The sequence below is a fragment of the Pseudomonas fungipugnans genome, from assembly GCF_029955235.1.
In the GTDB taxonomy this organism is placed as follows: Bacteria; Pseudomonadota; Gammaproteobacteria; order Pseudomonadales; family Pseudomonadaceae; genus Aquipseudomonas; species Aquipseudomonas fungipugnans.
Map to the genome: position 1 here is coordinate 1 of NZ_JARBWL010000002.1, position 57,249 is coordinate 57,249.

Here is a 57,249-nt window from a genome sequence, read left to right on the forward strand (position 1 = left end):
CTGCAATTGTATTCAAGCCATGGCACAAGCCTCGCAAACAATTTGTCAGAGACAAGCAATGGTGGTATCACCTGGATTTTTTAATTAGAAGATTCGAAGAATATAAAGAAATAAATACAATAAAATATTTTGGTCTCCCGGGAGGAGACCTGCTTGATATAAATTTCTTCAGCAAAAAAATGATGGCGACTGATAAATTTGAAAGCAAAAAACTTCTCGTCCACGGTTTCATTGACACAGAAGCGGAAAAAGAGAGAGCTGATATCAGGCTAAGCGAGCTCCTCGATAGACCTAACGTGGACCGCGAATCCAAAGTCGAACATTATAATTTTCACGCATTGTCTAAAAAAGGCTCTCTTGCCTTAAAGCGTGTTGGTCAACATGGTGCTTATCATCTTATAAATTTGGACTTCTGTGACGGCGTCTTCAAGCAAGAAACAATCGACTCGATGATGGCGTTGTTCACAGTACAGTTCAATAAAATGCTAGATACACCGTGGCTGTTCTTTTTAACAACAAGGGCGGACAAAGAAGGTATAACGCAGGAACTGCTTGCCAACTTAGATAGGGTTTTTCGAGAAGAAGTCAGCGATGATGTGGCATTCGTTGCCGCATTAGAAGAGTACCGTCGCGAGATCTACGAGCTTGCCCGAGAAAAGAAGAGTTTTTCAGACGATAAAATATCGAAGGTTGAGTTGTCCGAAATCCTACAAGCGTGTTTTATTTATTGGGTCATCCGCCTGACCCATGCGAATGACGCAAGGATGCAGGCCGTGAGTGTGATGAAGTACAAAGTTCACGGAGGAAACGATTTTCCAGATATGTTTTCTTACGTAATCCGCTTTACCAAACAAGCCACAGTCAGAGCTGACGCTCTGGGGTTGGCACAGCACCACACTGAGCCAACCTCCGCACTGAGCGAGCAAGATAAGTCTTCAGATAAGCACGCGGCTATACACAAGCTTTGCATGTCTCTCGACATCGACCAATTGTTGGTAACAAACCAAAATCTATATGCTGCTTACGCTGAAGATATGAAGGTGCTGCTCAAAGAATCAGGATGGGATGTAACAACGTATGACGACGAAATGAAAGCCTAAGCTTAAGGGGCCGTCTTAGACGGCCCCTTTCGACTCATGCCTACTCAACAACATCCCCAACGCTTCTGCCAGTATTGGAGGTACCGCGTTGCCAACTTGTGTATATCGAGGGCAAGTATACTTACGTTGCTTACCCCCTGTGGTGTAAACACCTTGGAATGAAAACCAGTCAGGGAATGATTGAAGTCTTGCGTTCTCTCGAACCGTTAATATCCTAGGCTCAAGATAATGTAATATGTCGTCAGGCAGCGTTGTAACTGTCGCGGACGGCAAATCTCCATCAAGCGGAGTAATAGCTTGTTTTTTTATATTGAAAGCTGTCCTAAACTCGTCCGATATAGTTACACCGCGCTCACATTTATCTAGTATTAGCTGAAAGCGAGAGCTAACAACATCACTATGCTTAGCTAACCTTCTGCTATTTGGTGGCTCACAATTCTCTGAACGGAGAAGCTGTAGATATTTGCTGGGAGATGCAGACTTAATAAATTCAGCTTCGAAAAACCCAGTCCTACCAGAGTCCAAATTAGGAACCAGGCTTTTCCCATAAGTTTCTAAATCACCTATAGCGTCACGGACAGTTACAGGATTTTCAGTACTAAGCCCCTTACGCGATAAGAAGTTCCGGCGAAATGATTCAAGATCTACAAAAGGATCAAATTGATCACTATCTGTGGCACGTTTGGCTATCATAATAAAACGAGGCCGGTGTTGAGGCACCCCCCAGTCTGAACTTTTTATGATCCGAAACGAAACACCATAGCCGAGCGCTTCAAGCCGCTTCTTCACGACTAGAGAATAGGGGATGCTGCTTGCATCACCAGAGCTTTTAAATTTAGTGTTAAATCCTCGTACATTCTCCAAGAGCAGATACTTGGGCTGCACAATTTCTACAACTTTTATGTATTGTTCCGCTAACTTATTACGGGGATCATTCGGATCTCTTTTCCCTGCGTGTGAAAAACCTTGGCAAGGCGGCCCTCCCGCGATTAAGTCAACTGTTCCTCTAAGCGCTTCAAGCTTATCTTGATAATTATCGATTAAATGGCTGACCTCCATATTGATCTGAGGTAACCAATCAGGCCAACTATATTTATATCGTGGGCCTTCGATTAAATTATGCTCTAGCGTTTTATATGCTCCGGATGTTTTTTCAATAGCAAACAGGCCATCCCAGCCAGCTTGCATCAAGCCAAGAGAAAGGCCACCACATCCTGAAAAAAGGTCAATGAACGTACCCTTCCTTTCTGGGCGTTCCGAAAAACCCATAACGTTAAAGCCTCTGCTGGTCAATGACAATACTGAAAAATGGCTCGCCCAGGGTAAGCTCAAAAAGCTAAAAGTCAAGAAAAGTAGGCGTCTGCCGACGCTGAATTTTCGACATGGGAGGGTATAAGTCAGATATTAGGGTTCACCCTGTGCGACAGGAATTGCCGCAGCGTATGCAACAATTTAGGACGTCAGCGACAAAACGACTGTCGCAGCCCTAAGAGCCGACAATGCGCCTACCCCCAACCCTTTCACGAAAGGATCACCAAAGGAGCTTGCAGGGCCATTGAGCAGCCTCCAAGGCCCCCTTAGCCATAGCCTATGGCTTTAACTGAGCTGCCGAGGAACGTTATCATTCTAACGCACCGATGATTTACAATGCTTCCAGATTATCTCTTCATCGGAGCTAATCAATAAGACGTGTGGCAACGTCTTTATTGACCAGAGCGTTTGAGTTCCAATATGAAGTCCAAAGCATCAATTCTTTCATTGACTCCAAAACGAAAACCTCTTCATTTCTAGATCTCAATCTGACAACGGTCTTTGGTCCATTTAACGGGCGGGGAACTCTCACCGCTTCACCATCAAGATCCTCGCTCCACATGCTATAGTAAGTAAACTCCGTTCTAGTGCTCTTACGGAACTCATAATAAGCAATGTCAGATACAGGCATTCTAAGAAGGCAAATTTTTCTCATGAGAAAAATAGAAAACTCTCTGAAATTTGACTCTGGGAAAGACAACAATGTAGAGCGAAGATCGGAATACTTAGGATAGCCCAGTAATTTGGCAACCTCATTGTGACGATCGGATGAGACAAGACTATCTATTTTGTCATTAACTTTTAACATCAATATTAAATCTAAAATCTCATTCCGATCTAACATTTCCTCTCCCGCTCAAGCTGTTAACGTTCTTCATACGTTATAAATAAATTCGTTTACCCGGCCCCACTGGTGAACCATCTCCGCTGGAGCAACAGAATCGGTTAAATTACAGCTCATTGCTCAATTATACTCAATAGAGTATAGCGATTTTTAGCTCCAAAAGGCTTCATCATTCCTTTTGGGGATTGAGACGTGGATCTGAATCGAGCGCTGGGCCGAGCACTGAGGGAGCTGAGACAAAGCAAGGGCCTTTCTCAGGAAAGCATTGGGGCCAGCCAAAGCTATATAAGTGATGTAGAAAGAGGAATTAAGACTTTATCTGTTGAAAAACTTGAGGAGTTTGCTATCAATATCGGAGTACATCCTGTAACGCTGCTAACTAAATGCTACCTGATAAAAAATGACGACATAAATTCCGAAATGCTGCTCGCCACAGTGCATAATGAATTGGAAAATTTCAGCAAACAAAAAGAATAGAACCTTCCTTATTTAACTGTTTTTAGAACAACCTTCTTACTCTTGGCAAGAGCACTCTCAAGAAACGTTATCTGCAAATTTTTTGACTCCAGCGCATCTAAATATTTGGCATTAAGTTCGATAATCTCTACCAACTGTTCTGAGCAAACGTTGGTTAGCATACCCACTAGCACCCTTTGCTCTTTGAGCTGTTTTTTCAAGATGTACAATTTTAAACTGATTTTCTCGATATTAGACAAAGAAAACTCGCTAGCCCCTCCTCTAACTTTAATGACAATATCCGGGTAGTACTTATAAATAGATGAACGACTGATTTTAGCAATTTTAGAAAGCGCCGTTATGCTGATGTGACTTGGACCTTTCGCGGTCAACTCTGCAAGCGATTTTAGCAACAAGTCTCGTGTAGTGGTCATAGCCAACTCCTAACTAGATTATTCTTAAAACTTCTTCACATTCCTCAAGTCTTGATGTCAATATAAGACGAGTTTGCTGAGGCAAGTTCGACTGCCGCAAAAATCTTAAACTATCATCCTTATAATTTTGCCACCATAAACGATGTTTAGGTGTTGCAATAAAATTCAAACAACCTACACACGTACTGGGTGACCGATTCTCAGGATTAGGTTCTTGCTTGCTTCCCTTGCAGGCACTCGTTTCCTGCCTATACATGCACACACCCCATTGACATGGTACTAAGATAGTACCTCGAGACAACAAGATTCGAATTTCTTTAATACTTCTAACTTGGCCAACAAACTTACCTATTGTTCGACTTTCAAACTTGGCTCCGACATTATGAAATATTTGCTGAGGCGAAAGCCCGGCTAATTCTAAAGCCACAGATTCCATCTCTACATTAAACTCCTCTTTTAGAAGCCTCCGAAACTCTGAATCCGGTTTCGCATAACTTATGTCCACACTATATGCAGAGGTATGGGAGTATTGTAGAGCTAAATCGCCTAAAGCCGCTCGATCGCGCTTAGCTATAAACCTGGCGAAGTGTTTTCTACCCATATGAGAATAAAGCCTCCCCTCCCACCCTATTGTAGATTTTAAATTCATAAATACTGCAAAACTGTTTAGACGCTTATTTATAGCGGTAGAGGAGATCACGCTATATCCCTGTCTAGCATTAAACGGCCATAAAGCGTTTCCTGCTGTAACCAACCATAGGTTATCTTTCTTACTTTTTGCTCTAGCGGGCTCTGAAAGCCTTTTCAATACTCCAAACGCAATGACCCCAGCAGGAGATAATACCCAAGGTGATTCATCCTCTGTCGCATTCGAAACATTTCTATCTCCAGAGAAGCGCTTTTTAGATCTGGCAGCATAATAATAAGGAAATTCGCGGCCTTTAATGTGTCGTACATATTTTAGACTTTCGGTTGATGCTCGTCGAATCTCACTTACTCTCGGCCCAGACGTATAGCTAATTATTACGAAACACGCTGTTTGCAAATGATTTAATAGAGATGCAATATCGTTGGGTTTATCTGCCTTTAGATTTTTTATTAATGTGTCAAACTCACTACCCGAAGGAAAATTCTCGCCCTTCAGAACTGCATTAGCGAAAGCCGAGATTTTCTTTTTAGTTACTAACCCCTGACCTTTAGCTTCCTCAACTGCGAAGACATATTTGAAAAATATTCTTAAAAGCTCTTCGGTCATTACATCTAAAAATCGAATCGCCGATCTCAGTAGATATATACAGACAGGCTCAGGTGGCGCCTCCCACGCTCGCGGTTGAGTTAAGTTAGCAGAGATTTGTCTACGAAACTTTTCAGGAAAAGGGTCCTCTAAAAATCCATCTCCAATAAGTTTTTTCATTCGATATATCTGACTTACGACATTCATTCTATCCTTGACGGTAGCAACAGAGTTAGCCTTGCCATTAAATACATTGTTGTGATATCGGCAAAAAACATTATGAACCTGTATCGATGTCACTAGTGAAAGCCGCTTAAATCCAGACGCTTCTAAAGCCAATAAGAATCCACGTATCCAAGTGATTTTATTTTTAACTGTGGAGGGCGCATAGACTTTATTATTCATACCAAGAACAAAACACGCTGCAATTTTCTTTAGAAGCTGACCTAGACTGAAATCACCGCTATCGGGCAAATCAAAACCTATTAATAACAGGTTCCATTTGAATACTATAGACTGATCCGCTACAGATTGTTTTCCGGGCGATTTGAACTCCCACTCTTCGGAATAGAAGTCGACACCAAGCAATAATAATTCGCTAACAAAGAAGTCTTTAACCTCGCTTTCGCTCTTTACGTCTAAGACATTCAATTTAGTACACCAAGGGTATATTAGGAGTATCAGGAATCAAAGCTTCCGCCTCGACCATTGTCTGCTTACTTACCTTAGGCAAGATGTAGTTGTTTAACACATCCAACGTTTCACGAAATACTTTATCGAACCTAGCTATCTTATCGGCATGAGAAGAACTATCTTTTTCAAGAGTTTCCAAAGCTTCCCGCGATTTTAGAAGGCGAGCTACATAATGAGGCTCATCGTGAATCACAATCGCGTTTTTACATGTAGCACAGCTAGTAAACTCTACGCACGGCATTCCAAATTTTGAACCTTCAGCAACACCTTCAACAGGCGATTTACACGACATCCCAAATAGTGTGGAATATTTTCCTTCTAATTGGCGCCCTGTCGCTGCCACCATACTAATCATTTCGCCCTGGAATTCTGAAACTCTCTCAAAGCTTCGCTGTGATGCCGCACGGCCTCTCAAATATAAATTTGTAGTAGACTCTTCTGAATGCTGTAGAAATTTAGATACTGGCTGAATAGACTTGTATTCCTCAGCGACCAAACCCGCAACCGCCTTTCTAATATCACTGAATGTGAAGTACTCGATATTGTGCTCATCACGAAATTCTTTAAGTTTGTTATGTAGGCTCTGCACTGAAAGCCTCCGAGACTTGTTACCGGTCCTAACAATGAAAAGCAAATCTTTATCTGCGGCATCCGCAATATCTCGAACAGATTGGGTTAACAACTTAATTAGACAAACTAGTTCTGAAGGTGAGAACTTCCCATCTCTAATAAACGGCAGTGATTGTTCCTTATTAGAGCGCGGCTTATCCCAAGATAAAAAAACCATTGAGTCGTCAGTTGGGTGGGCTTCGATACAATTAATTTTAATTTCCATCAGCGCCATTGGATTTGCCGCCGATTCAATCATTAGCAGTAGAAAAATGGGTATGCAAGTCCGCATCGTAAGCTCTTTAAATACGGAAAGGCGTCTTAATCCAGAACTACCAAGACGCCCTTTTTTAGCATCAGCCATCTCTCGCTGTGACCATATGCCTTTGCTTTCTAAAGCTATCAACTCGGTTAAAGCTCGGACTTCCGAGGCATTCAGGCTGGGGTGCTTTACTTGGCTGCCATTTTCTATTGCTTGGCGGACAGCGATACAAGCCTTAATTTCGTTAATCTCTTTTTTACACGCCTCCGCAATACTTTTTAAAGCACTCACAGAAATGTCATTATCTCTCGCTGTTTTCTTCTCTCTAGTGAAATCGAAGTTAGGTAACCCTTGCCCCTGCCAAAACCTACTTTCACTATTTTCAGATAATAATTTAACTAACCTACGGATTACGTTGTAATGACTGCCGTTGGTTTTTCTTAAGCGTTTCCTATGGCTAAGCCCTAATGCATACTCCGACAATAGGTTTTTATTTTCATCTATACTCTGTACTTCGTGCATAGCTAAAAAACCCATAAACTCCTTTACGGATCTCCATGCCTGTACACGGCTCCTACTGTTATAGTGGCCCGTCAGCTCAAGAAAGGCGACTTTAATATCTTCTGATAGCGTCGCATCGCATCCAGGCTTACTGAAGTCATAGTATTCACGTCGCTGACGGTTGTGATCATAGAAGCTAACTTCAAGTTCATTACTCATGAAGTCCTCGCAATTCAGCGGCCTGCTTATCTAGCAATTCAAGAACATCTATATTATTCCCAGAGATACTTTCTAGATAATCCTGAGTAGTACTGGAACTCGCATGACCGAGTAGGCCTTGTATAATTTTAACGCTATCAAGCCCTAAAGATTTACTAGCGCTCAATAGACGGCGTTCAACATACGTAGCAAACGTTGTTCGAGCCTGATGCGGATGAGAAGTTACCTTTAAGCTTAAACAGGCTCTCTTATAGGCTGTGTAGTAGCATCCACTAGTCACAGCTTCGCCTTTTGAGTTAATAAATAAAGCAGAATGCTCTACATCCGGAAATTTTGGTCTGTTAAGACTTAACGCTCTGGTAGTCGCAATATAGATCCTAGTCTCTTCGATCACTGCTTTCGGCACATAAACCTTTTGCAGCTTTCCGCCTTTGACTGTTACTTCGACAAACCCGTCTGATCTAAGTGAATCTAAATCTTTAAACATAGCTAAAGATATACTTAGAACGCTGCCAATCCTCATCCCTGTCGTCAATGTCCATGCGAATATCAGCCTTTGGGCACCGTTCAGGCTCTGCATCAGTAAGCGGCAAGTTTCGGGAGGCAGTGCCCGCGGTCTTTGCTTACTGATCCTAACTTTAAAATTCCTGGCGTTTAACTGTATTAACTTACGCCTAATCACCTCTTGATTTTTATTTTCATGAGACAAAACACTTGACCAGTAATGTCTATAAAACTCTACAACCACTGTCAGTCTTAGATTTATCGTTCTAGCACTTAGGGTACGGCCCTTAAATGTTTTTTCTTTTAGATGATTTCTGTAAAGCGCTATATTTCTGTTACTTACGAATTTCCAATCAAGCTCATGAATACAGGAGAAGACCATCCAATCTACTAAACATTCTGCGTATGTTTTTACTGTTTTACTAATTTTTAAGGCGTTTGAATAATAGGCTTTTTCATATAGAAACTCATGAACCTCACGGACTACATTTCCGCAACCGTCAACTACTAGCGGGATAATATATATTTCCCTTAATGTGCGCCTCCCATACCAATCGGCCAGAGCGGGATTATTGGTTCGATGAAGTGCCTCAGAAATCTCAGGAATCGACTGCTTACCGGGCCATAACAATTTCATGTGGACGTCCTTTACGTACACAGTGTAGCCAAAGAGTCTAATGCCGGAGTTTGATCGCAAGGTGCTGGAGGTCTTGAGGGAGCCGCTGGAATCCGGGCACATCGTGATTTCCCGTGCACGGGACCGGGTTCGTTTCCCGGCACGCTTCCAGCTGGTTGCCGCGATGAATCCCTGCCCCTGTGGATATCTTGGCGAGCCCAGCGGCAAATGCAGTTGCACGCCGGACATGGTGCAGCGTTATCGCAACAAACTGTCGGGGCCGCTGCTGGATCGCATCGATCTGCACCTCACCGTTGCCCGGGAAGCCACAGCGTTGAACCCGGCCCCCAAACCCGGTGACGACACTGTCACTGCCGCGTTGCTGGTCGCCAATGCCAGGGAGCGCCAGCAAAAACGTCAGGGTTGTGCCAATGCTTTCCTCGATCTGCCGGGCCTGCGCACTCACTGCACGTTATCCACAGTCGATGAAAAATGGCTGGAATCGGCCTGTGAACGCCTGACGTTATCGTTACGTGCCGCCCATCGACTGCTCAAGGTAGCCCGCACCTTGGCGGACCTTGAGCAAGTCGACGGCATCACTCGCGAGCATCTGGCCGAAGCGCTGCAGTACCGCCCGACAGCGAGCTGACATAGCTCACTCCTTACTCAAATCCACCAACGGCGTCTGCCGAACCTCAGTCTCGCGCCCAGCCTGAATGTCACCAACGCGTTTCAGCGCGTTATCCACAGCCCCCCTATCCGCCAACAAGCTGTAGTTGATCTGGAACTGCTTCTGCTCTTTCGGGCCAATGGTTGGCACCAGGCCCAGTGGTCTTTGATACCGACGGTTGTAGGAAAAACTCGTGCCCGGCTCCAATCCGGTCACATAACCCTGCCCTTGGGTATCGGTGTTTTTCCACAGCGAGAACACTGGCAACTGTTGGGTATTGAAGCCGACAGAGACGCCGAGACTGGCGGCCTTGTTGTGCAACACGGCGAGCGTGTCGCCCTTGGCATCGGCGTAGGGCACGACGTTGTAAACCGTCTCGTCGTAATCCTTGGTCGGGGCGCGATAGGTTTGCCAGTCCGGCAAATCGCCTTTGGCCTTGTCGTTGAAGGGCGACACCTGTTTAACCGGTACGGCAAAACGGGCGCCCTGCTCCAGGAACGGAGTGCTGAAGTTGCTGTGGTACAGCGCCTGGTACTCCTTCGGATAGTCACCGTTGTTGGTCAACGTGTCGTTGAGGGCGAAAGCTGCGCTGCCGGGTTGGGTGACCAGTTCGGTGGCGACCGAGAAGTCGACTTTCTTGAATGCCTGCTCCTTGAGTTCGCCGCGCAGGCTGATGGTATACGGCGGCTTTTCGTCGATGTGCAGGCTGACTTTGCTGGCCGGGATGTTGGCGGCACGACCATGCAGGGTCAGCAGCTCGCCATTGTCCATGCCTGGGTGGCCGACCCATTCGTAGCCGCAGCGTGCGACCATTTCGTTGAAGCCTTCCAGCCAGCCCAATCCACCACGGCCATTGAGTTCGATGAAGGACGGATTGACCACGTCCTTGACCGGCGAATCCCAACCCATGCGCACATCGCCGACCGAGGCACGCAGAACGTTCATCCCGCGTGTCGGCACCACTGAGAGCTTCATCGTGCCGTTATCGATGTCGACAATGCTGACGCCCTCCTGTCGGCCACCGTGCAAGGTGCGCAGCGTCACGGAGAACGGTTTGTCGGTTTTTACGCCGAGCTGTTGACTGGTGATCTGCCAGTTCTGGGCGGCCTTGTCGGTGTCGAGCAGGACGTAGTCCCAGGCCATGGCGTGTGAGGCAGCGGACAACGCGCTGAGTGCAACAACGAGTTTGAGCGGGGTCATGGGAGCAGCCTTTCTTGGAGTTGTGCCATTTTTATAGACTTGAAGAATCGTTTCAGCAAGTCAAAAAACAGCACATCTACTGCAAACGCTCAATCCACGACTTCAATATCCAGCAACAGCCCCACCACTTCCATCACCTCATCCAATGCCGCCGCCGCGGCTTCAAGGGATGGCTGCAACAACAGATCATCGGCATAGCCCATGGTCTGGGCGAAGATCTGCCGTGCGGCGCGTTCGGGGGAAGCACAACGGCATACGCCCGCCGCCACCCCCTGCTCGATGATCCCGGCCAGCATTGCCTGCCATTGGGCGTTAACGATCAGGTAAGCCGCCGCCAGGTCGGCGTCATGCATCGCCTCGTCCCAGGCGTCGAGCCACAGCGCCCACCCGGCATCAGCCGAAGACGGCAGGCAGTCCGTGAGAAAAGCCTGCAATGCTTCCAGTGGCGGCAAATCCGCCAGCGGTGCGCGGACTTCTTCAAGCTGTTCATTGGCAAATCGCACAAACGCTTCCCGGCGCAGTTCTTTCCAGTCGGTGAAGTAGTGATAGACGTGGCTGCGCGACAGCCCGGCGTGTTCCGCCAGATCCCGGGTGGAGACGTCGGCGAACCCCTTGCTGCGGAACAGCTCCAGGGCGGCGGCGATGATCTGGTCTTTGCGGTCGATGCGCGACATTTGGAAATAACCTCGTGGCGTCGTACAGATGGACGGCGCTTGCTTCTTGAGCGACTGCTCAAGGATACTTGAGCAGTCGCTCAATAGTAGCGTTTATCTTTCATTTGGTGCACCCATGACACCCGTCACCCCACAAATTCTTGTCGAGCAAAGCCAAAAGATCGGCCAGCAATCCGCCAGCCAGACGCTCAAGGCCATTGCCAAAGCTTACCCCGGCAAGCTGTTTTTCACGCTGTCGCTGGTCGCGCTGGAGAATGCGTTGCTGCTGGCCTACCCGCTGTTCGCAGGCTTCGCCGTGGACTCGATCATGCGTGGCGATGCCAGCAGCGCGCTGTTTTACGCCTTGGTTGTGCTGGCGTTCTGGGTGGTGGGTGCGGCACGCCGGGCAGTCGACACCCGGACGTTCACGCGGATCTATGCCGATCTTGCGGTGCCGGTGATCCTCAACCAGCGCCTGCAAAATCAGAGCACTTCCACCTCGGCGGCACGAGTGGTGCTGGCCCGGGAGTTTGTGGATTTCTTCGAGAAGCATGTGCCGACCATTGCCACGGCCCTGGTGTCGATTGTCGGCGCGGCGGTGATGTTGCTGGTGATCGAGCCGTGGATCGGCCTTGCCTGCCTGGCGGCGCTACTGCTGTGTATGACTCTGTTGCCGCGTTTTGCTCGGCGCAACCAGCAGCTGCATGAGCGCTTGAATGACCGGCTGGAGAAAGAAATCGGCCTGGTGGAAAAGGTCGGACCTGACACTTTGCAACGCCACTATCGGGTGCTGTCGCGACTGCGCATCGGGTTGTCGGACCGTGAAGCGGCGGCCTTTCTGTTTATCGGCTCGGTCGCTGCGGTGTTGTTCGTGATTGCGATCAGTCAGTTGGCACTGTCGCCAGCGGTGAAGGCCGGGCATGTGTACGCGGTGATGACGTATTTGTGGACGTTTGTCAGCAGCCTGGATGAGGCGCCATCGATGGTGGATCAGTTGGCGCGGCTCAGGGATATCGGGAAGCGGGTTGATCCGGGGCTTGGGGACACGTCTGAAAATTGAGGTGCTGCCTTCGCGAGCAGGCTTGCTCCCACATGAGATCCTGGGTGAATCCGAGATCAAATGTGGGAGCGAGCCTGCTCGCGAAGCTATTTCAGCGGCACCTCAACGAAACCGGTCAACCTCTTGCCGCAATTCCGCCGCCAGCGATTCCAGCTCCTTGGCGGTAATGGCCAGGTTGGACACCACTTCACGCTGCTCACTGTTGGCCAACGCAATGCTTTGCAAATTGCTGCTGAGCAAAGTCGCGGTGCTGCTCTGTTCCTGAGTGGCCGTGGTGATCGCCGCAAACTGCTGACCCGCCGAACGGCTTTGCTCGTCAATCCGCGCCAGCGCCGAGGCCACGTTGGCATTACGCGACAGGCCTTCCTGCATCAGCACATTGCCCTGCTCCATGGTGCTGATGGCGTTGCCGGTTTCCTGCTGGATGCTCTGGATCATCCCGGAAATTTCGTCGGTCGCCTGACGCGTGCGCGAAGCCAGGTTGCGCACCTCATCCGCCACCACTGCAAAACCACGGCCCTGCTCACCGGCACGGGCCGCTTCGATGGCGGCGTTCAGCGCCAGCAGGTTGGTCTGTTCGGCAATCGCGGTGATCACGCCGACGATGCCACCGATTTCCTGGGAGCGCTGTCCCAGAGTGTTGATGACCGTCGCGGTGCTGTTCAAGGCGCCGGCAATCTGCTCCAGGGACGAGGACGCTTCGTCCATCGATGTACGACCGATCTGAGTTTGCTGTGCGTTTTCCTGGGCCAGACGCTGAGTGCTGCCCATGTTGTCGGCGATGTCCAGCGACGTGGCGCTGAACTCTTCTACGGCACCGGCCATGCTGGTGATTTCGCCGGACTGCTGCTCCATCCCCTCGTAGGCGCCGCCGGAAAGACCCGACAAGGCCTGAGCACGGCTGTTGACCTCTTCCGAAGCCTTGCGAATGTGCTCGACCATGGTCGACAGCGCTTGGCTCATCTGGTTGAAGGCGCGGGCCAATTGACCGATTTCATCATTGCTCGACACGTTCAAACGCACGCTCAAATCACCAGCGCCCAAGGCTTCGGCCTGACGTACCAGATCAGCCAACGGCGCCAGTTTGCTGCGCAACAACCAGACTGCCGAGCCCACCGCGATCAACATCGCCAGCAGGCTGCCGATGGCCAATTGAATGCCGACACTCCAGGTTACAGCGCTGATTTCATCCTGCGGCATGCTCGCCACCACGGACCATGGCCCACCGTCGAATGGCACGGCGACGCTGTAGAAGTCTTCCGATTTGTCGGTCCAGAAAGCCCCCTTGCCCGGCGTTTTCGCCAGACTGGAGATGGCCGTCACTGCCTGGTCTTGAGCTTCGACACCGGCAATCGGCACCAACCATTTATTCTGCTCGTCAAGCAACGCCAGGGAGCCGGTCTGGCCGATGCGGAAACGCTTGAGATTGGCGAACTGCGCATTCTGCGCGTCGGTGTAATCAAATCCTACGAACAGCACGGCAATCACCTTACCGCTGGCGTCGCGAACCGGGGTGTATTGGGTCATGTAGGAGCGATCGAAGAGCAACGCGCGACCGACATACCCCTGGCCCGACATCAGGCGTGCATAGGCCGGGTGTGCGTGATCGAGCATGGTGCCGATGGCCCGGTTGCCGTCCTGTTTGCTCAACGATGTACTGACGCGGATGAAGTCCTCGCCACTGCGCACGAACAGCGTCGCAACCCCGGCGGTCATTTGCTTGAACTCATCCACTTCCTTGAAGTTGTTGTTCAACACTTCGCTGCCCAGGTGCAGGCCTGGCGTTTGCACACCCGCCACGCTCACTGGCTCGTCCGGGTGCACGCTGAGGCCGGCGCTGAAGCGTTTTTCAAACAGCCCGCTCAGGCGCTGGGTACTTTCGCGCAGGGTGCCGTGGAAAGTGTTCAGCTGGTCGGCCAGCAGACGGGCCTCACTGGCCAGGTGCTCTTCGCGGGTGGCGAGGTTGGCGGTGTCCAGCGAGCGCAAGGCGAACACGGTACTGCCGCTGATGACAATCGCCAGAATCACGGCAAGTGCGAGACCAAGCTGTGAGGCGATCCGGGCACGGGGTTGAGACATGACAGCTCCTGGCCCAGCAATCGAATCCTCCCTGATCGACTGCTCGGCAAAAAATCCAATAAATGGGGGGTGACGCGGAACCGGCACGAAGGTCCCACTTGCAGATTTTCGGCGGCAACGCTGAATACTTGAGTAATTAGCGGGGTTATCGCTCAACAGCCGCGGCATGACCGCCTCACCGATTCAACGCTGACGCTCGACCACCGGCAGTTCCATGGCGTTCACCTCACTCTGAAGAAAATCGCTGAGGCGGCGCAAACGTTCGCCTCCAGGGCGGGTTTTAGGCCACACAAGGTAATAATTCTCACCACTGGCGACGGCGGTCGGCCACGGCAAACTCAGACGCCCTTGGGCCACGTCTTCGGCCACCATCAACAGATCCCCCATGGACACGCCGTAACCTCGGGCTGCGGCAATCATGCCCAGCTCCAGCGTGTCGAACACCTGACCGCCCTTGAGCGACACCTGATCGGCCAGTCCCATGCGCTCCAGCCAATTACGCCAGTCGCGTCGATCGGGCGTGGGGTGCAGCAGTTCGGTGCTGGCCAGACGCGCAACGTCCCAGGGTGGGTCCTTCAGGAGATTCGGTGCACCCACCGGAATCAGCTCCTCGGGAAACAGGAAAGTCGCCTCCCAATCCGGGGGGAAATTCCCGTTGCTGAGGATGACAGCGCAGTCGAACGGCTCGTGGTTGAAGTCCACGGTGTCGATGTCCATCCAGGCGCTGGTCAGTTGCACCTCGTTGCCGGGCTGCAAATGTCGGAAACGACTGAGCCGCGCCAGCAGCCAGCGCATGGTCAAGGTCGACGGGGCTTTCATGCGCAGGATGTCGTCTTCGGCGCGCAAGGTATTGCAGGCCCGCTCCAGCGCGGTAAAGCCTTCGCGGATGCCGGGCAGGATCAGCCGCGCCGACTCGGTCAGTTGCAGGTTGCGCCCGCTGCGATGAAACAGGCGGCAGGCAAAATGCTCTTCGAGTGTACGAATGTGCCGGCTCACCGCACTTTGAGTGATTGACAGCTCTTCGGCGGCGCGGGTGAACGAACTGTGTCGCGCCGCTGCTTCAAATGCGCGCAGGGCATACAAGGGAGGAAGACGACGAGACATTCAGAAAGCTCCTACAGCGGGACTTTTCCAACTTAGCAGAAACTCCGCTGGATGAGTTTTAATCATGCCACCCATCTTTTTTATCCCTTTGTGCAAACCCCGCAGAGCGCCGAAAATCGACGCTTTCCCTGCTCTCTTCACCCATGGAGCGTGATGATCATGCAGCATCCAGCGCGTACCGAACTCTGGGCCATCCTGCGGCTGGCGGGGCCGTTGATTGCCTCACAGTTGGCGCACATGCTGATGGTCCTCACTGACACCTTGATGATGGCCCGCCTCAGTCCTGAAGCACTGGCCGGTGGCGGTCTGGGCGCGGCGACTTATTCGTTCGTGTCGATTTTCTGCATCGGCGTGATTGCAGCGGTCGGCACCCTGGTGGCTATCCGTAAGGGCGCCGGCGATATTGTTGGCGCCACGCGGCTGACCCAGGCCGGGCTGTGGCTGGCGTGGATCATGGCGCTGGTGGCCGGCCTGCTGCTGTGGAACCTCAAGCCAGTGCTGCTGTTGTTCGGCCAGACTGAAACCAACGTGCACGCCGCCGGGCAGTTCCTGACGATCCTGCCGTTCGCCCTGCCCGGCTATTTGAGCTTCATGGCCCTGCGCGGTTTCACCAGCGCCATCGGCCGCGCGACGCCTGTGATGGTGATCAGCCTGTGCGGCACCGTGGCCAACTTCGTCCTCAACTACGCATTCATCACCGGCATGTTCGGATTGCCGAAAATGGGACTGATGGGCATCGGACTGGTCACGGCGATCGTCGCCAACCTGATGGCGCTGGCGTTGGCGCTGCACATTCGCCGGAGTCGGGCCTACGATGCCTATCCATTATGCCAAGGCTTGTCGCGGCCCAACCGGCAATACCTGAAAGAACTGTGGCGCCTGGGCCTGCCGATTGGCGGCACGTATGCGGTGGAGGTCGGGCTGTTTGCCTTTGCAGCGCTGTGCATGGGCACCATGGGCAGCACGCAACTGGCGGCGCATCAGATCGCCCTGCAGATCGTCTCGGTGGCGTTCATGGTGCCGGCCGGGTTGTCCTATGCGATCACCATGCGCATCGGTCAGCACTATGGTGCCGGGCAGTTGCTGGATGCGCGGCTGTCCGGGCGGGTCGGGATCGCCTTCGGGGCGGCGTCGATGCTCGGGTTTGCCATGGTGTTCTGGCTGTTGCCGAATCAATTGATCGGGCTGTTCCTGGATCACAACGACCCGGCCTTTCGCCCGGTCATCGATCTGGCCGTGAGCCTGCTGGCGGTGGCGGCGTGGTTCGAGCTGTTCGACGGCACTCAAACCATCGCCATGGGCTGCATTCGCGGGCTCAAGGATGCCAAGACCACATTCCTGGTCGGGCTCGGTTGCTACTGGCTGATTGGCGCGCCGGCCGCGTGGATGATGGCCTTCCACCTGAACTGGGGGCCGACGGGCGTCTGGTGGGGGTTGGCGCTGGGGCTGGCGTGTGCGGCGGTGAGTCTGACGCTGGCGTTTGAGTGGAAGATGAAGCGGATGATTCGGCGCGAGCCTGCGTCAGGGGCAAGCTTCCAAGTCGCCCAGCCTGACTGAGATCCCTGTAGGAGCGAGGCTTGTGTGGCGAGGGAGCTTGCTCCCGCTCGACTGCGCAGCAGTCGCAAAGATTTTGTGGCCGCTACGCGCCCAAGCGGGAGCAAGCTCCCTCGCCACAAGAGCCCGTCCCACAGATTTCGCGTTTAACTCACGATTTCGAGGGCGGGCTGCTGGCTGCTGCCAAAGGTCAAATACTCAACCAACTCCGCCAACGGCAACGGCTTGCTGATCAGATAACCCTGCACCTGATCGCAACCAAATCCGCGCAGCAGATCCAGTTGCTCCACCGTTTCCACGCCCTCAGCCACCACTTCAAGATTGAGGTTATGCGCCAGGTTGATCATGGCGTGGACCAGTTTACGGTTCTCTTCGCGCTCTTCCATGCCGCCGACAAAGCTTTTATCGACCTTCAACAAGGTGATCGGCAGGCTGTTGAGGTGCACGAACGAGGAGAAACCAGTGCCAAAATCATCCAGGGAAAAGCGCACGCCGAGGCGCCCAAGAGCGTCCATCGTCTGCTTGACCAGATCGCTGCGGCGCATGACGGCGGTTTCAGTCAGTTCGAATTCCAGCCATTGCGCCTCTACACCACGCTCGGCGATCAGGCGGCTGAGCGTCGACAACAACTGGCTGTCCTGAAACTGGCGGAACGACAGGTTGATCGCCATGTGCAACGCCGGCAAACCCCGTTCACGCAGCGCCTGCATGTCGCGCAGGGCCCGGGAAATCACCCAGTAACCCAGCGGCACGATCAGCCCGCTCTGCTCGGCCAGCGGCACAAACTCGCTCGGTGCCAGCAAGCCGCGCTCGGCATGACGCCAGCGCACCAGCGCTTCAAGGCCGACGATCTGGCCGTCGTCCATGTTCAGCCGTGGCTGGTAATGCAGCTCCAGTTCATCGCGGCGCAAGGCCCGGCGCAGTTCGCTTTCCAGATCCGCCATGCTGCGGGCGTTGCGGTTGATGCGTTCGTTGAAGATATGAAAGGTGCAGCCCTGAGTGCTTTTGGCTTGCTGCATGGCGATGTGCGCGTGCCACATCAGCGGGTCGGCACCGGCCTGGGCCCGGGCGTGGGCGATGCCCAGGCTGGAGCCGATCAACAGGCTTTCGCCATCGACCCAATACGGTTCGGACAGGGCTTCGGTAATACGTTCGGCCATCCATTCGGCGCGTTGTGGCGCGCGACGGGTGTCGATCAGCAGGGCAAATTCATCGCTGCCCAGCCGTGCCAGCTGATCGCCGGCTTCGAGCTGGCTTTTCAGCCGGGCGACAACTTGCAGGATCAAACGGTCGCCGGCCTGATGGCCGAGGGCATCGTTGGCGTGTCGAAAGTTGTCGAGATCGAGGTGCCCGAGGGCCAGGCCGCGACCGTCGTTGTCCGCCAGACGCGCCGCCAGCAGGGTCTGGAAGCCCTGGCGGTTGGCAATGCCGGTCAGCGGATCTTGCTCGGCCAGGCGTTGCAAAGTGTTTTCCAGCACGCCGCGCTCGCGCACATGGCGCAGGCAGCGCCGCAACATGCCGCTGTCCAGCGCATCACGCACCAGCCAGTCGCTGACGCCGTCGGGCGGCAACGGCGGTTCGTGTTCGAGCAGCAACACCGTCGGCAGGCTGCAACGGCCTGGCATCGGCTGGAGTGCCGGGATCGTCAACAACACCGCACTGCGGTTGTCATCGAACAGACTGCTGACCGACTCCCAACTCGGCGCGCTGATCAGCACTGCCGAGCTCCCCATCGGAGCCAGACACTCGCGCAACAACGCTGTCCACGCTGGCTCTTCGGCCAGTAGCAGCAAACGCAAGGGTTCGACAGGCGTAGACAAGCTAGCTCCCTAGACTCTGCAATGATGTAGGCGGCGGGCATTATGCCGCGCAGCCAACCAATGACCAAATGACATCGGTTATCAAGCGCGGCTTTGTATCTGGAATAACAAACATTAGACGCAATTTCGCCGCACATCCTGCGTGAAAGTAGCAAAACCGGCAAATAGAGATAGCGTGTTGCGTCACAAGTCGGACAAAGCAGCACAATTCGCTGAGCCTGTTAAAATGCCGGCCCATTTCGTCAATGACTCCCTGATTCCGTATGTCCCGACTCAATCCCCGGCAGCAAGAAGCCGTGAGCTACGTCGGCGGCCCTCTTTTGGTGCTCGCCGGTGCAGGCTCCGGCAAGACCAGCGTGATCACGCGCAAAATCGCGCACCTGATCCAGAACTGCGGCATCCGTGCCCAGTACATCGTCGCCATGACCTTCACCAACAAGGCCGCGCGCGAGATGAAGGAGCGGGTCGGCACGCTGCTCAAGGGTGGCGAGGGTCGCGGCCTGACGGTCTGCACCTTCCACAACCTGGGCCTGAACATCATCCGCAAGGAACATGTGCGGCTGGGCTACAAACCGGGCTTCTCGATTTTCGACGAGACCGACGTCAAAGCCCTGATGACCGACATCATGCAGAAGGAATACTCGGGCGACGACGGCGTCGACGAGATCAAGAACATGATCGGCGCCTGGAAAAACGACCTGATCCTGCCGCCCGAAGCCCTGGAAAACGCGCGCAACCCCAAGGAACAGACCGCCGCCATCGTCTACACCCACTACCAGCGCACGCTCAAGGCGTTCAACGCGGTGGACTTCGACGACCTGATCCTGCTGCCGGTCAAACTGTTCCAGGAACACGCCGACATCCTCGAAAAGTGGCAGAACAAAGTCCGCTACCTGCTGGTGGACGAATACCAGGACACCAACGCCAGCCAGTATCTGCTGGTGAAATTGCTGATCGGCACGCGCAACCAGTTCACCGTCGTGGGTGACGACGACCAGTCGATCTACGCCTGGCGCGGCGCCCGCCCGGAAAACCTGATGCTGCTCAAGGACGATTACCCATCCCTGAAAGTGGTGATGCTGGAGCAGAATTACCGCTCCACCAGCCGCATCCTGCGCTGCGCCAACGTGCTGATCTCGAACAACCCCCACGAGTTTGAAAAACAACTGTGGAGCGAGATGGGCCACGGCGACGAGATCCGCGTGATCCGCTGCCGCAACGAGGACGCCGAAGCCGAACGCGTGGCCGTGGAAATCCTCACCCTGCACCTGCGCACCGACCGGCCCTACAGTGATTTCGCCATTCTGTATCGCGGCAACTACCAGGCCAAGCTGATCGAGCTGAAGCTGCAACACCACCAGATTCCGTATCGCCTGTCCGGCGGCAACAGCTTCTTCGGGCGTCAGGAAGTCAAAGACCTGATGGCTTATTTCCGCCTGATCGTGAACCCGGACGACGACAACGCCTTCCTGCGGGTGATCAACGTGCCGCGCCGGGAAATCGGCTCGACCACCCTGGAAAAGCTCGGCAACTACGCCACCGAACGCAAGATCTCGATGTACGCCGCCACCGACGAAATCGGCCTGGGCGAACATCTGGACGCGCGGTTCACCGATCGCCTGGCGCGCTTCAAGCGCTTCATGGACAAGGTCCGCGAGCAGTGCGCCGGCGAAGACCCGATCAGCGCCCTGCGCAGCATGGTCATGGACATCGACTACGAGAACTGGCTGCGCACCAACAGCTCCAGCGACAAGGCCGCCGACTACCGCATGGGTAACGTGTGGTTCCTGATCGAGGCGTTGAAAAACACCCTCGAAAAAGACGAAGAAGGCGAGATGACTGTCGAGGACGCCATCGGCAAACTCGTTTTGCGCGACATGCTCGAACGTCAGCAGGAAGAGGAAGACGGCGCCGAAGGCGTGCAGATGATGACCTTGCATGCCTCCAAGGGCCTGGAATTCCCCTACGTGTTCATCATGGGCATGGAAGAGGAAATCCTGCCGCACCGCTCCAGCATCGAAGCCGACACCATTGAAGAAGAGCGCCGGCTGGCCTACGTGGGCATTACCCGCGCCCGCCAGACCCTGGCCTTCACCTTTGCCGCCAAGCGCAAACAGTACGGCGAAATCATCGATTGCGCGCCCAGCCGCTTCCTCGATGAGCTGCCGCCGGACGATCTGGCATGGGAAGGCACTGACGACACGCCGACCGAAGTCAAAGCGGTGCGCGGCAACACTGCATTGGCGGATATACGCGCGATGTTAAAGCGCTAGAATCGGCCACTTTTTATCCAAACACTTTTAACTTAGCGTTCAGGCGCACAAGACGCCGAAAGAGGACAGCTTCATGGAAGCACTGCACAAGAAAATTCGCGAAGAAGGCATCGTGCTTTCCGACCAGGTCCTGAAGGTCGACGCCTTTTTGAACCACCAGATCGACCCGGCCCTGATGAAGCTGATCGGCGACGAATTCGCCTCGCTGTTCAAGGATTCGGGCATCACCAAGATCGTCACCATCGAAGCCTCCGGCATTGCCCCGGCGATCATGACCGGCCTGAACCTCGGCGTGCCGGTGATCTTCGCTCGCAAGCACCAGTCCCTGACCCTGACCGAAAACCTGCTGTCGGCGACCGTTTACTCGTTCACCAAGCAGACCGAAAGCACCGTGGCGATTTCCCCGCGCCACCTGACCAGCAGCGACCGCGTGCTGATCATCGACGACTTCCTGGCCAACGGTAAGGCGTCGCAGGCGCTGATCTCGATCATCAAACAGGCCGGCGCTACCGTGGCCGGCCTGGGGATCGTGATCGAGAAGTCGTTCCAGGGTGGCCGTGCGGAGCTGGATGCACAGGGTTATCGCGTTGAATCGCTGGCGCGGGTGCAATCGCTCAAGGATGGCGTTGTAACCTTCATCGAATAACCCGTTGCACCACTGAACCTGTGGAAGCCGGGCTTGCCCGCGATGGCGGCGCAACATCCAACATCAATGTTGCATGTTATGGCCTCATCGCGGGCAAGCCCGCTCCCACAGGGTTTTGTGATGGTTGTTACTGCGCGGTGGCCTTTAGACCGGTGAGCAGCAGGCGTTGAAACAAATCCTCTTTTAGCCCTTCAGGGTTGCTCAGTTGCATCCTCTCCAGATGCTCGGGAAACGCCGAAGGCTCCGGCGCATCCAGCGCAGCTTTGCCCAGTTCCAGAATCTCGGCCAGTTTGAACTTGCTCTTCAGCCAGTTCAGCGCCCGCAGCACATCACGCTCCACCTCGGTGAAATCACAGCCCAACGGATACTCCGGGAACAACTGCGGATGGCGTGCCTGTATCGCCTGCAAGCGCTGTGGACTGTTGTCGGCAAACCGCGGATCAAGACGGAAATTCTTCGGCAATTTGTCGGCCTTCTGCGCCTGCTCGATCAACCCCGGCTGGAAGCGCGAGTCGCTGATGTTCAGCAGTGCCTCGATCACCGCCGAGTCGGTTTTGCCCCGCAGGTCGGCGATGCCGTACTCGGTGACCACGATGTCGCGCAGGTGGCGCGGAATCGTGCAGTGGCCGTACTCCCAGACGATGTTCGAACTGACGTCCCCACCGGCCTCGCGCCAGCTACGCAGGATCAGGATCGAGCGCGCGCCTTCCAGCGCATGGCCCTGGGCAACAAAGTTGTATTGGCCGCCGACACCACTGAGCACCCGCCCGTCTTCCAGTTGATCGGCCACGCCGGCGCCCATCAAGGTCATGGTAAACACGGTGTTGATGAAGCGCGCGTCGAGACGCTGCAAACGCTTGAGTTCTTCCTGACCGTACAGCTCGTTGATGTAGCTGATGCGGGTCATGTTGAATTCGAAGCGCTTGTGTTTCGGAATCTCGTGCAAACGCTCATAGAAACTGCGCGGCCCGAGGAAGAAGCCGCCGTGCACCGAGATACCGTCAGTCTGTGCCGCTTCGTCGAGGGTCCCGGCATTGGCCTGCTCTTGCGTCGCGACGTCGGGATAGACCTTGCGCCGCACGATCCCGGCATCCGCCAGTACCAGCAGGCCGTTGACGAACATTTCGCTGCAACCGTAAAGCCCTTGGGCGAACGGCTCGGTGCCGCCTTCACGGTCGATCAACTGGGCCCACTGGCTGAGATTCACATCCGCCAGCAGTGCCTTGTAACCACTGTTGTCGGCCTGACGGGCGAGCAACGCAGCGGTCAGGGCGTCGCCCATGGAGCCGATGCCGATCTGCAACGTCCCGCCGTCGCGCACCAACGTGCTGGCGTGCAACCCAATGAAGTGATCCTGAAATCCCACCGGCATGTTCGGCGTGGAAAACAGCGTGGTGTTGTCCTTCTCGTCGATCAGCAGGTCGAAGGTGTCGATGCCGACTTCGGCGTCACCGGGCATGTAAGGCAAGTCATTGTGCACCTGGCCAACGATCAGGATCGTCGCCCCCGCCGCCCGGCGCTTGGCGATCATGGGAAACAGGTCGAGGGTGATGTCCGGGTTGCAGCTCAGGCTCAGGCGGTCCGGGTGATCTTCGTGGCTGGCCACCAATTGCGCCACCAGATTCAGACCGGCACCGTTGATGTCCCGCGCCGCGTGGCTGTAATTGCTGCTGACGTAATCCTGCTGGGCAGAAGCGCTGTGCAACAGGCTGCCGGGTTGCATGAAGAACTGCTGGACGTGGATATTGCTCGGCAGGCTGTCCTTGTGCAGATCCGCGAGGAAATCCAGCTCGGGGTAATCACCGAAAACCCGTTCGATAAAGGGTTCCAGGAAACGCTTTTGCAAGCCATCACCCAGAGACGGACGGCCCAGGCACAGCGCGGTGTAGATCGTCAGTTGCCGCTCGGGCAGTTGCGCGATGCGGCGGTACAACGCATTGGCGAAGTGATTGGGTTTGCCCAGGCCCAGCGGCATGCCCAGGTGAATATGCGCCGGCAATTGCGCCAGGACGTCATCGACCGCTTGTTCGATAGAACACAACTGCACCATCTGATTGCTCCCGCCCGTTCCATGAATTGGGGTTGGACCGAGCTTGCCGGGTCTTTACTGCAATGAACAGTCTCAGTCGCGAATCGCAGGCACAAAAAAGCCGCTAACAAGCGGCTTTTTGCTGGAGATGGCGGCTTATTTCAGGCCGGACATCTTCTGGATCGCGCCTTTGAGCTCTTCATCCGCGCAATCGGCGCAGGTGCCTTTTGGCGGCATGGCGTTCAAACCGGTAATCGCCTTGGCCAACAGACCGTCCAAACCACCCTGGTGATCGGCGCGGTCTTTCCATGCAGCTGTGTCACCAATTTTCGGCGCACCCAACAGGCCAGTACCATGGCAAGCGTTGCAATGTTTTGCAATCACTTCATCAGGGGTTTTGGCACCGCCACCGCCGCCTGCCGAAGCAGCGACTTCCATCCCTTTGCATTCCTGACCTTGTACACAGACCTGACCGACCGGCGCGAGGCGCTTGGCGATGTCGTCGGTGGTTGTCGCTTGAGCGCTGGCAGCCCATAGGGCCAGTACGGTTGCTGGTGCAGCCAGCATTTTCATAATTAGGTTCACGCGTTCACCCTCAATGGTGGCTATTCACGCCCACGCCACGGTTCGCAGGCGGGCGCAAGTATAACGGTAAGCCCGCCGCACCGAAACAACCCCAAAGTCGAAGGGGTCTTGTTGCGCGGCGGAAACCAGCCTGGGTGCCTCCGCGATACTGGCAGGACGCCTCTTTCCCTAGAAATTCGCCGGCGTGGCTGCGCTGATTAGTCGCGCCGGGGCATCGAACGGATTGCGGAAACGGTGCGGCTTGGTACTTTCAAAGTAGTAGCTGTCGCCGGCTTCGAGCACAAAAGTTTCAAGCCCGACCACCAGTTCCAGTCGTCCTTCCACCAGGATGCCGGTTTCCTCGCCCTCATGGGTGAGCATCTCTTCACCGGTATCGGCACCAGGCGGGTAGATTTCATTGAGGAACGCGATGGCGCGGCTCGGGTGCGCCCGGCCGACCAGTTTCATGGTCACGGCACCATCGGAAATATCGATCAGCTCGTTGGCCTTGTAGACGATCTGAGTCGGTTTTTCCTGCAGGATTTCTTCGGAAAAGAACTCGACCATGGACATGGGAATCCCGCCCAGTACTTTCCTCAGCGAACTGATCGAGGGGCTGACGCTGTTCTTCTCGATCATCGAAATGGTGCTGTTGGTGACACCCGCACGTTTGGCGAGCTCCCGCTGGGAAAGGCCTTTGAGCTTACGGATCGATTGCAGTCGTTCACCGACGTCCAATACTGGAGCCTCCAGGAATTCAGGTTGTGTGGATATTGAGCGTTATCATGGCGACAGCGTTCAGTATTTACAACACTTGGACCTGAATCCTGTTCAGCGGGTCGACTTTCGGTGCTGACCGCTTGTGGCTAACCGCCGGAATAGAGCAGCGGCACCCGGCGCAGGTTGCAGAATATCTGGTAAGGAATCGTGTCGGCGGCGGCGGCAACGTCACTGGCCAGCACGTTTTGGCCCCACAGCTCGACCGTCGAACCGAGACCGGCTTGCGGTACATCGGTCAGGTCGATGCACAGCATGTCCATCGATACCCGGCCCAGCAATTGGCTACGCTGCCCGGCTACCAGCACTGGCGTACCGGTCGGCGCGTGACGCGGATAGCCATCGGCATACCCCATGGCCACCACGCCAATGCGCATCGGCTTTTGCGTGACGAAATTCGCGCCATAACCCACTGGCTCACCGGCCGGCAGCTCACGCACGCAAATAACTTTGGATTCCAGGGTCATCACTGGCTGCAAGCGCGAGGCCACAGCATTGGTTTCTTCGAAGGGCGTCGAGCCGTAAAGCATGATGCCCGGACGCACCCAATCGCTTGGAATCTGCGGCCAGCCCAGTACGGCCGGCGAGTTGCGCAGGCTGACTTCGGCGGACAAGCCCAGGCGCGCCGCCTCGAACACGGCAACCTGCTCGGTGCTGCTTTGTTCGTGCAGCTCATCGGCCCGGGCGAAGTGGCTCATCAGGACGATTTTTGCCACCTTGCCGCTGGCCAGCAGGCGTTGATAGCCAGCCTGATAATCCTTGGGGTGCAGGCCAACCCGGTGCATGCCGGAGTCCAGCTTGAGCCACACCGTGATCGGCTTGCCCAATGTTGCGTTCTCGATGGCTTCCAACTGCCACAACGAATGCACGACGCACCAAAAATCATGCTCGACGATCAGCGGCAATTCGCTGGCCTCGAAGAAGCCCTCCAGCAGCAGCACCGGCGCCCGAATGCCCGCCGCCCGCAACTCCAGCGCCTCTTCGATACAGGCCACGGCGAACCCGTCCGCCTCGGCCTCAAGTGCCTGGGCACAGCGCACGGCGCCATGGCCATAGGCATCGGCCTTGATCACGGCGAGGGCTTTTGCCCCGGTGATTTCACGAGCGATCCGGTAATTGTGACGCAGGGCTTGAAGGTCGATCAGGGCACGGGCAGGACGCATGGCGGCAGACTTCTAGGCGGTCATTGGAGGAAGAAAAACCGGCGCTGACTGACGGCGTGAACCGCCAACAGCACCGGGAGAGGGATCGTTACAAAAACAATTATGGCAGTGCGGCAACCACCGACAGCTCAACCAGGATTTGCGGTTCGCACAGCTTCGATTCGACCGTCGCGCGGGCCGGCGCGACGCCTTTTGGCAGCCATTTGTCCCACACGGCGTTCATGCCTTCGAAGTGCGCATCGATGTCTTTCAGGTAGATCGTGACCGACAGGATATGGCTGATGTCAGTGCCGGCCAGGTCCAGCAAACGCTCAATGTTGGCGAGGGTTTCGCGGGTCTGTTGTTCAATCCCGGCGCTCATGTCGTCACCGACCTGCCCCGCCAGATACACGGTGCCGTTGTGAGCGACGATCTGACTCATGCGTTCATTGGTGAGCTGGCGCTGGATTGCCATGTTTTGCGGACTCCTGAGGTGTGTTGCCGTAACGGGAAATATCGAGGCCTTCGGCGCTGATCTGCGGGGTTTTCTTCGCCATCAGGTCAGCCAGCAAGCGCCCGGAACCACAGGCCATGGTCCAGCCGAGTGTGCCGTGACCGGTGTTCAGGAACAGGTTGCTGAATGGCGTTGCACCCACGATCGGCGTGCCGTCCGGTGTGGTCGGACGCAGACCGGTCCAGAAACTCGCCTGGGCCAGATCGCCGCCCTGAGGATAAAGGTCGTTGACGATCATCTCCAGGGTTTCGCGCCGACGCGGGTTCAGCGACAAGTCAAAACCGGCGATTTCCGCCATGCCGCCCACGCGAATGCGGTTATCGAAACGGGTGATCGCGACCTTGTACGTCTCGTCGAGAATGGTCGAAGTCGGCGCCATCGCCGGGTTGGTGATCGGCACCGTCAGCGAATAACCCTTGAGTGGATACACCGGGGCCTTGATGCCCAGAGGCTTGAGCAGTTGCGGCGAGTAGCTGCCGAGAGCCAGCACGTAGCGGTCGGCGGTTTCCAGCTTGCCGTCGATCCAGACACCGTTGATGCGGTCACCGGCGTAGTCGAGGCGCTGAATGTCCTGGCCGAAACGGAATTCCACACCCAGCTTCACGGCCATTTCGGCCAGGCGGGTGGTGAAGATCTGGCAGTCGCCGGTCTGGTCGTTCGGCAGGCGCAGGGCACCGGCCAGAATATCAGTGACGTTGGCCAGCGCCGGCTCAACGCGAGCAATGCCGGCGCGGTCGAGCAGTTCGAATGGCACACCGGATTCTTTCAATACGGCGATGTCCTTGGCGGCGCCATCGAGCTGTGCCTGAGTGCGGAACAGCTGGGTCGTGCCGAGGCTGCGGCCCTCGTAGGCAATGCCGGTTTCGGCGCGCAGTTCGTCAAGGCAGTCACGGCTGTACTCGGACAGCCGCACCATGCGCTCCTTGTTCACCGCATAACGGCTGGCGGTGCAGTTGCGCAGCATCTGCGCCATCCACAGGTATTGGTCGATGTCGGCGGTGGCCTTGATCGCCAATGGCGCGTGGCGCTGCAACAGCCACTTGATGGCCTTGAGCGGCACACCCGGCGCGGCCCATGGCGAGGCATAGCCCGGCGAGACCTGCCCGGCGTTGGCGAAACTGGTCTCCATGGCAGCAGCCGGCTGACGGTCCACGACCACCACTTCAAACCCGGCACGCGCCAGATAGTAAGCACTGGCGGTACCGATGACGCCGCTACCCAAGACCATGACGCGCATTTTCTATCCCTCATCGCGGCGAGCCGCTGACGTTTGTTGTTCAGACCAAAGATGTGCGCAGTTTAAGAAAGATTAGGCAGTGCTTTTCACTATATAAGTGCCTATATTTGGCGACAATTCTCGGCAAAAACCCTTTTCACGGAGGCGCATCCCCTATGCGTACCAACACTCAGACCAAACGTGAGCTGGACAAGATCGACCGCAACATCCTGCGGATCCTGCAAGCGGACGGGCGCATCTCCTTCACCGAACTCGGGGAAAAGGTCGGGCTGTCGACCACCCCCTGCACCGAGCGGGTTCGGCGCCTGGAGCGCGAGGGGATCATCATGGGCTACAACGCCCGGCTGAATCCGCAGCATCTCAAGGGGAGCTTGCTGGTATTCGTCGAGATCAGCCTCGACTACAAATCCGGCGACACTTTCGAAGAGTTCCGACGCGCGGTGCTGAAACTGCCGCATGTGCTGGAATGCCATTTGGTGTCAGGGGATTTCGACTATCTGGTGAAGGCGCGGATTTCCGAGATGGCTTCGTACCGCAAACTGCTGGGCGATATCTTGCTCAAGCTGCCTCATGTACGGGAATCGAAGAGCTATATCGTGATGGAAGAGGTGAAAGAGAGTTTGAGTCTGCCGATTCCGGATTGAGTGATGCGACGTCGGCGCGGCCATCTTCGCGAGCAAGCCTGCTCGCGAAGATGGCGACTCGGTAGAACCAGATGACCGCTACACCAACACCTGCCGGGTAGAAGCCATGTACTCATGAATCTGCTTCTCCACCCGCGGATGGATCAGCTCCACCGGCCCGCGACCATTGGGGCATGGCAGCGTCTTGGTCGTACCAAACAAGCGGCAGATCAGCGGCCGCTCGTCATACACCGTGCAACCGTTCGGCCCCAGGTGCACGCAGTTGAGTTCATCCATTGCCGCATCCTGCTCGGCCCGGGTCTTGCGCGGCAGGCGGGACATTTCTTCGGGCGAGGTGGTCACCGGCCCACAGCAGTCATGGCAGCCGGGCACGCACTCGAACGAGGGGATCTGCTGACGCAGCGTGCGGACTTTCTGGCTGTTGCAGCTCATCGAAACGGTGACCAAAAGCGGAATAGAGCGCAATTGTGCGGCATACGGCCCGATCCATACAGCCGCAGCCGACCAGTGTTGCCCACGCCGGAAGGTCCGGCTTATCCTCCGTCAAATTTTCCAAACACACGCATCAGGAAAACACGCATGAATGCCCCTGCCCGGCACACCGACTCTTATTACGCTGCCAGCAGCCTGCCGCAGCCCACTCATCCGGTGCTCCAGGGCGAGTTGATCGCGGATGTGTGCGTGGTCGGCGGCGGCTTTTCCGGGTTGAACGCAGCCATCGAACTGGCTGAGCGTGGCCTCAGCGTGGTGCTGCTGGAAGCACGCAAGATCGGTTGGGGCGCCAGCGGACGCAATGGCGGGCAATTGATTCGTGGGGTCGGCCATGGTCTTGATCAGTTTGCCAACATCATCGGTGCGGACGGCGTACGCCAGATCAAACTCATGGGCCTGGAAGCGGTGGACATCGTCCGCCAGCGGATCGAGCGTTTTCAGATCCCTTGCGACCTGACCTGGGGCTACTGCGACCTGGCCAACAAACCCAAGGACCTGCAAGGCTTCGCCGAAGACGCGGAAGAATTGCGCAGCCTCGGTTACCGCCATGAAACCCGTCTGCTGCAAGCCGACGAGATGCACAGCGTGGTGGGTTCAGAACGCTACGTGGGCGGCTTGATCGACATGGGCTCGGGGCATTTGCACCCGCTCAATCTGGCCTTGGGCGAGGCGGCAGTCGCGCAGCAGTTGGGCGTGCAGCTGTTCGAACAATCGGCTGTCACTCGCATCGACTATGGCACCGAGGTCAAGGTACACACCGCCCAGGGCTCGGTCCGCGCCAAAACCCTGGTGCTGGGCTGCAACGCCTACCTCAACAACCTCAATCCCGAACTCAGCGGAAAAGTCCTGCCCGCCGGCAGTTACATCATCGCCACCGAGCCCTTGAGCGAGGAACAGGCCCACGAGTTACTGCCGCAAAACATGGCGGTGTGCGATCAACGGGTGGCGCTGGACTACTACCGGCTCTCGGCGGATCGGCGCTTGCTGTTTGGCGGCGCCTGTCATTATTCCGGTCGCGACCCGAAAGACATCGCCGCGTACATGCGACCCAAGATGCTTGAAGTGTTCCCACAGCTGGCGGCGACCAGGATCGACTATCAGTGGGCCGGCATGATAGGCATCGGTGCCAATCGCCTGCCACAGATTGGCCGGCTCAAGGATCAGCCGAATGTGTATTACGCCCAGGCGTATTCAGGTCATGGGCTGAATGCCACGCATCTGGCGGGCAAGCTGTTGGCCGAAGCGATCAGTGGGCAGCACAGTGGCGGGTTTGATCTGTTTGCTCGGGTGCCGCATATCACCTTTGCGGGTGGTAAACATTTGCGCTCGCCGTTGTTGGCGTTGGGGATGTTGTGGCATCGGATGAAGGAGTGGGTCTGAGGTAACTGTGGCGCTCTTTTGAGCGCCTTCGCGAGCAGGCTCGCTCCCACAGGAGATCTCGGTTGTTCACACATTCTGTGTCCGCTGAAGATCCAATGTGGGAGCGAGCCTGCTCGCGAAAGCGCCCGTTCATCCAGCACAAAACTCAACCACGCCAAAACGGCTTGAGCCCCTCCTCCTGCGCCTGTTCAAGGCTCAACCCGACATCTCGAAGTTGCTCCGGCGTCAATGCCAGCAACGCCCTGCGCGTTTGCAGACGATGCCAGAACAGACCCCAGCGGCCCAGGCAGGACGGCGCGTTGCGCATCACTTCGCGCGGGCCGTTGATCTGCCCCGCCGTCAGTTCCTGACTGTGTAACGTCAGCCGCACATCGCTCAAGCCGTTCATTTTCATTGCTCCTGTTTACTTGGGTAGCGAGAGATTCCATGATGCGCGGGCAGCAAAAAGCATTACAGATCCAAAGTATCTGTATTAACCCCATACAGATTTAGCATTCTGACCTCTGAATCCAGTATTTTTGCCCCATCTGTACCGGTTAACCGAATCACTTGCACCGAGGCAGTACCATGACCCTTTACGTGAATCTCGCCGAATTGCTCGGCACGCGCATTGAACAGGGCTTTTATCGCCCCGGTGACCGACTGCCGTCGGTGCGGGCCTTGAGCGTCGAGCACGGGGTCAGCCTGAGCACGGTGCAACAGGCCTATCGAGTCTTGGAGGACGGCGGGCTGGCAACGCCCAAACCCAAGTCCGGCTACTTCGTCCCATCGAGCCGGGAACTGCCCGAATTGCCCGCCGTCGGCCGCCCGGCCCAGCGGCCAGTGGATATTTCCCAGTGGGATCAGGTGCTGGAGCTGATTCGCGCGGTGCCCCGCAAAGACGTCGTGCAACTGGGTCGCGGCATGCCGGACATCACCACACCGACCATGAAACCGCTGCTGCGCGGCCTGGCGCAGATCAGCCGGCGGCAGGACATGCCCGGTCTGTATTACGACAATATTTACGGCACCCTCGAACTGCGCGAGCAGATCGCCCGGCTGATGCTCGATTCCGGCTGCCAATTGGGGTCCAACGACCTCATCGTCACCACCGGTTGCCATGAGGCGCTGTCCACCAGCATCCGCGCCGTCTGTATGCCAGGTGACATCGTGGCAGTGGATTCGCCGAGCTTCCACGGCGCCATGCAAACGCTCAAGGGCCTGGGCATGAAAGCCCTGGAAATCCCCACCGATCCAATCACCGGCATCAGCCTCGATGCGCTGGAACTGGCATTGGAGCAGTGGCCGATCAAGGCCATACAGTTGACCCCCAACTGCAACAACCCGCTGGGCTACATCATGCCGGAGTCGCGCAAGCGGGCGCTGTTGACCCTGGCCCAACGCTTTGACGTGGCGATCATCGAGGACGATGTGTATGGCGAACTGGCCTACACCTACCCGCGCCCACGCACGATCAAATCCTTCGACGAAGACGGTCGCGTACTGTTGTGCAGTTCGTTTTCCAAGACCCTCGCACCGGGGCTGCGTATCGGCTGGGTGGCGCCGGGACGGTATCTGGAGCGCGTGCTGCACATGAAATACATCAGCACCGGCTCGACCGCACCGCAACCGCAGATCGCCATTGCCGAATTCCTCAAGGCCGGCCACTTCGAGCCACATTTGCGGCGGATGCGCACTCAATACCAGCGTAATCGCGACGTGATGATCGACTGGATCAACCGTTATTTCCCCGCCGGCACCCGCGCCAGTCGGCCGCAAGGCAGCTTCATGCTCTGGGTTGAACTGCCAGAGGGCTTCGACACGTTGAAACTTAATCGTGCGTTATACGATCAAGGTGTACAGATTGCCGTGGGCAGTATCTTTTCCGCGTCGGGCAAATACCGTAATTGCCTGCGCATGAACTACGCTGCCAAGCCAACCGCGCAGATCGAAGAAGCGGTACGCAAGGTCGGCGCGATGGCAACCAAACTGCTGGCTGAAAACCACTGCGCCAGCGACTGACCTTCATCCGGAAACCATCGCCCATATGCCGACAATTGCCGCCACCCGGAACGATCACACTTGAGCGTCAGACAGCCCCTGCTCGCGCTTCTGCTACTCGCCTCGCTCCTGGGTGGCTGTGCCAGCTTCGATGTGCCACGCGAGCCGAGCCAGGCACTGCCGGCGGCAAGTTCGGCGTTCGGCCGTTCGATCCAGGCTCAGGCCGCGCCGTATCAGGGCCGCTCGGGCTTCCGCCTGCTGTCCAACAGCACCGAGGCGTTCATGGCCCGGGCCGAGCTGATCCGCAACGCCCGGACCAGCCTCGACTTGCAGTACTACATCGTCCACGACGGCATCAGCACCCGAATGCTTGCAGAGGAGTTGCTCAAAGCGGCGGATCGCGGCGTGCGCGTGCGCATCCTGCTCGATGACACCACCAGCGACGGCCTGGACCAGATCATCGCGACGCTGGCGGCCCACCCGCAGATCCAGATCCGCCTGTTCAACCCGCTGCACCTGGGCCGCAGCACCGGCGTCACACGGAACATGGGCCGGCTGTTCAACCTGTCGCAGCAACACCGGCGCATGCACAACAAGTTGTGGCTGGCGGACAACAGCGTGGCCATCGTCGGAGGGCGCAATCTGGGCGACGAGTATTTCGATGCCGAGCCCAACCTGAATTTCACCGACATCGACATGCTCAGCGTCGGGCCGGTGGCCGAACAGCTGGGACACAGTTTCGATCAGTACTGGAACAGTGCCCTGAGCAAGCCGATCGGCGAATTCCTCTACAGCCAGCCGACGGCCAAAGACCTGCAAAACACCCGCACGCGGCTGGAAGAATCGCTGGAGGAATCCCGCAAGCAGAACCATGCGCTGTATCAGCAATTGATGACATACACCCAACACCCACGCATGGACATCTGGCGTCAGGAGCTGATCTGGGCCTGGAATCAGGCCTTGTGGGATGCGCCGAGCAAGGTGCTGGCCAAGGATGAGCCCGATCCGCAACTGCTGCTGACCACACAACTGGCGCCCGAGCTGCGCGGGGTCAGCAAGGAGCTGATCATGATCTCGGCGTACTTCGTACCCGGCCAGCCGGGGCTGGTGTATCTCACGGGTCGAGCCGATGCCGGTGTGTCGGTGAGTTTGCTGACCAACTCACTGGAAGCTACCGATGTACCGGCGGTGCATGGCGGTTATGCGCCGTATCGCAAGGCACTGCTGGAACACGGGGTGAAATTGTACGAGATGCGGCGCCAGCCCGGTGAAGGCGGCGGCAGCGGCCCACATCTGTTCCGGCGCTCGGCCTATCAGGGGTCCGACTCCAGCCTGCACAGCAAGGCGATGATTTTCGATCAGCAGAAGTCGTTTATCGGCTCGTTCAATTTCGACCCGCGTTCGGTACTGTGGAACACCGAAGTGGGCGTGCTGGTAGACAGTCCCGAACTCGCCGCCCACTTGCGCGAACTGGCGTTGCAGGGCATGGCGCCAGCATTGAGTTACCAGGCAAAACTGGAGGGCGGGAAGATTGTCTGGGTGACAGAGGACAATGGTCAGGTGCATACGCTGACCCGGGAACCGGGAAGCTGGTGGCGGCGGATCAACGCGTGGTTCAGCACCACGGTGGGGCTGGAACGGATGCTGTAACTGCTGCACACCTAACCCCTGTGTGGGCTTGCTCCCACAGGGGTTAGGTGATGATTGACAGTCCCGCGTCAGGCGGGCTCAGCCGCCGCCCCAAACGCCCCCTCTCGCATCAACAGAATCACCAGCCCCAACGCCCCCGCTGCCATCAGCAACGGCAACGCATGCCCGCTGATCCACTGACTGCCAGCACCCGCCGCCAGCGGTCCGATCAGGCAGCCGATCCCCCACAACTGCGCGATATGCGCGTTGGCCCGCACCAGTGCATCGTCGCGATAGCGCTCGCCGATCAGGATCAGCGACAGGGTGAACAAACCACCAGCACTGGCGCCGAACAACACCCACAACGGCCAGATCAGCAGTGTGTCGAGTAACAGCGGAATCGCCAGGCTCGACAGCAGCAGGATCACCGCACAACCGCTGAACAAGGTGCGTCGGGACAGGTGATCAGCCAGCGCGCCAATCGGCAACTGCAACAAGGCATCGCCGACCACCACGGTGCTGACCATCGCCAAGGCAATTTCCGGGCTGAAGCCCTGTCGCAGACAATAGACCGGTAACAACGTCAGGATCATTGCCTCAAATGCAGCAAACAACGACACCGCCCAGGCAATCGCCGGCAGACCGCGGCAGAAAGCCAGCAAGTCGCCGAATGTCACGCTCATGGCTTCGCTGCTCGGCGCACCACTGCGGCCCAGCAGCAACAGCGGCGAAATCAGCAGCAAGGCGACGCCGACCCAAAAGCCGTAATCCTGCTCAGTGCCCAGCACCCCCAGCAACAGCGGCCCGGCCAGCTGACTCAACGCATAACTGCTGCCATACAGCGCCACCAAACGCCCGCGCCATTGCTCGACCACCAGTTGGTTGATCCAGCTTTCGCCGAGAATGAAGACGATGGTCAGGATCACCCCGATCATCAGCCGCAGCACCAGCCACACCGGATAACTCGGCAACAGCGCCAGCAGGCCGATGGACAACGCCCCCGCCCACAGACACAACCGCATCAGGTTGGCCGTGCCGAAACGTGCCGCCAGGTGACTGGAAATCTTCGCGCCCAGCAACACGCCGAGGGCCGGCATCGCGGCCATCACGCCAATGGCAAACGAACCGTAGCCCCAGCTCTCCAGACGAAACGACACCAGCGGCATGCTGACACCCAGGGCCAGGCCGACACTCAAGACAGACGCCAACACGGCGAAATACGTCGCCCAACGCATGTTCCACGCTCCTGTGGATGATTATTTTCAGGGCACCACAAAACAAAGTGGGAGCGAGCCTGCTCGCGAAGAGGCCAGTACATTCAACATCAATGTTGAGTGGTACACCGTCTTCGCGAGCAGGCTCGCTCCCACAGAGGATCTGCGTCGTCAGGGAAACCGACTTACAGCTTGATCCAGGTCGCCTTCAGCTCGGTGTACTTGTCGAACGCGTGCAGCGACTTGTCGCGACCGTTGCCGGACTGCTTGAAGCCACCAAACGGTGCGGTCATGTCGCCGCCATCATATTGATTGACCCATACGCTACCGGCGCGCAGTGCCTTGGCGGTCAGGTGAGCCTTGGAAATGTCTTTGGTCCATACCGCTGCGGCCAGGCCGTACGGCGTGTCGTTGGCAATCTGGATCGCTTCCTCGGCGGTATCGAACGCGAGCACCGACAGCACAGGGCCGAAGATCTCTTCCTGGGCGATTTTCATCGCATTACTCACGCCGTCAAAAATCGTCGGCTCAACGTAAGTGCCACCGGTTTCCTGAAGAATGCGCTTGCCGCCCGCGACCAGTTTGGCGCCGTCGGCGTGGCCGGATTCGATGTAGGACAGTACGGTGTTCATCTGCTGGGTATCCACCAACGCGCCGACATTGGTCGCCGGGTCCAGCGGGTTGCCCGGCTTCCAGGTTTTCAGCGCTTCGATCACCAGCGGCAGGAACGTGTCCTTGATCGAACGCTCGACCAGCAGGCGCGAACCGGCGGTGCAGACTTCGCCCTGGTTGAAGGCGATGGCACTGGCCGCCGACTCCGCAGCGGCTTGCAGGTCAGGGGCATCGGCGAACACGATGTTCGGGCTCTTGCCACCGGCTTCGAGCCAGACGCGTTTCATGTTCGATTCGCCGGAGTAGATCAGCAATTGCTTGGCGATCTTGGTCGAACCGGTGAACACCAGGGTGTCGACATCGTTGTGCAGGGCCAGGGCCTTGCCGACGGTGTGTCCATAACCCGGCAGCACGTTGAGCACGCCTTTGGGGATGCCGGCTTCAACCGCCAGTGCGGCAATGCGGATCGCGGTCAGCGGGGATTTTTCGGACGGCTTGAGGATCACCGAGTTACCCGTGGACAACGCCGGGCCGAGTTTCCAGCAAGCCATCATCAGCGGGAAGTTCCACGGCACAATGGCAGCCACCACGCCGACCGGCTCGCGGGTCACCAGGCCCAGTTGATCGTGCGGAGTCGCGGCGACTTCGTCGTAGATCTTGTCGATGGCCTCGCCGCTCCAGCTCAGGGCTTGCGCCGCACCGGGAACGTCGATGTACAGGGAGTCGCTGATCGGCTTGCCCATGTCCAAGGTTTCAAGCAGGGCCAGCTCTTCGGCGTGCTGTTTGAGCAAGCCGGCGAAACGAATCATGGTGGCTTTGCGCTTGGCCGGTGCCAGGCGCGACCAGGCGCCGGAATTGAACGTGGCGCGGGCGTTTTCCACAGCGCGCTGGGCGTCGGCGGCGTCACAGCTGGCGATTTTGCCCAACAGACGGCCATCGACCGGGCTGATGCACTCGAAGGTCTCGCTGGAGACAGCGTCGGTGTATTCGCCATTGATGTAGGCGCGGCCTTCGATCTTCAGGTCGCGGGCGCGCTGCTCCCAATCGGCACGAGTCAGGGTGGTCATTCGAGTGTCCTCCTCTTGTTGAATACGAGCGCCCCGCGTTGTTCGCGGGCGTTCTCAGGAATTCTGCCCGGCCAGCCTGCTTTCGGCCCAAGGCACCTGCCACCCTAAACCAGCGACAGGTGAAGTTTCAATATATTTGACATAAGGGCGGTAAACGGCCTTGCGATGTTCATTTTAATAAACATAGACTTTGGGCTTTCCAGCCAGTCGAGCCGTATTCACGGGGGATTACAAGAATGAAGATCCAGGATGTCGTCGATTTCAGCCAGGCCACCACTCAGCCCGACCGCTATCGGCCAGACCCGGCGAAAGTCCTCAAGGGCGACCCCGAGCAAGCGGTGTACAACCACTACAACAGCCCCTGCGGACAGATGAGCGCAGGTGTATGGGAAGGCGAGATAGGCCAGTGGCACGTGAACTACACCGAGCACGAATACTGCGAAATCGTTCAGGGCGTTTCAGTGCTGCGCGACAACGACGGCAACGCCAAGACCCTGCGCGTGGGTGATCGCTTCGTGATTCCGGCCGGGTTCCGAGGGACGTGGGAAGTGCTGGAGGCGTGTCGCAAGATTTATGTGGTGTTTGAACAGAAGACTTGAGAATTCGTGTTGTCCGGGCTGGCCTCTTCGCGAGCAAGCCCGCCCTCCACAAGGGATAGTCGCCGGATACAAACTTTGTGTTCACTGAAGATCAACGGTGGCGGGCTTGCTTGCGAAGAGGGCCTGACAGCCGACACAAAACCCACAGGCAACAAAAAAGGCCCGTATCTCGCGATACGGGCCTTTTTCGTAAGAGGGAAAAATCAATTACTTGATTTTGCCTTCTTTGTAGATCACGTGCTTGCGAACAACCGGATCATATTTCTTGATCTCGATTTTGTCCGGGGTAGTACGCTTGTTCTTGTCGGTAGTGTAGAAGTGACCAGTACCGGCGCTCGAGATCAAACGAATCAATTCACGCATGATTATCTCCCTTAGATCTTGCCGGCTTTGCGGATTTCGGCCAGCACGACAGTGATGCCACGCTTGTCGATGATACGCATGCCTTTGGCAGATACGCGCAGACGCACGAAACGTTTCTCTTCTTCAACCCAGAAGCGGTGATGCTGCAGGTTCGGCAGGAAACGACGACGGGTTTTGTTGTTTGCGTGGGAAATGTTATTCCCAGTCACCGGACCCTTACCGGTAACTTGACATACTCTCGACATGCCTCAGCCCTCTAAAACCACATGCCCAACCCGGCATGGGTTGGCCGCTTAATCTCTCAGTCATTTGGCGCCAGGCGCCGCGTTTCTTTAGAGGTCTTACCGGCTACACCTACAGTGAAGGAACCGGGCCCCTAGAAAAGAGCGCTGCTTTATACCAGAAAGACTGAAGAGCAACAACAATCGGTGTGCATTGAATTCATAAAAACCCCGTTTTACGGGCTGCGAGAGCCTTGGACAAAGGCTGTCATGGAAGACGACCACTCGTCGCAGAGAATCCGCCAACACCCCGAATTCAGGTTTCGCCAACCGCCGCACAGCGAAATCAGCCGCTCATACTCCCCCCAAAATGAAAAAGGGGATAGTCATTTGCAAAAGAGCCCTCTAGGGTAGGCCTTTTCCAGACTGCACAGGCAGATGGTCCTTCAATCTGCAAAGGAAACCCGATATGCGCCTCGCCGCCCTTCCACTGCTGCTCGCCCCGTTTCTACTGAGCCCGCAAGCCATGGCTGCCGCCCTGAGCGTCTGCACCGAGGCCAGCCCTGAAGGGTTCGATGTGGTGCAATACAACTCGCTGACCACCACCAACGCCTCGGCCGACGTGCTGATGAATCGCCTGGTGGAATTCGATACGGCCAGCGGCAAAGTGATCGCCAGCCTCGCGGACAGCTGGGAAGTCAGCCCCGACGGCCTGACGTACATCTTCAAACTGCACCCGAAGGTGAAGTTCCACCGCACCGAGTACTTCAGCCCGACCCGGGACCTCAGCGCCGAAGACGTCAAATTCAGCTTCGACCGCATGCTCGACCCGGCCAACCCGTGGCACAAAGTGGCCCAGAGCGGCTTCCCGCACGCGCAATCGATGCAGTTGCCGGCGCTGATCAAGAAGATTGACGCCCTCGACCCGCTGACCGTGCGTTTTACCCTCGACCACCCGGACTCGACGTTCCTCGCGACCCTGAGCATGGGTTTCGCCTCGATCTACTCCGCCGAATATGGCGACAAACTGATGAAGGCCGGCACCCCGGAACAACTCAACAGTCAGCCGATTGGCAGCGGCCCGTTCATTTTCACGCGCTTCCAGAAGGACGCATCGGTTCGCTACAGAGCCAACGCCGAGTACTTCGGCGGCAAGCCATCGGTGGACCCGCTGATCTTCGCCATCACCCCGGACGCCAACGTGCGACTGCAAAAGCTGCGGCGTAACGAGTGCCAGATCGCCCTGTCGCCCAAGCCGCTGGACGTACAGGCTGCGATGCTGGAGCCGACGCTGAAGGTGGAAAGAACTGACGCGTTCATGACCGCTTTCGTCGGCATCAACAGCCAGCATCCGCCGCTGGACAAACCTGAAGTGCGCCAGGCGATCAACCTCGCGTTCGACAAGGCCCATTACATCAAGGCGGTGTTCGAAGACACCGCCGAACCTGCCAATGGCCCCTACCCGCCCAACACCTGGAGTTCTGCCAAAAACCTGCCGGGCTACCCTCACGACGTGGAAAAGGCCAAGGCATTACTGGCCAAGGTCGGGCTCAAGAACGGCTTCCAGACCACCATCTGGACCCGTCCTTCAGGCAGCCTGCTGAACCCCAACCCGAGCCTCGGCGCGCAACTGCTGCAATCTGACCTGGCGCAAATCGGCATTCAGGCGGAAATCCGCGTGATCGAGTGGGGCGAGCTGATTCGACGCGCCAAGGCCGGCGAGCACGACCTGCTGTTCATGGGCTGGGCGGGTGACAACGGCGACCCGGACAACTTCCTCACGCCGCAGTTTTCCTGCGCCGCGGTCAAGTCCGGGACCAACTTCGCCCGTTACTGCAATCAGGACCTGGACAAGCTGATCAGCGCCGGCAAGACCACCACCGAGCAAGGGGTGCGTACCAAGCTGTATGAACAGGCCCAGGCACAGATCCAGCAACAGGCCCTGTGGCTGCCGCTGGCCCACCCGACTGCCTTCGCCCTGACACGCAAGGACGTGCAGGGTTATTCGGTCAGCCCGTTTGGCCGGCAGGATTACTCCAAAGTCAGCCTGAAATAATCAAGCCGCCACAAAACCTGTGGGAGGGAGCCTGCTTGCGAAGGCGGCGGGCAAGACGATGCTCCCACATGGGTTTTGAGTCGCCCCCCGCCCTACATCCACCCATACTCGGCCATCGACAGCGGATCACCGTCGCCGATAATGAAATGGTCGAGCACCCGCACATCGACCAGCTCCAGCGCCTCTTGCAGGCGCCTGGTCAGCGTTCGGTCCGCCTGGCTTGGGTCGGTACTGCCCGAGGGGTGGTTGTGGCACAGGATCAACGCTGCGGCGTTGTGAGCAAGGGCGCGCTTGACCACCTGCCGTGGATAAACACTGGTGCAGTCGATAGAACCGCGAAACAACGCCTCAAATGCCAGCACCCGGTGTTTCGAGTCCAGAAACAGGCACCCGAACACCTCGTGCGGTTCGTGGCGCAACATCGCCTTCAGGTAGTCGCGTACTGCCAGCGGATTTTCGAGTACCGGCTTACACCGTGCTCGCTCGGCAAGATGCCGCCGCCCCATCTCCAACACCGCCTGCAGCTGCGCAAACTTTGCCGGCCCGAGCCCGAGGTAGCTGCCGAACGTGGCCAAGTCGGCCTCCAGCAACGTGCGCAGGCTGCCAAACTGATTCAACAGATGTCGCGCCAGATCCACCGCGCTTTTTCCCGTCACTCCACTGCGTAAAAAGATCGCCAGCAGCTCGGCGTCGGAAAGACTCGCCGCCCCCTGTTCAAGCAGCTTCTCCCGCGGGCGCTCCGCCGCAGGCCAATTACGAATACTCATGGCACCTTCCCTGTCTGTGGGCGCCGCTGTTCCCTAGCGGTCGCTGTGATATCGTAGCCCATCTTTTTTGCTGGCGATTTCATCTCTGGGGAGGGGGTATCGCCATGCAGTCACCAACGAAATGAAAGGCAGACCTATGCAGCGGCTGTATCGGAAACGCATCGTTCTGGGCGTCGGCGGCGGCATCGCTGCCTACAAGAGCGCCGACCTGGTTCGCCGCCTGATCGACCAGGGCGCCGAAGTGCGCGTGGTCATGACCAAAGGCGGCAGCGAGTTCATCACCCCGCTGACCATGCAGGCCCTGTCCGGGCACCCGGTTCACCTCGATTTGCTGGACCCTGCGGCCGAAGCCGCCATGGGCCACATCGAGCTGGCCAAGTGGGCCGACCTGGTGCTGATCGCTCCCGCCACCGCCGACCTGATTGCCCGCCTGGCCCAAGGCATCGCCAACGACCTGCTGACCACGCTGGTGCTGGCCACCGACGCCGTGGTCGCTGTAGCCCCGGCGATGAACCAGGCCATGTGGCGCGACCCGGCGACCCAAGCCAACCTGCAACTGCTCGAGAGCCGCGGCCTGAAAACCTTCGGTCCAGCCTCCGGCAGCCAGGCCTGCGGCGACGTCGGCATGGGCCGCATGCTCGAAGCCACCGACCTCGCCCAGTGCGCGGCGGACTGCTTCCAGCGTCAGGCGCTGACCGGTAGACACGTACTGATTACCGCCGGCCCGACCCAGGAAAACATCGACCCGGTGCGCTACATCACCAACCACAGCTCCGGAAAAATGGGCTTTGCCCTGGCCGAAGCCGCGGTGGAAGCCGGCGCGCGCGTAACGCTGATCACCGGCCCCGTGCACCTGCCGACCCCGGATCGCGTCACCCGTATCGACGTGGTCAGCGCCCGGGACATGCTCGCAGCGTGCGAAGCGGCGATCCCCTGTGACCTGTTCATCGCCTCGGCAGCAGTCGCGGACTACCGTCCGGAAGTAGTCGCCCCGCAGAAATTAAAGAAAGATCCTACGAACGGCGACGGCTTGTTGCTACAGATGGTGCGCAACCCGGACATCCTGGCCACCATCGCCACACGCCCCGACCGTCCGTTCAGTGTCGGTTTTGCCGCCGAAACCGAACACCTGCTCGATTACGCCGCACGCAAATTGAAAGACAAAAACCTCGATTTGATCGTCGCCAACGACGTCGCCAATCCGAGTATCGGCTTCAATAGCGAAGAAAATGCCTGCAGCGTGATCGACCGCCAGTTAAACGCCACACTTTTCGCCCAGACCAGCAAGAGCAAGATTGCTCGCCAGCTGATCACTTTTATCGCCGACCGTCTGAACCAGGTTTAATTTACATGCACGCTTTGCAAGCCAAGATCCTCGACCCACGCATTGGCCGCGAATACCCGCTGCCGCAGTACGCCACCACAGGCTCCGCCGGCCTCGACCTGCGCGCCATGCTGGAAAAAGACACCGTGATCAAGCCGGGTGAAACCCTGCTGATCCCCACCGGCCTGTCGGTCTACATCGGCGATCCGGGTCTCGCAGCGCTGATTCTGCCGCGCTCCGGGCTCGGCCATAAGCACGGTATCGTGCTGGGCAACCTCGTCGGCCTGATCGACTCCGACTACCAGGGCCCGCTGATGGTCTCGTGCTGGAACCGTGGCCAGACCGACTTCAATATCGAGGTCGGCGAGCGCCTGGCCCAATTGGTGCTGGTACCGGTGGTGCAGGCGCGCTTCGAGATGGTTCAAGAGTTCGTTGAAACTGAACGTGGCGCAGGCGGTTTCGGCCACTCTGGCAGCCACTGATCCAGCCAGTGACTTGTGGCGAGCGAGCAAGCTCGCTCTGGGCTGCGTAGCGGCCCCAAGGCTCTGCAAGTGATTATCGATCCGGTGAGTGCTGCGCACTCAGGCGGGAGCAAGCGCCCTCGCCACACATGCGCAGCATGCAGAAATTGCACAAGCGTCATCTGCAAGGTTTACCACTGAGAATCAAGGCATTGGCTCGCAAAATGCTCACTGACGCAGGCGGCATGGCCTTTTCGCACCACGAACTCTGCGTGGAAAACGCCGTCATACCCTTCAGTTTGAGCCCGCGGACAAGATTTTCGCAGGCAGGTCCCCACTTCGAAATGGAGCATTCCCACAGATGAGCAGCCCAGCCCAAGTCGCACCCAAGTTCCCCGACAGCATCTTCCGCGCCTATGACATTCGCGGCACGGTCCCGGAATTCCTGAACGCTGAAACCGCTTATTGGCTTGGCCGTGCCATTGGCGCCCAAAGCCTGGCTCAGGGCGAACCCAACGTTTCGGTTGGCCGCGACGGCCGCCTGTCCGGCCCGGAACTGGTGGAACAACTGATTCAAGGCCTGGCCGACAGCGGTTGCCACGTCAGTGATGTCGGCCTGGTGCCAACCCCTGCGCTGTACTACGCCGCCAACGTACTGGCCGGCAAGTCCGGGGTGATGCTCACTGGCAGCCACAACCCGTCGAACTACAACGGCTTCAAGATCGTCATCGCGGGCGACACTTTGGCCAACGAACAGATCCAGGCCCTGCACGAGCGCCTCAAGACCAACAACCTGAGCAGCGGCAAGGGCAGCATTACCAAGGTCGAAATTCTTGGCCGCTACAACAGCGAAATCGTCCAGGACATCAAACTGGCCCGGCGCCTGAAAGTGGTGGTCGACTGCGGTAACGGTGCCGCGGGCGTGATCGCCCCACAGTTGATCGAAGCATTGAACTGCGAAGTCATCCCGCTGTTCTGCGAGGTGGACGGCAACTTCCCGAATCACCACCCGGATCCGGGCAAACCCGAGAACCTGGTGGACCTGATCGCCAAGGTCAAGGAAACCAATGCTGATCTGGGCCTGGCCTTCGACGGCGACGGCGACCGCGTCGGCGTGGTGACCAACACCGGCAGCATCGTCTTCCCCGACCGCCTGCTGATGCTGTTTGCTCGCGACGTGCTGGAACGCAATCCGGACGCCGAGATCATCTTCGACGTCAAATGCACCCGCCGTCTGACTCCGCTGATCAAGGAGTACGGCGGTCGTCCGCTGATGTGGAAGACCGGTCACTCGTTGATCAAAAAGAAAATGAAACAAACCGGCGCGCTGCTGGCCGGGGAAATGAGCGGACACATCTTCTTCAAGGAACGCTGGTTCGGTTTCGACGACGGCATTTACAGCGCCGCACGGCTGCTAGAAATCCTCAGCAAGGAAAAATCCACGGCGGAGGAGCTGTTCGCGACCTTCCCGAACGATATTTCTACGCCGGAAATCAATATCCATGTGACCGAAGAGAGCAAATTCAGCATCATTGATGCATTGCACGATGCGACGTGGGGCGAAGGCGCCGACCTGACCACCATTGACGGCGTGCGAGTCGACTACGCCAAAGGCTGGGGCCTGGTTCGCGCCTCCAACACCACTCCGGTGCTGGTGCTGCGCTTCGAGGCCGATGACGAGGCTGAACTGCAGCGCATCAAGGATGTGTTCAAAGTCCAGTTGAAGCGCGTTGCACCTGATCTCCAACTACCGTTTTGATCTACTGAAGCACCCGGAGCCCTGAATGACCCTCGAACGCGAAGCCGCCGCCAACACCGCCAAGGTCCTGTCCGAAGCGCTGCCTTACATTCGCCGCTATGTCGGCAAGACCCTGGTGATCAAGTACGGCGGCAACGCGATGGAAAGCGAGGAGCTGAAAACCGGCTTCGCCCGCGACATCGTGCTGATGAAAGCCGTGGGCATCAACCCGGTGGTGGTTCACGGCGGCGGTCCGCAAATCGGCGACCTGCTCAACCGCTTGTCGATCGAAAGCCACTTCATCGATGGTATGCGCGTCACTGACGCCCAGACCATGGACGTGGTGGAAATGGTCCTCGGCGGCCAGGTCAACAAGGACATCGTCAACCTGATCAACCGCCATGGCGGCAGCGCCATCGGCCTGACCGGTAAAGATGCCGAGCTGATCCGGGCGAAAAAGCTCACCGTGACCCGCCAGACGCCAGAAATGACCCAGCCGGAAATCATCGACATAGGCCAGGTCGGCGAAGTGGTCGGCATCAACACCGACCTGCTGAACCTGCTGGTCAAAGGCGACTTCATCCCGGTGATCGCGCCCATCGGCGTCGGCGCCAACGGCGAGTCGTACAACATCAACGCCGATCTGGTGGCCGGTAAAGTGGCTGAAGCACTGAAAGCCGAAAAGCTGATGCTGCTGACCAACATCGCCGGCCTGATGGACAAGTCGGGCAAGGTCCTGACCGGCCTGAGCACGCAGCAGGTCGACGAGTTGATCGCCGACGGCACGATCTACGGCGGCATGCTGCCGAAGATCCGCTGCGCGCTGGAAGCGGTACAGGGCGGCGTCGGCAGCTCGCTGATCATCGACGGCCGGGTGCCGAACGCGATTTTGCTGGAGATCTTCACCGATACCGGTGTGGGTACATTGATCAGCAATCGCAAGCGTCACTAAGCAACACAAACAAAAAGACCCCGCTCAGCCAGGCTGAGCGGGGTCTTTTTTTGCCTGCCATCCCTGTGGGAAAACACCTATTTGTGGCGAGGGAGCTTGCTCCCGCTGGGCTGCGCAGCAGACCCAGGATCTTGTGAGCGCTGCGCACTCAAGCGAGAGCAAGCTCCCTCGCCACACAAGCCCGTCCCACAGGGGATCGTGGTCAGACGCCGAATTGGGCTCGGTAGGCTTCTACAGCAGGCAAATGCTGCTTGAGCTGCGGATCGTCCGCCAGGAATTCCAGTACCTGGTTCAGCGAAACAATGCTGATCACCGGAATGCCGAAATCACGCTCCACTTCCTGGATCGCCGACAACTCACCGTTGCCACGCTCCTGACGGTTCAGGGCGATCAGCACGCCGGCGGCCTTGGCGCCGTCCTGGGAAGCGATGATCTGCATCACCTCGCGGATCGCGGTGCCAGCGGTAATCACGTCGTCAATGATCAGCACATCGCCGGTCAGCGGTGCGCCAACCAGGCTGCCGCCTTCGCCGTGGGCCTTGGCTTCCTTGCGGTTGAAGCACCATGGAAGATCGCGCTCATGGTGTTCAGCCAGCGCCACCGCGGTAGTCGCCGCCAACGGAATGCCTTTGTAGGCCGGGCCAAACAGTACGTCGAACGCAATGCCGCTCTCGACGATGGCTGCCGCGTAGAAACGACCCAGTTGTGCCAGGGCCGAACCCGAGTTGAACAGGCCGGCATTGAAGAAGTAAGGACTGGTACGCCCGGACTTCAGGGTGAACTCACCGAAGCGCAAAACGCCGCGATCGATGGCAAAACGAATGAAATCGCGCTGATACGCTTGCATGAAAAAAACCCCAAATACCACGGATTTAGCTAATTAGGTTGACGCCGTGTATCATACACGCACGCGATTTTTGGGGCCATTTATGCGGATCATCAGTGTGAACGTCAATGGTATTCAGGCTGCAGTCGAGCGTGGTTTGCTCAGTTGGCTGCAAGCACAGAATGCCGACGTCATCTGCCTGCAGGACACCCGCGCCTCCGCCTTTGAACTGGACGATCCAGCTTTCCAACTGGATGGCTACTTCCTTTATGCCTGCGATGCCGAAGTACCCGCCCAAGGTGGCGTGGCTTTGTATTCGCGGTTGCAACCGAAGGCTGTCATCAGCGGTCTCGGCTTCGAGACGGCCGACCGCTACGGGCGTTACCTGCAAGCCGATTTCGACAAGGTCAGCATCGCGACCTTGCTGCTCCCTTCGGGGCAGAATGGCGATGAAGACTTGAACCAGAAGTTCAAGCTAATGGACGATTTCGCCCGTTATCTGGATAAACAGCGACGCAAACGTCGCGAGTACATTTATTGTGGCTCGCTGTACGTGGCGCAACAGAAGCTGGATATCAAGAACTGGCGCGACAGCCAGCAATCCCCGGGCTTCCTGGCACCTGAACGTGCCTGGATGGACGAGATTGTCGGCAACATGGGCTATGTCGATGCCCTGCGCGAAGTCAGCCGTGAAGGCGACCAGTACAGCTGGTGGCCGGACAACGAACAGGCCGAGATGCTCAACCTGGGCTGGCGTTTCGACTACCAGTTGCTGACCCCCGGCCTGCGCCGCTTCGTACGTAGCGCACGCCTGCCGCGTCAGCCACGGTTCTCGCAGCACGCACCACTGATCGTGGACTACGACTGGACGCTGACTATCTAAAGCGTCGATTCGCAGATACAAAAAAGCCGACATCATGTGTCGGCTTTTTTGTGAGCGCTGATGTCCCAGTGTGGGAGCGGGCTTGGCGGTTTGAGTTATTTCACCAACCGCCAGGTAAAGGGATAACGATAAGGAAACCCTTCATTGGCCTTGATCCCGGCGATGATGGTCAACACCAGCGCGCCAATCAGCACCAAACCCAGCAACGCAAAACCAATCAGCACGAACATCAGCAAGTAGCAGACCGCCGAAGCAATGGCGACGGTGATCTGAAAGTTCAGCGCCTCCTTGCCCTGGGCATCGATGAACGGGTCCATCTCGCGCTTCACCTGCCAGAGAATCAGCGGTCCGATCAAGCTGCCGAACGGGAACCACATCCCGAGAAATGCCGAAAAGTGACAAAACATTGCCCACTGACGAACCTCGCGGCTCGGCGTCGGTAGCGGAAGTTGCTCTTCACTCATGGCGCTCTCCTTGCTGAATCACAAAAAATCAGTCAGCCAGTGCGGCTTTCTGCAATTCGAAAATTTCGTTCATGCCTTTCTTCGCCAGCTCCAGCATCGCGTTCAGCTCTTCTGGCTGGAACGGCGCGCCTTCGGCGGTGCCCTGGACTTCAATGAAGCCGCCAGTGCTGGTCATCACCACGTTCAGGTCAGTCTCGGCAGCCGAATCTTCCAGGTAGTCGAGGTCAAGCACAGGCTCGCCCTGGTACATACCGACCGAAACAGCCGCGATCATTTGCTTGAGCGGGTCGCCGCCTTTCAGGCCGCCACGCTTCTTGATCACTTTCAAGGCATCAACCAGGGCAACCATGGCGCCGGTGATGGATGCAGTGCGGGTGCCGCCATCGGCCTGGATAACATCGCAATCGACGTACAGGGTGACATCGCCCAGTTTCGACATGTCCAGCGCTGCGCGCAGGGAACGACCGATCAGACGCTGGATCTCCAGAGTACGGCCGCCTTGCTTGCCACGGCTCGCTTCACGCTGGTTACGCTCGCCGGTGGCGCGCGGCAGCATGCCGTATTCGGCGGTCAACCAGCCTTGGCCCTGCCCCTTGAGGAAACGCGGCACGCCATTTTCGACGCTGACCGTGCAGATGACCTTGGTATCACCGAACTCGACCAGTACAGATCCCTCGGCGTGTTTGGTGTAGTTGCGGGTAATGCGGATCGAGCGGAGCTGATCGGCAACGCGACCACTTGGACGTTTCATAGGGAATACCTGTACTGGGGACGGAAAACTGCCGAGCATTATAGAGCCGCCAGCCGTACCTGGGCACTTCTAAAAAGCCGGCCCGACAATTGAAGGCCTTTTGAGGCGCGCTAAAAGGCGTATTACCGACGGCCTGCAGCCCTTTGTCACACCGCGTGTTTGGGCGCATCCGCCCCACTGCGCTACAATCCTGCGCCTTTGCTGCCTGTCGGCATAAATTCACAGATAGCGGGTCCGCGAAACCTCCGGTAACGCTTCAACCCGCCTAGCGAGGTACCTCCATGGTGCACAGCATGACCGCCTTCGCCCGCGTCGAAAAAGCCGGCGTCCAGGGCACCCTGAGCTGGGAGCTGCGCTCGGTCAACAGCCGCTACCTGGAACCGCACCTGCGCCTGCCCGAGTCGTTTCGCGACCTCGAAGGCGCGGTCCGCGAAGCGCTGCGCCAGGGCCTGTCCCGGGGCAAGCTGGAATGCACCCTGCGTTTCACTGAGGAAAGCACCGGCAAAGCATTGCAAGTGGATCGCGAGCGCGCCGCGCAACTGGTGGCGGCCGCCGAGACCATCGCCGGCCTGATCAAGAACCCGGCCGCGCTGAACCCGCTGGAAGTCCTGGCCTGGCCCGGCGTGCTGGTGGGCGATGCCACTGACCCGCAAGCCCTGAATGCCGAAGCACTGGCGCTGTTCAACCAGGGCCTCAAAGAACTCAAGGCCGGGCGCGAGCGCGAAGGCGCGGAGCTGGCGCGGTTGATCAATGAACGCCTGACTTCCATTGAAGAAGACGTAGTGACCCTGCGCGAACTGGTTCCGCAAATGCTCGCCACCCAGCGCCAGAAAGTCCTCGACCGCTTCACCGACATGAAAGCCGAGCTGGACCCGCAGCGTCTGGAACAGGAAATGGTCATGCTCGCGCAAAAGAGCGACGTGGCCGAAGAACTGGATCGCCTGAGCACTCACATCATCGAAGTTCGCCGGGTGCTCAAGTCCGGCGGTGCGGCCGGTCGGCGCCTGGACTTCCTGATGCAGGAACTCAACCGCGAAGCCAACACACTGGGCTCCAAGGCCTTCGATCCGCGCAGCACCACGGCGGCGGTCAACCTCAAGGTGTTGATCGAACAAATGCGCGAACAAGTGCAGAACATTGAGTAAGGCTACCCCTGACATGAACCACAGCACCGGCACTCTCTACATCATTTCCGCGCCTTCGGGCGCCGGCAAGACCAGCCTGGTCAAGGCCTTGATCGACGCCGATTCGAGCATTCGCGTCTCCGTGTCCCACACCACCCGCGCCATGCGTCCGGGCGAAGTGAACGGCGTGAACTACCACTTCGTCGAGCGCGAAGAGTTCGTGAAGATGAGCGAACACGGCGACTTCCTGGAGCGCGCCGAAGTGTTCGGCAACCTCTATGGCACCTCGCAAAGCCACCTGCAGCAGACCCTGGATCAAGGCCATGACCTGATTCTGGAAATCGACTGGCAAGGCGCCGAGCAAGTGCGCAAGCTGATGCCGCAGGCCCGTTCGATCTTCATCCTGCCGCCGAGCCAGCACGCGCTGCGCCAGCGCCTGACCAACCGTGGCCAGGACAGCGACGAGATCATCGAAGGCCGCATGCGCGAAGCCGTCAGCGAAATGAGCCACTACGTCGACTATGACTACCTGATCATCAACGACGATTTCGCCCACGCACTGGACGATCTGAAGGCGATTTTCCGCGCCAATCAGCTGCATCAGAAGCGTCAGCAGCAGCGTCATGGAAAACTTTTGGCTGAATTGCTCGGCTAAACAGCTCTTCCCAAAACCGCTGCAAGGGCTTTACATTGGCACTTGCAGCGCGTTGAAGGGCTTGGTCAAAAAATCAGCGCTTCCCTAATCGCTGGTGATTTTTTAAACTGTTCAGTCCGCTCGCCCACCCGGGCAGCGCGCATATTGCATTCGCTCCGAGGAATACCATGGCCCGCGTAACCGTTGAAGACTGCCTGAACCACGTGGAAAACCGTTTTGAACTGGTCATGCTGTCCACCAAGCGTGCCCGTCAACTGGCCACCGGCGGCAAAGAGCCACTGGTTCAGTGGGAAAACGACAAGCCTACCGTTGTAGCGCTGCGTGAAATCGCTGAAGGCCTGATGAGCTACGAGTTCATCGCCAATGCCGAGATCGTCGAAGACGAACCGCTGTTCGCAGCGTTCGAGGACGAGTCCAACGAGGCCGTCTAAGCCTATGCCTGGTCGACGTAGCACGGCGCGGGGTCACAACGAACGGCAGGAGTCATCATGCCGAGCATAGACGCCCTCGCCGATCGCTTATCGACCTACCTCGGCAAGGACCAGGTCAACCTGGTCCGTCGAGCGTATTTCTACGCCGAACAAGCCCACGACGGCCAGCGCCGCCGCAGCGGCGAGGCGTACGTCACGCATCCTCTTGCCGTGGCCAATATTCTTGCCGACATGCACATGGACCATCAAAGCCTGATGGCCGCGATGCTGCATGACGTGATCGAAGACACCGGTATTGCCAAGGAAGCGCTGCAAGCGCAGTTCGGCGAAACCGTGGCCGAACTGGTCGACGGGGTCAGCAAACTGACCCAGATGAATTTCGAGACCAAGGCCGAAGCCCAGGCTGAAAACTTCCAGAAAATGGCCATGGCCATGGCCCGCGACATTCGCGTGATCCTGGTCAAGCTGGCCGACCGCCTGCACAACATGCGCACGCTGGAAGTGCTGTCCGGCGAAAAACGCCGGCGCATCGCCAAGGAAACCCTGGAAATCTATGCGCCCATCGCCAACCGGCTGGGCATGCACGCCATCCGCATAGAATTCGAAGACCTCGGCTTCAAGGCGATGCACCCGATGCGTTCCGCGCGGATCTACCAGGCGGTCAAACGCGCCCGGGGCAACCGCAAGGAAATCGTCAACAAGATCGAAGAGTCCCTGAGCCACTGCCTGGCTGTCGATGAAATCCAGGGTGAGGTCAGCGGTCGTCAGAAACACCTCTACGGCATCTACAAGAAAATGCGCGGCAAGCGTCGGGCCTTCAACGAGATCATGGACGTCTATGCGTTCCGGATCATCGTCGACAAGGTCGATACCTGCTACCGCGTACTGGGTGCTGTGCATAATTTGTACAAACCATTGCCGGGGCGCTTCAAGGATTACATCGCGATTCCCAAGGCCAACGGCTACCAGTCGCTGCACACCACGCTGTTCGGCATGCACGGTGTACCGATCGAAATCCAGATCCGCACCCGTGAAATGGAAGAGATGGCCAACAACGGCATCGCCGCCCATTGGCTGTACAAATCCAATGGCGACGAGCAACCCAAAGGCACGCATGCCCGCGCCCGCCAGTGGGTAAAAGGCGTGCTGGAAATGCAGCAACGCGCCGGCAACTCGCTGGAATTCATCGAAAGCGTGAAGATCGACCTGTTCCCGGACGAGGTCTATGTGTTTACGCCCAAAGGCCGGATCATGGAACTGCCCAAGGGCTCCACGGCGGTCGACTTTGCCTACGCGGTGCACACCGACGTCGGCAACAGCTGCATTGCCTGCCGGATCAACCGTCGCCTCGCACCGCTGTCCGAACCGCTGCAAAGCGGCTCCACGGTCGAGATCGTCAGCGCACCCGGCGCCCGGCCAAACCCGGCATGGCTCAACTTCGTGGTCACCGGCAAGGCGCGGACTCACATTCGTCACGCCCTGAAACTGCAACGCCGCTCCGAATCCATCAGCCTTGGCGAACGCCTGCTGAACAAGGTGCTGAACGGTTTCGACAGCTCGCTGGAGAAAGTCTCGCCGGAGCGCGTCAAGGCGATGCTCACCGAATACCGGCTGGAGCTGATCGAAGACCTGCTCGAAGACATTGGCCTGGGCAACCGCATGGCCTACGTCGTCGCCCGCCGCCTGCTTGGCGAAGGCGAACAACTGCCGAGCCCGGAAGGCCCGCTGGCAATTCGCGGCACCGAAGGCCTGGTACTCAGCTACGCCAAGTGCTGCACGCCGATCCCGGGCGACCCGATTGTCGGTCACCTGTCTGCGGGCAAAGGCATGGTGGTGCACCTGGACAACTGTCGCAATATCAGCGAAATCCGCCACAACCCGGAAAAATGCATCCAGCTCTCGTGGGCCAAGGATGTTACCGGCGAATTCAATGTCGAGCTGCGCGTCGAACTGGAACACCAGCGCGGCCTGATTGCCTTGTTGGCCAGCAGCGTCAACGCGGCCGACGGCAATATCGAAAAAATCAGCATGGACGAGCGCGATGGTCGCATCAGCGTGGTCCAACTGGTGGTCAGCGTGCACGACCGTGTACACCTGGCCCGCGTGATCAAGAAACTGCGCGCCCTGACCGGGGTGATTCGCATCACCCGCATGCGCGCCTAAGCCATCCATTACAAGGAGTCATACATGACCAAGACAGTTATCACCAGCGACAAGGCCCCGGCCGCCATCGGCACTTACTCCCAGGCGATCAAGGCTGGCAACACTGTTTACATGTCCGGTCAGATTCCACTCGACCCGAAAACCATGGAACTGGTCGAAGGCTTCGAAGCCCAGACCGTTCAGGTGTTCGAGAACCTCAAGGCCGTGGCTGAAGCCGCTGGCGGTTCGTTCAAGGACATCGTCAAACTGAACATCTTCCTCACCGACCTGAGCCACTTCGCCAAGGTCAACGAGATCATGGGCAAGTACTTCGACCAGCCTTACCCTGCTCGCGCCGCCATCGGCGTAGCGGCCCTGCCAAAGGGTTCGCAGGTTGAAATGGATGCCATTCTGGTCATCGAGTAATGCACGCGGCGCAGCCTCCCAGGCTGCGCCGACTGTTCTGTTGTAAAAGGTTTTGAAAGGATTCCACCATGCGCAAAGCGCTTGCCCTCTCCTTGCTCGCCGTGTTCCTCGGCGGCTGCGCCAGCAACCCTGCCGACCGTGATATCAGCGGCACCTGGATCAACCAGGTGGCCATCGATGCGGCATCCAAGGGCGGCCCCCTGCGCGAAGCACTCCAGGCCTATGGTCCTAACCTGGAATGGGACGTCAACACCAAGGCCGGTCAGGCCCGCTACACCAACGGTTTTGAAAATGTCGAAGGCAAGCTGCTGGGCGACAAGTCCGGCGCCTGGAAAGTCGACTTTTATGGCAGCTCCGCCAGCGAGCTGAAACGTGACGGCAAGCAACTGAGCCAGGCCGCCAGCGACAACGAGCCTGCGCAAGTCTTCGACCGCGCCCTGATCCCCGTGCCGGAGGGTGCACCGATTGGCGCCAGCTTCGAACGCGCGCTGTATTCATCCTATATGGGTGGCAGCTGGAAAATCGTCAGCGGCCCGGGCGAAGGCAGCACCGTGCAGTTCCAGGCCGACGGCCAGGTGGCCGGTCTACCGGGTGCCGATCGCTTCGCCCTGTGCCTGGCCGGCGATTGCGCCTCGATGAGCGGCGGCAACGACAGCATGTGGCTGCAAGCGAATGGCCAAGGCAATAACTGGATCTTTGCGCGCAAGGGCAAAGAGCTGGAAATCTTCCACTCGGTGAACACAGCGCAGGCGGATGAAATGCCTTCGTTCACGCCGGGTGATCGGCAGTGGTTGCTGGAAAAGCAGTAATCCGGATCTGAACGGCACCGAAATTCCCATGTGGGAGCGAGCAAGTCGAATCGTCGCACCGCCGCTCCCACATTTTGGTTTATGGTGCCTGGAAGTCAGCAACGACCCTCAAGAATCGCTGCATAGCCCTCGCGATAACTCGCATACCGCGGCACCCAACCCAACGCCTTCGCCCGCGCATTGCTGCAACGCTTGCTGCCGGTACGGCGCACGGCCGCGTCTTTGGCCCACTCGGTCACCCCCAGATACTCGCGCAACCAGCCCACCACTTCGGCCAGCGGCACGGGCGCATCGTCGACACCGATGTACCGATCATCCAGCGCCACACCCCGCCGATCCGCCTCAAGCAAAAACGCCAGCAGCCCTGCCGCGTCCTCCGCGTGAATGCGATTGCCGTACAACGGCGGATCGATTGCCACGTGATATCCCTCGCGAACCTGCGTCAGCAGTCGCTCACGCCCCGGCCCATAGATGCCGGTCAAACGCACGATACTTGCCGGCATACCGCTGTCGAGTGCGACTTGCTCAGCTTCCAGCATCAAGCGTCCCGAAAATCCACTGGCGACAGTCGGCGAAGTCTCATCGACCCACTCACCGTCCTGCTGACCATAAACACTGCTGCTGGAGACAAACAGAATGCGCCTGGGCTGCTGGCCATGCTGCTCCAGCCAGCCCAGCACATGCTGCAAACCCTCGATATAAGCCGCGCGATAACCTGCCTCGTCATGCTCGGTAGCAGCCGCGCTGTACACCAGATAGTCCAGCGGGCCGGTCGGCCACTCAGCCGGGCATTGCTCGCTGAACAAGTCGCCCGCAATGCCTGTTACCCCCGCCGGCAGCCGCGAAACGCTGCGGCGCAATCCATGGACCTGCCAGTGCCCGACCAACAATTGCGTGGCCAGACGGCTGCCGATATCACCGCAACCGGCAATCAAAACAGAAGGCGCAGACATCCAGAAACTCCTCTTTCAAAGGCACAGACTAGCGCTGGCGATGGACGAGCGGCTAGCAATGAAGGAAAAAAAGAGACGCTATTGCTTCTGTTAACAAGAATTACTTGCAATAATGTACCCCGCTTTTGTTCTCGGCCTTACGAGGCCTGGAAGAACATTTACCGTCTTTTTTCTCTCAGGTCCGGCCAGCATGACACCCAATCAATTCCTCGCTTCGCCAACCAAACGACCTCGCGCCTGGAGCGCGGTGGCCGCCCTGCTGCTCAGCCTGATGCTGGCGCCAACCGCCGCTTTCGCTGATGCACAAGCGCCGGCCACTCCAGCCGCGGCCAGCGCTGATCACGCAGCACCTGCCGCCGCACCCGTTGCACTTGACCCGGTCCAGGCCGTCGACGCCAACGCTGAAGACGCGCCAGAAGTGCTCGAACCCGACAACTCGTTGGGCATGGCGCACGACCTGTCGCCATGGGGCATGTACCAGAACGCCGACATCATCGTGAAAATCGTGATGATCGGTCTGGCCATCGCATCGATCATCACCTGGACCATCTGGATCGCCAAGGGCTTCGAGCTGATGGGCGCCAAGCGTCGTCTGCGTAGCGAAATCGTCCACCTGAAAAAAGCCACCACCCTTAAAGAAGCCAGCGCGACCGCGACCAAGCAAGGCACCCTCGCCAACCTGCTGGTCCACGACGCCCTGGAAGAAATGCGCCTGTCGGCCAACAGCCGCGAGAAAGAAGGCATCAAGGAACGCGTCAGCTTCCGCCTTGAGCGCCTGGTTGCAGCCTGTGGCCGCAACATGAGCAGCGGCACCGGCGTGCTCGCCACCATTGGTTCCACCGCGCCGTTCGTCGGTCTGTTCGGCACCGTGTGGGGCATCATGAACAGCTTCATCGGCATCGCCAAAACCCAGACCACCAACCTCGCCGTCGTGGCTCCCGGCATCGCCGAAGCCTTGCTGGCAACCGCGCTGGGCCTGGTTGCGGCGATTCCTGCCGTGGTGATCTACAACGTCTTCGCCCGCTCCATCGCCGGTTACAAGGCGCAGGTTAGCGACGCTTCGGCAGAAGTCCTGCTGCTGGTCAGCCGCGACCTGGATCACCTGCCGCCCGAGCGCAGCTCGCAACCGCACATGGTGAAAGTGGGGTAATCGGCCATGGGCCTGCATTTGAAAGAAGGCGCAGACGACGATCTGGCCGAGAACCACGAAATCAACGTCACGCCGTTCATCGACGTGATGCTGGTGCTGTTGATCATCTTCATGGTGGCCGCACCGCTGGCCACCGTGGACATCAAGGTTGACCTGCCCGCCTCCAGCGCCAAGCCGGCGCCGCGTCCAGAGAAACCGGTGTTCCTCAGCGTCAAGGCTGACCAGCGCCTGTTCCTCGGCGAAGACGAAGTGACAGCCGAAGCACTGGGCGCCACGCTCGACGCCAAGACCAAGGGCAAGAAAGACACGACGATCTTCTTCCAGGCCGATAAAGGCGTGGACTACGGCGACCTGATGAGCGTAATGGACAATCTGCGCGCTGCCGGTTACCTGAAAGTGGGTCTGGTCGGTCTCGAGTCGGCAGTCAAGAAATGATCAAGACGCGCCATAAGCTGACGCGTTACGGCGCTAGCCTGGCCGTGGTGCTGGGTGTCCATGCGCTGGCTATTGCGCTGGCGCTGAACTGGACCGCCCGCCCACCGATCGAGCTGCCACCGCAGGCGATGATGGTCGAGTTGGCGCCGGTTCCGGCCCCGCCACCACCGGCGCCGCCGAAGGTCATTACGCCACCGCAGCCACCGGCCCCGGTCGAAGAACTGCCGTTGCCGAAACTCGCCGAAGCACCGAAACCGACGATCTCAGTGCCCAAACCGGTTAAACCCAAGCCCAAGCCACAACCGCCCAAGCCTGTGGAGAAAAAGCCGGAGCCACCCAAGGAGAAACCGTCCGAGGAGAAGCCAAGCGACGCACAGCCGACCCAGGCGCCGACGGAGAAATCCGCACAGCCGGCACCGGGACCATCGCCTGCGCAAGTGGCGGCCAAGGCCAGCTGGCAAAGCGAATTGCTCGCTCAACTGGCCAAACATAAGAAGTACCCGGCCGCTGCCAGGATGAAAAACAAGGAAGGCGTGAACCGCCTGCGTTTCGTGGTAGATGCGCAAGGGAATGTGGTGTCGTTTGAACTGGCCAGC

Annotated in this window: 53 protein-coding genes and 2 pseudogenes (1 of these 55 only partly in view); 27 read left to right on the top strand and 28 right to left on the bottom strand. The window is 57.7% G+C overall.

Translation table 11 applies throughout. The features are described from left to right. On the top strand, positions 1-1,100 hold a 1,100-nt coding region (locus POF45_RS15000), incomplete at its 5' end, for a PP_RS20740 family protein (RefSeq protein WP_282316047.1). 15 nt (positions 1,101-1,115) lie between these two features. Here the strand turns inward: POF45_RS15000 and POF45_RS15005 are convergent. After that, the gene (locus POF45_RS15005) at positions 1,116-2,369 is read right to left on the bottom strand and encodes a DNA cytosine methyltransferase (protein WP_282314676.1); all 1,254 of its coding nucleotides are present in this window, start codon (positions 2,367-2,369) and stop codon (positions 1,116-1,118) included. A 406-nt stretch (positions 2,370-2,775) separates the two neighbouring features. Further along, a complete protein-coding gene (locus POF45_RS15010) occupies positions 2,776-3,255 on the bottom strand; it encodes a hypothetical protein (protein WP_282314675.1) in 480 nt (159 codons plus the stop codon). Between the two features lie 192 nt (positions 3,256-3,447). On the opposite strand from POF45_RS15010, the gene POF45_RS15015 reads away from it, so the two are divergent. Further along, positions 3,448-3,732: a helix-turn-helix domain-containing protein gene (locus tag POF45_RS15015; protein ID WP_282314674.1), complete on the top strand. Its 285-nt coding sequence runs from the start codon at positions 3,448-3,450 to the stop codon at positions 3,730-3,732. Between the two features lie 8 nt (positions 3,733-3,740). On the opposite strand, the gene POF45_RS15020 is transcribed toward POF45_RS15015, so the two are convergent. The 4 genes from POF45_RS15020 to POF45_RS15035 are packed head-to-tail and all read right to left on the bottom strand — an operon-like array spanning position 3,741 to position 8,804. Beyond that, positions 3,741-4,145, bottom strand: a complete 405-nt coding sequence (locus POF45_RS15020) for a TetR/AcrR family transcriptional regulator (RefSeq protein WP_282314673.1) — start codon at positions 4,143-4,145, stop codon at positions 3,741-3,743. 13 nt (positions 4,146-4,158) lie between these two features. After that, positions 4,159-6,030 carry a hypothetical protein gene (locus tag POF45_RS15025; protein WP_282315977.1) on the bottom strand — a complete coding sequence of 624 codons (1,872 nt, stop codon included), beginning with the start codon at positions 6,028-6,030 and terminating at the stop codon, positions 4,159-4,161. 1 nt (position 6,031) lies between these two features. Continuing rightward, positions 6,032-7,663 carry a tyrosine-type recombinase/integrase gene (locus POF45_RS15030; RefSeq protein WP_282316048.1) on the bottom strand — a complete coding sequence of 544 codons (1,632 nt, stop codon included), beginning with the start codon at positions 7,661-7,663 and terminating at the stop codon, positions 6,032-6,034. Continuing rightward, positions 7,656-8,804, bottom strand: coding sequence for a tyrosine-type recombinase/integrase (locus POF45_RS15035; RefSeq protein WP_282316049.1), 1,149 nt, complete (start codon positions 8,802-8,804; stop codon positions 7,656-7,658). Before POF45_RS15035 ends, POF45_RS15030 begins: the two co-directional genes overlap by 8 nt. A gap of 40 nt (positions 8,805-8,844) precedes the next feature. Here POF45_RS15035 and POF45_RS15040 point away from each other — a divergent pair. Continuing rightward, positions 8,845-9,432 (top strand): annotated as a pseudogene (locus POF45_RS15040) (ATP-binding protein); the annotation flags it as partial. Positions 9,433-9,438: 6 nt separating this feature from the next. On the opposite strand, the gene POF45_RS15045 reads toward POF45_RS15040, so the two are convergent. Then, on the bottom strand, positions 9,439-10,653 hold the full coding sequence (locus POF45_RS15045) for an aldose 1-epimerase family protein (RefSeq protein WP_282316050.1): 1,215 nt from the start codon (positions 10,651-10,653) through the stop codon (positions 9,439-9,441). Positions 10,654-10,742: 89 nt separating this feature from the next. Then, entirely contained in the window at positions 10,743-11,327 is a 585-nt protein-coding gene (locus tag POF45_RS15050; RefSeq protein ID WP_259497523.1) for a TetR/AcrR family transcriptional regulator, read from the bottom strand. A 115-nt stretch (positions 11,328-11,442) separates the two neighbouring features. Between POF45_RS15050 and POF45_RS15055 the strand changes: the two genes are divergently transcribed. Then, positions 11,443-12,366: an ABC transporter six-transmembrane domain-containing protein gene (locus POF45_RS15055; RefSeq protein ID WP_282316051.1), complete on the top strand. Its 924-nt coding sequence runs from the start codon at positions 11,443-11,445 to the stop codon at positions 12,364-12,366. Positions 12,367-12,468: 102 nt separating this feature from the next. Here POF45_RS15055 and POF45_RS15060 read toward each other — a convergent pair whose 3' ends face one another. After that, entirely contained in the window at positions 12,469-14,445 is a 1,977-nt protein-coding gene (locus POF45_RS15060; RefSeq protein ID WP_282316052.1) for a methyl-accepting chemotaxis protein, read from the bottom strand. A 183-nt stretch (positions 14,446-14,628) separates the two neighbouring features. Further along, on the bottom strand, positions 14,629-15,549 hold the full coding sequence (locus POF45_RS15065) for a LysR substrate-binding domain-containing protein (protein WP_259497529.1): 921 nt from the start codon (positions 15,547-15,549) through the stop codon (positions 14,629-14,631). A gap of 159 nt (positions 15,550-15,708) precedes the next feature. Between POF45_RS15065 and POF45_RS15070 the strand changes: the two genes are divergently transcribed. Further along, complete coding sequence (locus POF45_RS15070; RefSeq protein ID WP_259497530.1) at positions 15,709-17,106, top strand: NorM family multidrug efflux MATE transporter; 1,398 nt, start codon at positions 15,709-15,711, stop codon at positions 17,104-17,106. A 143-nt stretch (positions 17,107-17,249) separates the two neighbouring features. Here the strand turns inward: POF45_RS15070 and POF45_RS15075 are convergent, their stop codons facing one another. Then, complete coding sequence (locus POF45_RS15075; protein ID WP_259497531.1) at positions 17,250-18,923, bottom strand: putative bifunctional diguanylate cyclase/phosphodiesterase; 1,674 nt, start codon at positions 18,921-18,923, stop codon at positions 17,250-17,252. A gap of 263 nt (positions 18,924-19,186) precedes the next feature. Between POF45_RS15075 and rep the strand changes: the two genes are divergently transcribed. Together rep and POF45_RS15085 are read left to right on the top strand one after the other, a co-directional pair. Next, positions 19,187-21,196, top strand: coding sequence for a DNA helicase Rep (gene rep, locus POF45_RS15080; RefSeq protein WP_259497532.1), 2,010 nt, complete (start codon positions 19,187-19,189; stop codon positions 21,194-21,196). Positions 21,197-21,269: 73 nt separating this feature from the next. Beyond that, positions 21,270-21,842 carry a xanthine phosphoribosyltransferase gene (locus POF45_RS15085; RefSeq protein ID WP_018927509.1) on the top strand — a complete coding sequence of 191 codons (573 nt, stop codon included), beginning with the start codon at positions 21,270-21,272 and terminating at the stop codon, positions 21,840-21,842. A gap of 127 nt (positions 21,843-21,969) precedes the next feature. On the opposite strand, the gene POF45_RS15090 is transcribed toward POF45_RS15085, so the two are convergent. From POF45_RS15090 to dadA, 6 genes are all read right to left on the bottom strand, one after another. After that, entirely contained in the window at positions 21,970-23,892 is a 1,923-nt protein-coding gene (locus tag POF45_RS15090) for an acetyl-CoA hydrolase/transferase C-terminal domain-containing protein (RefSeq protein ID WP_282316053.1), read from the bottom strand. A gap of 135 nt (positions 23,893-24,027) precedes the next feature. Beyond that, positions 24,028-24,444 (bottom strand): c-type cytochrome, encoded by a 417-nt coding sequence (locus POF45_RS15095; RefSeq protein WP_259503302.1) that lies wholly within the window; start codon positions 24,442-24,444, stop codon positions 24,028-24,030. A 180-nt stretch (positions 24,445-24,624) separates the two neighbouring features. Beyond that, the gene (locus tag POF45_RS15100; protein ID WP_007932420.1) at positions 24,625-25,173 is read right to left on the bottom strand and encodes a cupin domain-containing protein; all 549 of its coding nucleotides are present in this window, start codon (positions 25,171-25,173) and stop codon (positions 24,625-24,627) included. Between the two features lie 128 nt (positions 25,174-25,301). Beyond that, positions 25,302-26,375 carry an alanine racemase gene (gene alr / locus POF45_RS15105; RefSeq protein ID WP_259497536.1) on the bottom strand — a complete coding sequence of 358 codons (1,074 nt, stop codon included), beginning with the start codon at positions 26,373-26,375 and terminating at the stop codon, positions 25,302-25,304. A gap of 100 nt (positions 26,376-26,475) precedes the next feature. Then, positions 26,476-26,829, bottom strand: a complete 354-nt coding sequence (locus POF45_RS15110) for a RidA family protein (protein ID WP_259497538.1) — start codon at positions 26,827-26,829, stop codon at positions 26,476-26,478. After that, positions 26,801-28,105, bottom strand: coding sequence for a D-amino acid dehydrogenase (gene dadA, locus POF45_RS15115; protein WP_259497540.1), 1,305 nt, complete (start codon positions 28,103-28,105; stop codon positions 26,801-26,803). Before dadA ends, POF45_RS15110 begins: the two co-directional genes overlap by 29 nt. 155 nt (positions 28,106-28,260) lie before the next feature. Here dadA and POF45_RS15120 point away from each other — a divergent pair, with 155 nt between their 5' ends. After that, a complete protein-coding gene (locus tag POF45_RS15120; RefSeq protein WP_003177284.1) occupies positions 28,261-28,749 on the top strand; it encodes an Lrp/AsnC ligand binding domain-containing protein in 489 nt (162 codons plus the stop codon). A 78-nt stretch (positions 28,750-28,827) separates the two neighbouring features. Here the strand turns inward: POF45_RS15120 and POF45_RS15125 are convergent, their stop codons facing one another. Further along, complete coding sequence (locus tag POF45_RS15125; RefSeq protein ID WP_150712920.1) at positions 28,828-29,181, bottom strand: YkgJ family cysteine cluster protein; 354 nt, start codon at positions 29,179-29,181, stop codon at positions 28,828-28,830. A 147-nt stretch (positions 29,182-29,328) separates the two neighbouring features. Here POF45_RS15125 and POF45_RS15130 point away from each other — a divergent pair, with 147 nt between their 5' ends. Continuing rightward, complete coding sequence (locus tag POF45_RS15130; protein ID WP_282316054.1) at positions 29,329-30,621, top strand: NAD(P)/FAD-dependent oxidoreductase; 1,293 nt, start codon at positions 29,329-29,331, stop codon at positions 30,619-30,621. 145 nt (positions 30,622-30,766) lie between these two features. Here POF45_RS15130 and POF45_RS15135 read toward each other — a convergent pair whose 3' ends face one another. Beyond that, entirely contained in the window at positions 30,767-31,009 is a 243-nt protein-coding gene (locus tag POF45_RS15135; protein ID WP_259497546.1) for a DUF1127 domain-containing protein, read from the bottom strand. 179 nt (positions 31,010-31,188) lie between these two features. Between POF45_RS15135 and POF45_RS15140 the strand changes: the two genes are divergently transcribed. Together POF45_RS15140 and POF45_RS15145 are read left to right on the top strand one after the other, a co-directional pair. After that, positions 31,189-32,622 (top strand): aminotransferase-like domain-containing protein, encoded by a 1,434-nt coding sequence (locus POF45_RS15140; protein ID WP_259497548.1) that lies wholly within the window; start codon positions 31,189-31,191, stop codon positions 32,620-32,622. 60 nt (positions 32,623-32,682) lie between these two features. Then, positions 32,683-34,251 (top strand): phospholipase D family protein, encoded by a 1,569-nt coding sequence (locus tag POF45_RS15145; RefSeq protein ID WP_259497550.1) that lies wholly within the window; start codon positions 32,683-32,685, stop codon positions 34,249-34,251. A 68-nt stretch (positions 34,252-34,319) separates the two neighbouring features. Here the strand turns inward: POF45_RS15145 and POF45_RS15150 are convergent, their stop codons facing one another. Both POF45_RS15150 and POF45_RS15155 read right to left on the bottom strand, forming a co-directional pair. Next, positions 34,320-35,465 (bottom strand): MFS transporter, encoded by a 1,146-nt coding sequence (locus POF45_RS15150; protein WP_282316055.1) that lies wholly within the window; start codon positions 35,463-35,465, stop codon positions 34,320-34,322. Between the two features lie 164 nt (positions 35,466-35,629). Continuing rightward, positions 35,630-37,123, bottom strand: a complete 1,494-nt coding sequence (locus POF45_RS15155; RefSeq protein WP_259497554.1) for an aldehyde dehydrogenase — start codon at positions 37,121-37,123, stop codon at positions 35,630-35,632. Between the two features lie 236 nt (positions 37,124-37,359). On the opposite strand from POF45_RS15155, the gene POF45_RS15160 reads away from it, so the two are divergent. Then, entirely contained in the window at positions 37,360-37,722 is a 363-nt protein-coding gene (locus POF45_RS15160) for a cupin domain-containing protein (RefSeq protein ID WP_259497556.1), read from the top strand. A gap of 207 nt (positions 37,723-37,929) precedes the next feature. Here POF45_RS15160 and rpmG read toward each other — a convergent pair whose 3' ends face one another. Continuing rightward, positions 37,930-38,085, bottom strand: coding sequence for a 50S ribosomal protein L33 (rpmG, locus tag POF45_RS15165; RefSeq protein ID WP_003177274.1), 156 nt, complete (start codon positions 38,083-38,085; stop codon positions 37,930-37,932). Between the two features lie 11 nt (positions 38,086-38,096). After that, on the bottom strand, positions 38,097-38,330 hold the full coding sequence (rpmB, locus tag POF45_RS15170) for a 50S ribosomal protein L28 (protein WP_007894701.1): 234 nt from the start codon (positions 38,328-38,330) through the stop codon (positions 38,097-38,099). 445 nt (positions 38,331-38,775) lie between these two features. Between rpmB and POF45_RS15175 the strand changes: the two genes are divergently transcribed. After that, positions 38,776-40,362 (top strand): ABC transporter substrate-binding protein, encoded by a 1,587-nt coding sequence (locus POF45_RS15175; RefSeq protein WP_259497561.1) that lies wholly within the window; start codon positions 38,776-38,778, stop codon positions 40,360-40,362. 92 nt (positions 40,363-40,454) lie between these two features. Here the strand turns inward: POF45_RS15175 and radC are convergent, their stop codons facing one another. Continuing rightward, positions 40,455-41,129 (bottom strand): RadC family protein, encoded by a 675-nt coding sequence (gene radC / locus POF45_RS15180; protein ID WP_259497563.1) that lies wholly within the window; start codon positions 41,127-41,129, stop codon positions 40,455-40,457. A gap of 136 nt (positions 41,130-41,265) precedes the next feature. On the opposite strand from radC, the gene coaBC reads away from it, so the two are divergent. The 4 genes and pseudogenes from coaBC (at position 41,266) to argB (ending at position 45,604) form a co-directional block, all read left to right on the top strand. After that, positions 41,266-42,474, top strand: a complete 1,209-nt coding sequence (gene coaBC, locus POF45_RS15185; RefSeq protein ID WP_259503305.1) for a bifunctional phosphopantothenoylcysteine decarboxylase/phosphopantothenate--cysteine ligase CoaBC — start codon at positions 41,266-41,268, stop codon at positions 42,472-42,474. Between the two features lie 5 nt (positions 42,475-42,479). Continuing rightward, positions 42,480-42,935 carry a dUTP diphosphatase gene (gene dut, locus POF45_RS15190; RefSeq protein ID WP_259497564.1) on the top strand — a complete coding sequence of 152 codons (456 nt, stop codon included), beginning with the start codon at positions 42,480-42,482 and terminating at the stop codon, positions 42,933-42,935. A 361-nt stretch (positions 42,936-43,296) separates the two neighbouring features. Continuing rightward, positions 43,297-44,673 (top strand): annotated as a pseudogene (locus tag POF45_RS15195) (phosphomannomutase/phosphoglucomutase); the annotation flags it as partial. Between the two features lie 25 nt (positions 44,674-44,698). Continuing rightward, complete coding sequence (argB, locus tag POF45_RS15200; RefSeq protein WP_259497566.1) at positions 44,699-45,604, top strand: acetylglutamate kinase; 906 nt, start codon at positions 44,699-44,701, stop codon at positions 45,602-45,604. A 202-nt stretch (positions 45,605-45,806) separates the two neighbouring features. On the opposite strand, the gene pyrE is transcribed toward argB, so the two are convergent. Next, positions 45,807-46,451, bottom strand: coding sequence for an orotate phosphoribosyltransferase (gene pyrE / locus POF45_RS15205; RefSeq protein ID WP_265041728.1), 645 nt, complete (start codon positions 46,449-46,451; stop codon positions 45,807-45,809). A gap of 82 nt (positions 46,452-46,533) precedes the next feature. Between pyrE and crc the strand changes: the two genes are divergently transcribed. Beyond that, positions 46,534-47,313: a catabolite repression control protein Crc gene (crc, locus tag POF45_RS15210; RefSeq protein WP_003176915.1), complete on the top strand. Its 780-nt coding sequence runs from the start codon at positions 46,534-46,536 to the stop codon at positions 47,311-47,313. 95 nt (positions 47,314-47,408) lie between these two features. Here crc and POF45_RS15215 read toward each other — a convergent pair whose 3' ends face one another. Together POF45_RS15215 and rph are read right to left on the bottom strand one after the other, a co-directional pair. Beyond that, on the bottom strand, positions 47,409-47,777 hold the full coding sequence (locus tag POF45_RS15215) for a DUF4870 domain-containing protein (protein ID WP_259497573.1): 369 nt from the start codon (positions 47,775-47,777) through the stop codon (positions 47,409-47,411). A gap of 28 nt (positions 47,778-47,805) precedes the next feature. Next, a complete protein-coding gene (rph, locus tag POF45_RS15220) occupies positions 47,806-48,528 on the bottom strand; it encodes a ribonuclease PH (RefSeq protein ID WP_046030686.1) in 723 nt (240 codons plus the stop codon). Positions 48,529-48,809: 281 nt separating this feature from the next. Here rph and POF45_RS15225 point away from each other — a divergent pair, with 281 nt between their 5' ends. From POF45_RS15225 to POF45_RS15250, 6 genes are all read left to right on the top strand, one after another. After that, positions 48,810-49,673: a YicC/YloC family endoribonuclease gene (locus POF45_RS15225; RefSeq protein ID WP_259497576.1), complete on the top strand. Its 864-nt coding sequence runs from the start codon at positions 48,810-48,812 to the stop codon at positions 49,671-49,673. Positions 49,674-49,686: 13 nt separating this feature from the next. Next, a complete protein-coding gene (gene gmk / locus POF45_RS15230) occupies positions 49,687-50,307 on the top strand; it encodes a guanylate kinase (protein ID WP_259497578.1) in 621 nt (206 codons plus the stop codon). Between the two features lie 167 nt (positions 50,308-50,474). Beyond that, a complete protein-coding gene (rpoZ, locus tag POF45_RS15235; protein ID WP_007894670.1) occupies positions 50,475-50,738 on the top strand; it encodes a DNA-directed RNA polymerase subunit omega in 264 nt (87 codons plus the stop codon). Positions 50,739-50,795: 57 nt separating this feature from the next. Further along, positions 50,796-52,901 carry a bifunctional GTP diphosphokinase/guanosine-3',5'-bis pyrophosphate 3'-pyrophosphohydrolase gene (gene spoT / locus POF45_RS15240; RefSeq protein ID WP_259497580.1) on the top strand — a complete coding sequence of 702 codons (2,106 nt, stop codon included), beginning with the start codon at positions 50,796-50,798 and terminating at the stop codon, positions 52,899-52,901. A gap of 24 nt (positions 52,902-52,925) precedes the next feature. Then, positions 52,926-53,306, top strand: a complete 381-nt coding sequence (locus tag POF45_RS15245) for a RidA family protein (RefSeq protein WP_003229509.1) — start codon at positions 52,926-52,928, stop codon at positions 53,304-53,306. A 68-nt stretch (positions 53,307-53,374) separates the two neighbouring features. Continuing rightward, entirely contained in the window at positions 53,375-54,115 is a 741-nt protein-coding gene (locus POF45_RS15250) for a putative periplasmic lipoprotein (RefSeq protein WP_259497581.1), read from the top strand. A gap of 95 nt (positions 54,116-54,210) precedes the next feature. Here POF45_RS15250 and POF45_RS15255 read toward each other — a convergent pair whose 3' ends face one another. Next, positions 54,211-55,068: an SDR family oxidoreductase gene (locus POF45_RS15255; RefSeq protein ID WP_259497583.1), complete on the bottom strand. Its 858-nt coding sequence runs from the start codon at positions 55,066-55,068 to the stop codon at positions 54,211-54,213. A 190-nt stretch (positions 55,069-55,258) separates the two neighbouring features. Between POF45_RS15255 and exbB the strand changes: the two genes are divergently transcribed. The 3 genes in view from exbB to POF45_RS15270 are tightly spaced (at most 6 nt apart) and all read left to right on the top strand, a layout consistent with a single transcriptional unit that may run on beyond the window. Then, positions 55,259-56,218, top strand: coding sequence for a tonB-system energizer ExbB (gene exbB / locus POF45_RS15260; protein ID WP_259497585.1), 960 nt, complete (start codon positions 55,259-55,261; stop codon positions 56,216-56,218). A 6-nt stretch (positions 56,219-56,224) separates the two neighbouring features. Further along, positions 56,225-56,653, top strand: a complete 429-nt coding sequence (gene exbD / locus POF45_RS15265) for a TonB system transport protein ExbD (protein ID WP_259497587.1) — start codon at positions 56,225-56,227, stop codon at positions 56,651-56,653. Then, positions 56,650-57,249: the 5' portion of an energy transducer TonB family protein gene (locus tag POF45_RS15270; RefSeq protein WP_259497590.1), read on the top strand. It continues 147 nt past the right edge of the window; 600 of the gene's 747 nt are visible here — the first part of the coding sequence; its start codon is at positions 56,650-56,652; its stop codon lies off the right edge, out of view. The genes exbD and POF45_RS15270 overlap by 4 nt, the downstream gene beginning before the upstream one ends.

Coding starts and splice junctions, on each gene's coding strand:
- POF45_RS15005 (WP_282314676.1), bottom strand. CDS start 2,369: ATGGGTTTTTCGGAACGCCCAGAAAGGAAGGGTACGTTCATTGACCTT.
- POF45_RS15010 (WP_282314675.1), bottom strand. CDS start 3,255: ATGTTAGATCGGAATGAGATTTTAGATTTAATATTGATGTTAAAAGTT.
- POF45_RS15020 (WP_282314673.1), bottom strand. CDS start 4,145: ATGACCACTACACGAGACTTGTTGCTAAAATCGCTTGCAGAGTTGACC.
- POF45_RS15030 (WP_282316048.1), bottom strand. CDS start 7,663: ATGAGTAATGAACTTGAAGTTAGCTTCTATGATCACAACCGTCAGCGA.
- POF45_RS15035 (WP_282316049.1), bottom strand. CDS start 8,804: ATGAAATTGTTATGGCCCGGTAAGCAGTCGATTCCTGAGATTTCTGAG.
- POF45_RS15045 (WP_282316050.1), bottom strand. CDS start 10,653: ATGACCCCGCTCAAACTCGTTGTTGCACTCAGCGCGTTGTCCGCTGCC.
- POF45_RS15050 (WP_259497523.1), bottom strand. CDS start 11,327: ATGTCGCGCATCGACCGCAAAGACCAGATCATCGCCGCCGCCCTGGAG.
- POF45_RS15055 (WP_282316051.1), top strand. CDS start 11,443: ATGACACCCGTCACCCCACAAATTCTTGTCGAGCAAAGCCAAAAGATC.
- POF45_RS15060 (WP_282316052.1), bottom strand. CDS start 14,445: ATGTCTCAACCCCGTGCCCGGATCGCCTCACAGCTTGGTCTCGCACTT.
- POF45_RS15065 (WP_259497529.1), bottom strand. CDS start 15,549: ATGTCTCGTCGTCTTCCTCCCTTGTATGCCCTGCGCGCATTTGAAGCA.
- POF45_RS15070 (WP_259497530.1), top strand. CDS start 15,709: ATGCAGCATCCAGCGCGTACCGAACTCTGGGCCATCCTGCGGCTGGCG.
- rep (WP_259497532.1), top strand. CDS start 19,187: ATGTCCCGACTCAATCCCCGGCAGCAAGAAGCCGTGAGCTACGTCGGC.
- POF45_RS15085 (WP_018927509.1), top strand. CDS start 21,270: ATGGAAGCACTGCACAAGAAAATTCGCGAAGAAGGCATCGTGCTTTCC.
- POF45_RS15090 (WP_282316053.1), bottom strand. CDS start 23,892: ATGGTGCAGTTGTGTTCTATCGAACAAGCGGTCGATGACGTCCTGGCG.
- POF45_RS15095 (WP_259503302.1), bottom strand. CDS start 24,444: ATGAAAATGCTGGCTGCACCAGCAACCGTACTGGCCCTATGGGCTGCC.
- alr (WP_259497536.1), bottom strand. CDS start 26,375: ATGCGTCCTGCCCGTGCCCTGATCGACCTTCAAGCCCTGCGTCACAAT.
- POF45_RS15110 (WP_259497538.1), bottom strand. CDS start 26,829: ATGGCAATCCAGCGCCAGCTCACCAATGAACGCATGAGTCAGATCGTC.
- dadA (WP_259497540.1), bottom strand. CDS start 28,105: ATGCGCGTCATGGTCTTGGGTAGCGGCGTCATCGGTACCGCCAGTGCT.
- POF45_RS15120 (WP_003177284.1), top strand. CDS start 28,261: ATGCGTACCAACACTCAGACCAAACGTGAGCTGGACAAGATCGACCGC.
- POF45_RS15125 (WP_150712920.1), bottom strand. CDS start 29,181: ATGAGCTGCAACAGCCAGAAAGTCCGCACGCTGCGTCAGCAGATCCCC.
- POF45_RS15130 (WP_282316054.1), top strand. CDS start 29,329: ATGAATGCCCCTGCCCGGCACACCGACTCTTATTACGCTGCCAGCAGC.
- POF45_RS15135 (WP_259497546.1), bottom strand. CDS start 31,009: ATGAACGGCTTGAGCGATGTGCGGCTGACGTTACACAGTCAGGAACTG.
- POF45_RS15140 (WP_259497548.1), top strand. CDS start 31,189: ATGACCCTTTACGTGAATCTCGCCGAATTGCTCGGCACGCGCATTGAA.
- POF45_RS15150 (WP_282316055.1), bottom strand. CDS start 35,465: ATGCGTTGGGCGACGTATTTCGCCGTGTTGGCGTCTGTCTTGAGTGTC.
- POF45_RS15155 (WP_259497554.1), bottom strand. CDS start 37,123: ATGACCACCCTGACTCGTGCCGATTGGGAGCAGCGCGCCCGCGACCTG.
- POF45_RS15160 (WP_259497556.1), top strand. CDS start 37,360: ATGAAGATCCAGGATGTCGTCGATTTCAGCCAGGCCACCACTCAGCCC.
- rpmG (WP_003177274.1), bottom strand. CDS start 38,085: ATGCGTGAATTGATTCGTTTGATCTCGAGCGCCGGTACTGGTCACTTC.
- rpmB (WP_007894701.1), bottom strand. CDS start 38,330: ATGTCGAGAGTATGTCAAGTTACCGGTAAGGGTCCGGTGACTGGGAAT.
- POF45_RS15175 (WP_259497561.1), top strand. CDS start 38,776: ATGCGCCTCGCCGCCCTTCCACTGCTGCTCGCCCCGTTTCTACTGAGC.
- radC (WP_259497563.1), bottom strand. CDS start 41,129: ATGAGTATTCGTAATTGGCCTGCGGCGGAGCGCCCGCGGGAGAAGCTG.
- coaBC (WP_259503305.1), top strand. CDS start 41,266: ATGCAGCGGCTGTATCGGAAACGCATCGTTCTGGGCGTCGGCGGCGGC.
- dut (WP_259497564.1), top strand. CDS start 42,480: ATGCACGCTTTGCAAGCCAAGATCCTCGACCCACGCATTGGCCGCGAA.
- argB (WP_259497566.1), top strand. CDS start 44,699: ATGACCCTCGAACGCGAAGCCGCCGCCAACACCGCCAAGGTCCTGTCC.
- pyrE (WP_265041728.1), bottom strand. CDS start 46,451: ATGCAAGCGTATCAGCGCGATTTCATTCGTTTTGCCATCGATCGCGGC.
- crc (WP_003176915.1), top strand. CDS start 46,534: ATGCGGATCATCAGTGTGAACGTCAATGGTATTCAGGCTGCAGTCGAG.
- POF45_RS15215 (WP_259497573.1), bottom strand. CDS start 47,777: ATGAGTGAAGAGCAACTTCCGCTACCGACGCCGAGCCGCGAGGTTCGT.
- rph (WP_046030686.1), bottom strand. CDS start 48,528: ATGAAACGTCCAAGTGGTCGCGTTGCCGATCAGCTCCGCTCGATCCGC.
- POF45_RS15225 (WP_259497576.1), top strand. CDS start 48,810: ATGGTGCACAGCATGACCGCCTTCGCCCGCGTCGAAAAAGCCGGCGTC.
- gmk (WP_259497578.1), top strand. CDS start 49,687: ATGAACCACAGCACCGGCACTCTCTACATCATTTCCGCGCCTTCGGGC.
- rpoZ (WP_007894670.1), top strand. CDS start 50,475: ATGGCCCGCGTAACCGTTGAAGACTGCCTGAACCACGTGGAAAACCGT.
- spoT (WP_259497580.1), top strand. CDS start 50,796: ATGCCGAGCATAGACGCCCTCGCCGATCGCTTATCGACCTACCTCGGC.
- POF45_RS15245 (WP_003229509.1), top strand. CDS start 52,926: ATGACCAAGACAGTTATCACCAGCGACAAGGCCCCGGCCGCCATCGGC.
- POF45_RS15250 (WP_259497581.1), top strand. CDS start 53,375: ATGCGCAAAGCGCTTGCCCTCTCCTTGCTCGCCGTGTTCCTCGGCGGC.
- POF45_RS15255 (WP_259497583.1), bottom strand. CDS start 55,068: ATGTCTGCGCCTTCTGTTTTGATTGCCGGTTGCGGTGATATCGGCAGC.
- exbB (WP_259497585.1), top strand. CDS start 55,259: ATGACACCCAATCAATTCCTCGCTTCGCCAACCAAACGACCTCGCGCC.
- exbD (WP_259497587.1), top strand. CDS start 56,225: ATGGGCCTGCATTTGAAAGAAGGCGCAGACGACGATCTGGCCGAGAAC.